This is a genomic window from Candidatus Methanoperedens nitratireducens (genome assembly GCF_900196725.1).
In the GTDB taxonomy this organism is placed as follows: domain Archaea; phylum Halobacteriota; class Methanosarcinia; order Methanosarcinales; family Methanoperedenaceae; genus Methanoperedens; species Methanoperedens nitroreducens_A.
Genome location: NZ_FZMP01000250.1, coordinates 1 through 42,627 on the forward strand (window position 1 = coordinate 1; position 42,627 = coordinate 42,627).

The following is a 42,627-nucleotide window of genomic DNA, read 5'->3' on the forward strand; positions in this document are numbered from 1 at the left end:
CCATGCTTCAATAGATGTAATGACAACTGCCGCAAGGAATTTCTTAAGAAAATACAACTCTATTTATGCGACTTAGCTTAAAACGCACAACACTGCAGACGGAAGAGTCAATCAGAAAATTAGAAAAATACGGCACATAGTCAAATCCTCATGCAATCGCCCTTTCCCCGATATAATCATAAAAACGGTACTTGAAATCCTCAAATTCCTTAATCGTTAAAAGCGCGATTTCATATAAGTACTCTACATCTCTGCAAAAGACAACTTTGCCCTTCAGTACTTCTTTTTTCACATACAGCGGAAGCTGGGAAAAAATCTGGACATCAAAGAAATCAGGAAGTTCTGATAGAACCTTAAGTCTGAACTTTGAGCCCTCGTAATCAGTTTCTGCATCGATATCAATGCACAGGTCGATATCCGACTCCTCACGGGTTATGCCCTCTACAGCAGAACCGTATAGTATAATGAACCTTACTTTATCAAATCCCTCGATTTTCTTAAGCCTCTCCACACTATTTTTTACAAGTTTATTGATTTCATCAGGGCTCATTCAAGTTCCACATATTATCTGATAGTGATACCAATATAAAATTATTATCCATATAATATGTTTATCCTCCTCACTCGCACATAAAAAAACTTAATATAGAATAAATGTATAAGTCAGGTGGGTGATTATAAAATGTCTTCAGCAAAAAATATCATAAAGATGTTAGTTGGTATTATAATATTCTTAATCGGTATTGCATGGTATGTTCCTGATTATGGTCTTGGCTTCTGGGTAGACCTGCTCGTTCTCTTGAAAGGCACAATCGGTCTCTTCCTTCTGTTCGTAGGCTTAATCGTAGCATGGATGGGTTACGACGATTATAAGATGGACATAGAAATGGCAAAGGAAGAGCAAAAAGAAGGAAAGAAGGAAGAACCCAAATAACCCTATAAATCAATAATCAGAGAGTATGCTCTGATTCCTTTTAACTTTTTCAAGCGCCCTTTTTGCCGTTTCCCATGAGCTTCGCGCAAAATCTGGAAGCGAACCGTGCTCAAAAACCCATTTTTCAAGGAACCTGATGGTCTTTGGGTCAGAGGGATAGCCGCTCCCTATTTCAACACCCACTTTTTTCTCTATTTCTTTTATTAACGCATCCCTTCGCACCTTTGCAAGTATCGAGGCAGCAGACACGATCGGATATTTCTCATCCGCATTATGTTCAGAGATGATTTCTATTTTTCCGCTATATTTTCTCTTTATATTCTCCCCAAAACGTTCGGCAATGACATCAGCAGCATCTACAAACGCTCGCTCCGGCCTGAGCTCTCCAAGGACTTTCACATAGCACATTACCATTATTTCGTTCATGGTCATTATTTTTCGAAGCTCATCGATCTGCCTTGGGCTGACCTCAAGGATGTAATACTTATCCGCAAGCTTTTTAATCCCGACCTCAAGTGCTTCCCGCCGTTTGGGCGTAAGTTGTTTTGAATCCTTAACACCCAGGCGGGTGAGCTCCTTGAGTTTCCCTTCATCCACCAGGATTCCAGCAACGCACATGGGACCGAGTACCGGTCCCTTCCCTGCTTCATCTATTCCAGCGATCATTAAAGAATCATTTATCTACAAGACTTTATCCGAGCTTGTGATCTCCGCACCATAGATGTTTTTCATGTATTTAATTGCCTGCTCCTGGGCTTCTTCATCTATTGAGGCGGTACAATCCCGGGGTACTATCGTTTTATATCCTGAAAAATAAGCATGACCAACATTGTTCTGGACGCATATATCCGTGCTGACGCCCAGGATTATCAGGGTATCCACGCCCAGTTTTTTAAGAATCGATGGCAGTTCGGTGTCCACAAATCCGCTGTACCATCTCTTCTCGATCACGATATCATTTTTCTCAGGTTTAAGTTCAGGCACGATTTCCGATGCGCCGGTGCCTTTCATGGCATGTTCTCCCCAGATACCCATTTCTCTGTCAGTCTCTGTGTGGGCATCACGCAGATATATTAAAGGAATACCCTGCTTTCTTGCTTTTTTCAGCAGAGCCGCTATATTCGGTATGATTTTCTTGGCACGCGGACTTCCGAGCTTTCCGGTGACAAAATCATTTATCATATCTACGACAATAATAGCTTTTTTCATATAACCACTCAGAATGATGTTAGCATGTATTTACTTAAGTTTTTGGGTTATCAAATAAAATATAACTGACGATAATGATAGATACAAAAATCCTTAAATACATTGATGTAAATTTCATCCCACTGACTCGACACAGGGGTTTAAGCCCATACTTTGGTAGCCTGGATATCGAAACCACAAAATTATAATATCGCCAGGTACTATCAGTATAGGGAGTTCAATACCACTGATAACCGCCGGAGACAATAAATGATAATTAAAAAAGGAAGTTTTGTAATTGAAGGATTGGACAATGTCCAAATAAACATAGGTAAAATAGTTGAGCCTGGGCAGGAATCTATCATAGAAGGGCCTACACCCAGACCTGAGATAATCAGCCTTCGGAACTGGGATTATCGCATTCTTGACAGGTACCACCCTGTTTATACGCCCACAAGCGATACTTGCGATTACTGCACATACGGGAAATGCAACCTCACAGGCAATAAGGAAGGCGCATGCGGAATTGACCTTGAATCCCAGTCCGCAAGAGAGGCACTGAAGACTGCCATAATGGGAGCCGCATGCCACTCGGCGCACGGCAGGCACCTTCTTAATTACCTGATCAGGAAATACGGCGAAGACCATCCCATAGACGTGGGTCCAAGCAACCTGAAAGCCCCTCTTACGGAGACCATAATGGGACTCCAGCCGAAAACCATAGGCGATTTTCTTCCGGTGCTCGAATACGTAGAAGAGCAGTTGACGCAGCTTACTGCATCTATCAATACCGGACAGGAAGGCGCTGCGATGGATTTTGAATCCAAGGCACTGCATGCCGGGATGCTTGACCTCCTGGGAATGGAAGTGGCGGATATTATACAAATATCCTGCCTCAACATGCCCAGGGCAGAAGAGGACACGCCGATGGCAGAGATAGGGATGGGCATCCTTGATTCCAAAAAACCCGTCGTGATATGCGTCGGGCACAACATCGCTGCACCCGCGTACATTCTCGATTGTATGGACAGGGACGGACTCTTTGATAAGATAGAGATTGCAGGATTGTGCTGTACTGCCCATGATATGACCCGTTATAACAAGACCGCAAAGATAATCGGTTCCATGAGCAAGGAATTAAAGTATATCCGCTCAGGCATACCAGATGTGCTTGTTACTGATGAGCAGTGCGTCCGGGCAGATATCCTGAAGGAAGCAAAGAAACTTTTTATACCTGTCATAGCCACCAATGAAAAGATCATGTACGGTCTGCCTGACCGGTCTAACGACCCGGTTGATGCGATCGTGGATGACCTTGTAAGCGGAAAGCAGGCAGGTGCACTGATACTCGACCTTGAAAAGGTCGGCGAGTTGATACCCAAACTTGCTATGAAAATCGGGCCCATAAGGAAAGCCAGAGGGATAACCGCGCTTCCGGATGATGTTGAATTCAATAAACTTGTCTCAAAATGCACAAAGTGCCTGCAATGCACGCGCGACTGCCCGCAGAGTCTGCCGATATCCGATGCTATGGCTGCGGCCGTGGCTGGCGACCTCTCAAAATTTGAGATACTTCATGACAAATGTGTCGGATGCGGAAGATGCGATTATAGCTGCCCTGTTGATATTCCTGTATTGAACGTCATCGAGAAAGCATCACAACGTGTGATCCGGGAAGAAAAAGGGAAGGTCAGGATCGGAAGAGGACAGATTGGCGATCCAGAGATACGTGAGGAAGGGCGGAACCTGGTGCTCGGCACCACGCCGGGTGTACTTGCTTTTGTGGGTTGCGGGAATTATCCTGATGGGACAAAAGATATCTATGATGTTGTAGAAGAGATGCTCCAGCGCAGTTACATCATCATATCATCGGGATGCGCAGCCATGGATCTTGGAATGTACAAGGATAAGGAAGGGAAGACGCTGTATGAGCGCTATCCGGGGAGATTCATTAAAGGCAATCTCCTGAACACAGGCTCATGCGTTTCTAATGCGCACATCGCTGCAACTACCATAAAAGTCGCCTCGATATTTGCAGGAAGAAAGACGAAAGGCAACTGGGAAGAGATCGCCGATTACGTACTTAACAGGGTCGGGGCTGCCGGGGTAGCCTGGGGCGCATATTCGCAGAAAGCTTTTGCGATCGCTACAGGATGCAACAGGCTTGGTATTCCTGTCGTTGCCGGACCGCACGGTACCAAGTACAGGCGCGCGTTCATAGGCAAACCTTACAGGAAAGATGAATGGAACGTGCTGGATGCAAGAGACGGCTCAACCATCAATGTTGAACCTGCGCCCGAGCACCTGATGATTACGGCAGAGACAAAAGAGGAAATGATGCCGCTCCTTGCTAAGCTGTGCTTCAGACCGAGCGATAACAGCCTTGGGAGAGCCATCAAACTGACACATTACATTGAACTCAGCGAGAAATACATGAAAAAAATGCCTGATGACTGGCATACCTATGTAAGAAGCGAAGCAGATCTCCCTGTAGCCAAGAGGGAACAGCTCATGAAATTGCTTGAAGAGAAGGGATGGAAGATAGACTGGGAAAAGAAAAAGATAACAGAAGGACCACTTCGGAAAGTGGATGTCTCGTTCCAGCCTACCAATGTTCCCCGCCTGTGCAAGGAGGCTAAGAAATGAGCGGAAAGGTACCAATAAAACCTGCCAGGCCAGCTGATAAAACTGCCGCAAAAACTGTTGAAAAGCCGAAGCCTATTGAAAAATCTCCTGCAAAAACAACGGAGAAGACCGAAGAAAAGGTCATCGACACAACACGCCAGGCTGTTCCCTTTAACACGGGAAATATCCCCGGTCCTGAGATGGCAAGAGCCGTGATGCCTGCCGTATCCGGAAAAATGCTTGCAAAAGCGAAGCGCCCTCTTCTGATCGTGGGTTCGGAAGTCCACGACAAGGATGTGCTTGAACGGGTCGTATCTATGGGACAGGCGGGCATTCAGATCGCTGCTGTCGGGGATGCATACGTATCCCTTGGCGATAAAGGAGTCGATGTACACTATGCAAATATGCATGCGCTTGCATCGTATCTTTGCGATCCGCAGTGGCAGGGGCTTGACGGGAAAGGCGGGTATGATCTTGTTACGTTCCTTGGCATCACCTATTATTATGCCTCCCAGGCAATATCAGCACTCAAGAATTTCTCAAAAGTCAAAGTGATATCTATAGACAGATACTATCATCCAAATGCGAATATGTCATTTGGCAATCTTAAGAAAGATGTGTTCATTGCAGCGCTTGATGAGGTTATAAATCAATTACCGAAGAAATAAATACCCCGTGTTCAAATACGGGGACTATAAGACAGGAAGGAAGTAATGGCAAACGAATTTCCATTTGAAATCTCACCCATGTTCGAGGGTGAACGTGTACGAAAAGACGATATGTTTGTTGAGCTCGCAGGTCCAAAATCACGGGGGTTCGAACTCGTGAAGGCTGCAGGTTTAGATGAGATAGAGGACGGAAAATTTACTCTCATCGGGCCCGATATCTCACAGATGCAGGAGGGTTCCCGCCATCCTTACGCGATGATATACCGCATTGCAGGGAAGCTGGTCGAGCCCGACCTTGAGGCAATAGTGGAGCGGCGAAACCACGATTTCCAGAATTATATCCAGGGTTACATGCACCTGAACCAGCGCTATGATGTCTGGGTGCGGGTCAACAAGGATGCAATTAAAAAAGGGCTGAAGTCATTTGAACAGATAGCTAAAGCCACAATGATGCTGTTCAAGAACGAACTGCCTTTTATCGAGAAGATCGAGGCGATTTATGTAACCGACCCCGAAGAAGTAGAGAAGCAGAGAGCGGAAGCCATAAAGATCTACGAGGCAAGGGATGCCAGGACACGCGGTTTGCACGACGAGGATGTGGATGTATTCTACGGCTGCACCCTGTGCCAGAGCTTTGCACCTACGAACGTATGCGTGGTCACCCCGGACAGGATATCCCTGTGCGGCGCGATAAACTGGTTTGATGGGCGCGCAGCGGCTAAGGTAGACCCTGAAGGTCCGCAGTTCGCCATTCCCAAAGGCGAGATAATTGACGAGAAGGGCGGGGAGTATTCAGGCGTGAACGAAAAAGCTGTCGCTTTATCAGGCGGGGAATATTCCCGCATCAAAATACATTCGTTTTTCGAGTACCCGCACACAAGCTGCGGATGCTTTGAAGTAGTAGGGTTCTACATACCTGAGGTGGACGGCATAGGCTGGGTCGATAGGGATTTCAGCGGCAATGCGCCTAACGGTCTTGCATTCTCCACAATGGCAGGCCAGACCGGTGGTGGAAAGCAGATCATCGGTTTCCTTGGCGTCGGGGTTAATTATTTCCGCTCGCCCAAGTTCATCCAGGCTGATGGCGGCTGGAACCGGGTTGTGTGGATGCCAAAGAACCTGAGAGAGAAGATAAAGGCGGATATACCGCCTGAGCTTGTGGATAAATTACCTACGGAAGAAGATGTGAGCGACTTAAAATCCCTGAAAGATTATCTTGAGAAAAAACAGCATCCTGTAATCCAGCGCTGGACGAAAGAAGAGGCTGCTGCTGAGGCAGTATCTTCCGACGGAGCTGCATCTCAGGTCGGGGCGCCTGCCTGGTCGGTGCCTGCACCTTCCATGAACATGCCTGTAGGGATGCCAATGATGCCGCCGATGCAGCTTGGCGGCGGCGAGGGCGTGAAATTAGTTCTCAAGAACGCTAAGATCACTATTGACAGGATTATATTGAAAGGTAAAGAAAAGTAGGTAGAGTTAATTTAAAAATTTAACAACGAACTGATACGAACTCAATACTAACTCAAGGGTTTGTATCAGTTCGTATTGATTTCGTTGTTTTATCAGATCTATCGATTCTCTGCGCGTTCTTGGCGCTCTTTGCGGTGAATTGAATTTTAACACTGCAAAGCACGCAAAGGGCGCAAAGATGGTTCGGAAAATATTCAACCATGAAAGTAATAGCAATAACAGGAAAAGGCGGAACTGGCAAGACAGCAGTAGCCGGGATGCTTATAAAACACATCACGAAAGGCAATAAGGCGCTGCTTGCCATCGACGCAGACCCCGACTCCAATCTCCCTGATGTGCTTGGTGTGAAAATCGATAAGACAATCGGGGATATGCGGGAGTTTATGCTGCAGGAGCGCGATAAGATGCCTCCTGATACCAATAAGGAAAGAGTGCTTGAGTCAAAGGTTTACGAGGTTCTAACAGAAATGCCGCATTACGACCTGCTGGTGATGGGACGCCCCGAGGGTTCTGGATGTTACTGTTTTGCCAATAATCTGCTGCGCGGGATAATGGACAGGATACTTAAGAACTACGATTTGACGATAATAGACACCGCAGCAGGGCTTGAACACCTATCGCGTCGGATTATCCGCGATGTTGACGAACTCCTTGTCGTGACAGACGGCTCGCGCCGGGGCTTGCAGACAGCAGAGAGGATTCGTGGGCTTGCAGTATCGCTGAACCTGAATGTCAAGAAGATGCATGTTATCGCGAACAAGGTTACGCCTGAGAACCGGGCGCGCATCGAGGAGTACGCGCGGGAGTTGAAAATGGACTTGGTGGGCGTTGTGCCCTTTGATGAGACCCTGGCGCGCTTTGACCTTGAGGGGAGACCGCTGGCTGAATTGCCTGAGGATTCAGCTGCGATGAGAGGTGTCGGGGAGATTGCGAAGAGGATGGGGTTATATTGAAGGTAAAGACGAACCTAGAGTAAGCTGCAAGGGCAGAGGCTATGAAGTGATAGCCGCGATTAAAAGAAACAATGAAATACTTCAAGGTATATTAGACGAGGTGAACTAAAATGAAAGCGTTGGTAACCGGCGGCGCGGGCTTTATAGGCTCGCATCTTGCAGAAGAACTGGCAAAGGATAACGAAGTAATTATCCTGGATAACCTGTCGACAGGAAGAATGGAAAACGTAAAAGACTTGGTTAAAAAAGGCAGCGTTACATTTGTTAAAGGAAGCATGACGGATTTTACTCTTCTTCAGGAAATCATCAGGGATGTGGATTATGTTTTCCACCAGGGTGCAATCCCGAGCGTACCGAGAAGCATAGAGAAACCATCCGCATCGAACGATGCAAATATAAACGGCACGTTGAATGTCCTGATGGCATCAAAAGAAGCGGGAGTAAAAAAAGTAATATATGCTTCATCGTCATCAGTTTATGGTGATGCTCCAGAGATGCCAAAGAGGGAGGATATGAAGCCAAACCCGCTATCGCCATATGCTGTAACAAAAATTGCCGGGGAATATTATTGTAAGGTATTCCAGGAAGTATATGGATTAAAGACCGTATCTTTGAGGTACTTCAATGTCTTCGGGCAGAGGCAAGACCCGACCTCTGAGTATGCTGCTGTAATCCCGAAATTTATAACCAGCATATTGAACAATAAGCCTCCCACGATATACGGGGATGGAGAGCAGAGCAGGGATTTTACCTTTGTTAAGTATGTGGTTGAAGCCAACATCCTCGCAGCCGAGTCTGATGCGACAGGTGTGTTCAATATAGCCTGCGGGGGAAGGATAACTATTAATAAATTGGTCGATATGATTAATGAGATTCTTGGAAAGAATATTAAACCTGTATATATCGCACCAAGAGCAGGAGATATTAAACATTCTTTAGCTGATATTTCAAGGGCAAAATCATTCGGATACGAACCTCAGAGCAATTTTAAAGAGGGACTTAAGGAGACAATAAGGTGGTTTAACGATGGAGTTAGCTGAAAAATTCAATAATAAATCTGCTGTTGTGTGTGTCATTGGGCTTGGATATGTTGGCCTCCCAACAGCAGTAAGTTTTGCTGAAAAGGGTTTCAGGGTCATAGGAGCGGATAAGAAAAAGCAGGTCGTTGACTTGATCAACAGGGGCGGCTGCCATTTAAAGGACCTGAATCTTGACGAGAGAGTAAAAAAAGTGGTCCAGGATAAAAAACTGACCGCTACTGCCGATACCGCAGAAGCTACACGAAAAAGCGATGCGATCCTTATTATCGTGCCCACGCCTGTGACGCCGGATAAAAGACCTGACCTGGTACCCGTCATCTCCTCCGGGGAGGATATCGCGAAGGGACTGGGAAAGAATAAGCTTGTGGTCCTTGAATCCACAGTATATCCGGGCGTTACCGAGGACGTTCTCAACCCCTTACTTGAAAAATCCGGATTGAAAGCAGGGGTTGATTTCGGACTGGCGCACTGCCCTGAGAGATACAATCCGGGCGACAGCAAACATTCGATCGGTGATGTGGTGAGGGTCATCGGGGGCATAACGCCGCAATGGGGCGAAACTACAAAGCAATTATACAGGCATATCGTTAAGGATGTGTTCCTGGTAAAGGATATCAAGACGGCAGAGGCTGCAAGGTGATAGAGAACATACAGAGGGATCTTAATATAGCTTTGATGAACGAGCTGGCGCTTATTTTCGAGAGGATGAACATTGACGTTATGGAAGTGATAAAAGCTGCATCTACCAAGTGGAACTTCAATGTTTACTATCCAGGTGCCGGGGTCGGCGGACACTGCCTGCCAGTTGATCCGTATTATCTGGTGAAAAAAGCAGAGGAATTGGGATATCACTCAAAAGTTATCACGGCAGGGAGGGCGATTAATGATTATATGCCAGTGCACGTATTCGAACTGCTGGTGGATGCGCTCAATGAACGTGAGAAATCTGTGAAAAATTCAAAAGTTGTCGTGCTCGGTTTTTCGTATAAAGAGAATGTGGGCGACCCGAGAGAGAGCCCGGTTGAGATCTTTGTGGAAGAACTTGAAAGGAGAGATGCCAGAATCCATATCGTTGATCCGTATATAGAGAGCGAATACCTGCAAAAGTACGGAGAGGTGGAAAAAGATGTTTACAGTTCTCTTAAGGGCGCGGACGCCATGGTACTGATGACTGCGCACAGGGAATTCAGGGAGCTTGAACTGCAAAGGATAAAGGAACTCATGCGCACTCCAATACTGATCGATGGCAGGCGCGTGTTTGAGAAAGATGAGGCCGTCGTGCTCGGGTTCACTTACCGCGGCATCGGGGCGGCGAATAAGAGATAAGGATGTGAAAAAATAGTAAAAAAAGCCTTGATAACCGGGATAACAGGTCAGGACGGGTCTTATTTAGCAGAATTCTTGCTGCAAAAAGGATACGAAGTTCATGGGATTATAAGACGGGCAAGTACGTTCAACACTAAACGAATCGATCATCTTGTCATGGACCCACATGAGAAGACAAATTTATCCCTGCATTTCGGGGATTTATCGGATGCCGGCCAGATAACGAATATAATATACAATATCGAACCAGATGAGATTTACAATCTTGCCGCACAGAGCCATGTGCGCGTCAGTTTCGATATGCCCGAATATACAGGGGATATAAGTGGCTTGGGCATGACAAGGCTGCTGGAAGCCGTCAGGCAAAGCGGTATTGATACGAAGGTCTACCAGGCTTCAAGCAGCGAGATGTTCGGGAACTCGCCGCCTCCGCAGAAAGAGAACACACCTTTCAGGCCAAGAAGCCCGTATGCGGCGGCGAAGGTGTATGCTTACTGGATGACGGTGAATTACAGGGAGGCATACAATCTCTTTGCATGTAACGGGATACTTTTCAACCATGAATCTCCCCGCAGGGGAGAAACGTTTGTCACACGGAAAATAACAATGGCAGCCGCCAGGATCAAATTGGGCGTGCAGGATAAACTTTACCTTGGCAACCTTGATGCAAAGAGGGACTGGGGATATGCAAAAGATTACGTCGAGGCGATGTGGCTGATGCTCCAGCAGGATGAACCCGATGATTATGTTATTGCGACCGGTGAGACTCATTCTGTACGGGAATTTCTGGAAGAAACTTTTAATTATCTCGATATTGACTGGCGGAATCATGTTGAAATAGACCCGAAGTATTTCAGACCAACAGAGGTGGATTCACTCGCGGGTGATTCCAGCAAGGCACGCAAGAAACTGGGATGGAAGCCTGTGGTGAGATTTGAAGAGTTAGTGAAACTAATGATTGATGCGGATCTGAAAAAAGAAGAGTTGAAACTCAACGGTTATAAGAACTACAAAGGGGAGATTAAACACGTCGTACCTTAAAAATAAAAGGATTACGATAACTGGCGGGGCGGGTTTCCTCGGCAACAATGTTGTCAGGAAACTTAAGGAGAACGGGTGCAGCGATATTTTCATCCCCCGAAGCAGGGATTACAATCTCGTTAATACTGAAGATGTAAAACGTCTGTACGCAGATTCCGACCCTGATATTGTAATCCATCTGGCGGCTGTGGTCGGCGGCATCGTGGCGAACCGCAATAACCCGGGTAAGTTCTTCTACGATAATCTGATGATGGGTGTGCAGATGATGGAGCAGGGCAGGCTTCGTGGTCTTGAGAAGTTCGTGGCTATCGGCACGATATGCTGTTATCCAAAGTTCACTCCGGTCCCCTTTAAAGAGGAAGATCTGTGGAATGGCTATCCGGAAGAAACAAATGCCCCTTACGGGCTTGCCAAGAAGATGCTGCTTGTTCAGTCGCAGGCATACAGGCAGCAGTACGGCTTTAACTCGATTTTCCTTCTGCCGGTGAACCTCTACGGACCTGGCGATAACTTCGATCCTGAAACCTCGCATGTGATACCGGCGCTGATAAAGAAATGCGTGGATGCGATTAAAACTGATGCTTCTGAGGTCACCGTCTGGGGCACAGGTAAAGCAACAAGGGAGTTCCTGTACGTTGAGGATGCGGCTGAGGCTATTGTAATGGCTTCAGAGAAGTACAATAAAAGCGACCCTGTGAACATCGGTGCTGGCTTTGAGATATCCATTAAAAATCTTGTCGATATGATAGTTGAATTGACGGGATTTGATGGAAAAATACTATGGGATACAACGAAACCCGACGGGCAGCCGCGCCGAAGTCTTGATACATCCAGGGCTAAAAAGGAGTTCGGGTTTGTTGCAAAGACCGATTTCAGGACCGGGCTTGAGAAGACTATTGAGTGGTATTCAAGAGGAGATTAATATAAAAAAATTACATCTTGGTTGCGGTAAAAGATATATCCCAGGATTTACTCATGTTGATTTAGCAGATTATCCGCATATTGATTACAGACACAATGTTTCTGATCTGTCAATGTTTGAGGATGATTCAATTGAGCTTATTTACGCATGCCATGTGCTTGAACATTTCAAAAGACATGAGGTTGAGAATGTATTGAAAGAATGGCATCGTGTGCTTGTGCCAAATGGCATACTGAGGCTTGCTGTACCGGATTTTGAAGCTGTTGCGCAGGTTTACGAAAAATATAAGGATATGGAACTTGTAATGGGTCTTTTGTACGGTGGCCAGGAATATGAATATAATTTTCATCATGTTCTGTTTGACTTTAAGTATCTTGAAAAACTCTTAGAGAAAGTAGGATTCAAAAATATTCACAGGTATGACTGGCGTAATACTGTTCACAGGGATTACGATGATTATTCGCAGGCTTATATTCCGCACATGGATAAAGAGCATGGGGTTCTGATGAGCTTGAATGTGGAGGGAGAGAAGGGATGAGAATTACTCAAAATTTAAGGTAGCAAAAATATGCTTAAAATCATCTATTCTGCCGGGTTAAGAGAAAACGATAGGGATACGTATAACGATGATAGCTTTAAAAAAATGAGTACAAGTGATTATGAATTTGTCTTATTTGATCACCGGAAACATCTGGGGCGGATAATTGAGAATGCATGGGTGCTGGATGATCTTTACAGGAGCAGGGATGAGAAGCTTTTTAGGACTTATGATGAGTTGAAGAGATTGATTGATAGTATAAAGGCAGATGTTCTTCTTGTATCGGGTGATAATATATATCATCCAGAGTTTATAAATAAATTAGATGTTTATTCTGTTCTTATGTCTTCTGATGATCCTAATTCGTCGTATGCTAGAACTGTCCCTTATATTTGGGCTTTTGATCATATTACATGCGTAAATGTGCAATATCATAAAGATATTCCTGTTAAAATGACAGACAAACTCATTGAGTGGGGTGGGAGGAGAGCAACTTGGATCCCTTATGGTGTTGTAGAAAGGCACTACAATCCTGATTTAACAGAAGAAGAAATTTATAATAAAGAAAGAACTATCGATTTACTATATATTGGGGCTTTTTATAGGGAAAAGGTGGATGCACTATTAAAGCTTAAAAAAATTTTTGGAAATAAATTTAAACTATACGGGCCATGGGGATTAAAATTCTGGGGATATTATCTTTTGCAGAGAAAATGGATATGGGTGAATTTTTTATCTCCAAATTTGTTCGTTCATACTTATCAAAATGCTAAAATTGGAATAAATATGCATCTGAGCGGAGAATTAGGTAATGGAAGGCTATATCAGCTTCCAATGAATGGAGTCATGCAAATCTGTGACTGCAAAGACGCATTGTCAGAAGTTTTTGAACCTGGAAAAGAAATAGTTGGATATAATACGATTGATGAAGCTATTGAACTGATTGAATATTATCTTGAGCATGACGAAGAAAGAAAAAAGATTGCAGCGGCAGGGTTTAGAAAAGCTATAAAGAATTATAAATATTCAGATATTCTATATAATATGCTTAGGGAAGTAAAAAAAGGAATGATGCTGGATGGAATAAATTATACAAAGGATGGTATGGCTTTAAATTGATTCAAGTAGTTTCATAAATTTTACGAAATTATTTAAAATGTTGTATATCCTATTAAATCTGAATTTTGAAAAAAATACTATAATGAGAAGTTGAGAATATAGGAAAAGATATTATTGAAAAAAATACTCAGAGTATGATATTAACATGTGTGGTATATGAAAGATATTGCAATAAGTTTAATCGGTTTTTCCTATGAGAAGATATTTCACGAGAAAATGGGGAATGATGCAAAAGGATTCCTTAAAAATTTATCTTATATCGTAATCGCATCAGGCATTGCAGCTATATTATCCACTAGTTTTAACATCTTTGCAGGGCGGGTTCTTGGTCCAAGCGAATACGGGGAATTTACTCTCATTCAGACCATTGCAATGTTTTTGCTTGTCCCAATGATGCTCGGTATTGATACGGCGATGATTACTTATACCGCGGAAAAAAATAAGTTTGATAGTCAATCTTCAATAATAAGTACAACATTTATTCTAGTAACTATTTTTACATTAGTTTCTGTTTCAATTTATTATTTATTCTCATCTCAAATCTCAAAGATATTTTCCATTTCAACAGATATATTGTATCTGGCTGTTATATTTGCATTCCTTTCAGTAATCAGTACATTTGCAACAGGTACGCTTAGAAGTTTACATAAAATGAAAGAATATGCGATTTTTCAACCGCTTCCTAATCTTATCTTGTTGCTAATTTTTTTTGTTTTTTTCTTCAGCAATTATATTTCTTTCAAATCAGCTCTATTTTCAATGTATATTGCCTTTGGAGTTACAGGATTGTTAATGATATATAGTGTCAAGAAATATTTACGACCTAATTTTAAATTGTGTTGGGCTAAAAGGTTGATACGATATGGATTATATATGAGTTTAATGGGATTGGCATCTGTTTTTTATGCAAATATTGATAAAATTATAATATATAAATTCCTGACAACAGCCGACATCGGAATTTATAGATCATATTACTTTTCATCGATAAATTTCGTAGGATTATTCATCGGGATGTTTATTGCTGTTTTTTATCCTCTGGTATGTAAGTATAAAGATAAAAAAGTTATATTAAATAGAATAAATAGGGTCATACTTTATTTGGTTATTCTTGGACTACCAATTATTATCTTTTTTGAATTTATAATCTTGAAGCTATATGGAGATGATTATCCTTTTGATATAAAATTAGCATTTCTTTTTGGAATTGGAGGGCTATTAACATGCATAAATAGCATTTATTCATGGCTGATAAATTCTATCGGAACAGAAGGGATAAAAGTCATGTCTATAGCCGCAATAATAGTAGGTGTTATTAACCTCGTTTTAAATTTTTTATTGATACCTATGTTTGGACTTGTTGGGGGTGTGATAGCCTTTAATGTTTCCTACGCTATAAATACAGCAGTTCTTTTTAAATTAAGGCATATACTTTAAGAATATATATGTTGAAAGCAATAACAAGAAAATCTACAAAAATAAGAAAAATGAAAGGACTAATATTATCCGGCGGACACGGGACAAGGTTAAGACCAATAACTTATTCGCAGCAAAAGCAATTAATCCCGATTGCAAATAAACCCATACTGTTTTATTGTATAGAGGATTTGATAAATGCTGGTATAAAAAAAATTGGAATTATCGTGGGTCCAAACAAGGAACAAGTAATGGACACAGTTAGATCGATTAATTGGGATGCTGATATAGAATTTATCTATCAGGAAGCTCCAGCAGGATTGGCACATGCTGTAAAAATCTCTAAAAATTTCCTTGGAGAAGATAAATTCATAATGTATCTCGGAGACAACATATTAAAAGGAGGCATAACCAATTTTGTTAAAGATTTTGTCAATACAGAAGTAGAAGCAAGCCTGCTTCTAACCAGAGTTGATAATCCTGAACAATATGGAGTTGCTCTAGTGGATGAGCAAAAAAAAATCATTATTAAGCTGCTTGAAAAACCAAAAAATCCACCGTCTAACCTCTCCATTGTCGGTATCTACGGCTTAACCCCTGTTATATTTAGGGCAATAGATAATATTAAACCATCTTGGCGTGGTGAATTGGAAATCACAGATGCTTTACATTGGTTAATTGAAGAAAATTATCGGGTAAGATACGATTTAGTTAATGGATGGTGGAAAGATACTGGGACACCTGAAACTATTTTAGATGCAAATCGCTTAATTTTAGATAGTATTAAAATAGAAAATAAAGGTACGACCGAAAATAGTGAACTAAATGGTAAAGTGGAAGTTGGAGAGAAAACACTAATAAAAGAATCTATAATAAATGGCCCGGTTATAATAGGCAAAGAGTGTATCATATCCAAATCTTATATAGGTCCTTATACAAGCATTGGTGATAATTGCCAGCTAATAAATACAAAAGTAGAGGACTCTGTTATAATGGAGAGAACAAAGATCATTAATACAGGCAAAATTGTTAAAAGCTTAATTGGAAAAGAAGTAAACATTGAAAAGAATGATCAATCATCAGATATAAAAAAATTTGTTATAGGTGATAATTCAGAGCTTAAACTATAATTAATAAAAAAGAGTGAATTCTTTAGGTGAGAGAAATCACATGCTTTTTAATTGTATTATGGGAGTCTATCGAGAGGAATTTAATTGAGCAGAATACATATAACAAACCTTGAGAATATGGATTTTGTCTCCGAGACATTAAGAAAATCTATAATTGATTATTAGATCAAGGTGAAAACATGAATAATAAATTGAAAATATTAATAACAGGAGGTGCAGGATTCATAGGCAGCAATTTTGTTCGATACATGGTAGAAAAATACCCAAATTGCCAGATTGCTGTCATTGATAAATTAACTTATGCTGGAAAAATGGAAAACTTACAAGACGTAATAGATAAAATAACGTTCATAAAAGGCGATATTTGCAATATAAAAGATATTGAGATGATAGGTAAATGCGATTTTATTTTTAACTTTGCTGCTGAGACGCACGTCGATCGGTCGATTAAAGAGGGGAATATTTTTGTGAAAACAGATGTGCTTGGAACGTATAATCTTTTGGAATATGCTAGAAAACATGAAGTAAAAAAATATATTCAAATAAGCACAGATGAAGTATATGGGAGTACCGAAAAAGATTCTTTTTATGAAGAAGATATTTTGGATCCTTCATCCCCATATTCAGCAAGTAAAGCGGGAGCAGATTTACTGGTTAAATCTTTTTTTAAAACCTATGGATTGCCAATTTTGATAACTCGTAGTTCAAACAATTTCGGTCCAAATCAGTATCCCGAAAAGTTGATTCCGGTTTTAATTCTAAATGCTATATATGACAAACCGCTACCGATTTATGGAAATGGTTTAAATGTAAGAGATTGGATTTATGTTGAAGATAATTGCATTGGAATTGATTTTGTTTTTAGAAAAGGAAAGATAGGGGAAATCTACAATATAGGTGCGGGAAATGAAAAAACAAATATAGAAATTGCAAATCTTATTCTGGAGAGTTTAGGAAAGCAAAAAAGTTTGATACAATTTGTGAAGGATAGGCTTGGGCACGATTTTAGATATTCTTTAAATTGTGAAAAAATTAAAAGTTTGGGATGGGCACCACACTATACGTTTGAGGATGCACTAAATGATACAATTAAATGGTATGTAGAGAATGAATGGTGGTGGAAACCTTTAATCTCTAGATAATATGAATACAAAACTGAAATTTAAAAATAAGAGAGGTTACACTTTTCCAAAAACTAGTTAACAAGATACTTTTAAGTATGCAGATAATGTATTTAAGAATCAAACAATATGTTTTATTATCTTTATGAATGAATCATATATTAAAAATAGGATTATAAACAGATTTTCATTCCATGAGAGGAGATTTTATGAAAGAATGTTTAATTTGTGGTCATAACATAGAACCTTTTATGTCGTTCGGAAAGATGCCGATTGCCAATGGATTTCTTACTCCAGAGCAATTTGCTGATGAATATTTTTTTGAACTTAGAGTTACATTTTGCCCGAATTGCTTTATGTTTCAGTTAGTTGAACAGCCAGATCGTGAGCAAATGTTTAATGAGAATTATGCTTTCTTTTCCGGTACATCTAAAGGAATGGCGACTCATTTTAAGGAATTTGCGGAGCATGTGAAGAAAGATTATCTTAAGTCGCCAAATCCTTTTGTTGTAGAGATTGGCAGCAACGATGGGATAATGTTACAAAACTTTGCCAGTGCAGGCATCCGTCATCTTGGGATTGAGCCTTCAGCCAATGTAGCACAGGTGGCAATTGATAAAGGTATCAAAACAATTTGTAGGTTCTTTGATGAGGATCTAGCTCGAGAGATTGTTAAAGAACATGGACAGGCAGATGCATTCTTAGGGGCAAATGTAATGTGTCATATTTCTTATTTGCATTCAGTTGTGGCTGGAATAAAAATTCTTCTCAAACCAACTGGTATAGTCATGTTTGAGGATCCGTATTTGGGTGACGTCATTCAGAAAACATCTTATGATCAGATTTATGACGAGCATGTTTTCTTATTTTCATTATCATCAATAAAATATTTATTTGAGCAACATGGAATGGAGTTAGTCGATATTGAACCACAAAGTACTCATGGTGGTTCGATGCGTTATGTGATTGCTCATAAAGGAATGCGCCCAGTATCAAAAAATGTACTTGCCCAATTAAAAATTGAAGAAAAATTAGGTTTAAATAAATCGCAAACTTACGATGTTTTTCGTCGAAATTGTGAACTTTCACGCGACAATTTAATCGCACTCCTATACGACATTAAGAAACACGGCAAACGCATAGTTGGCTATGCAGCAACTTCTAAAAGTACAACTATCATCAACTATTGCAAGATAACACCGGATTTAATTGAATATATCAGTGATACAACCCCAATAAAACAAGGAAAATTTAGCCCTGGAATGCACATACCTGTGCGGCCTTATGAGGAGTTTTTAGCAAACTATCCTGACTACGCATTGCTATTTGGTTGGAATCACGCAGATGAGATAATGGCAAAAGAGCAAAAGTTTAAAGAATCCGGTGGTAAATGGGTAGTCTATGTACCAAATGTAGGAGTATTAGAATGATTTTGTGTGGAAATCCACTATCTCAATACCTGTCGCATAAATCCCAGATTGATGAAGCAATTTTGAGTGTGCTTAACAAAGGATGGTATATCCTCGGTGAAGAAGTTAAGACGTTCGAAGAAGAATTTGCTAAATATATAGGAGTTTCTTATGGAGTAGGTGTTGGGAGTGGAACTGAAGCATTACATATTGCACTGACGGCATGTGGCGTAACATCAGGGGACGAGGTAATTACAGTATCACATACAGCTGTTGCAACCGTCGCAGCGATAGATTTAGCAGGGGCGAGGCCTGTTTTGGTAGATATCGAGCCAGATTTTTATACAATAGAACCCGATAATTTAGAGAAAGCCATAACACCAAAAACCAAAGCAATTATTCCAGTGCATCTTTATGGTCAGCCTTCAAATCTTGAACCTATTTTAGAGGTTGCTCGAAAATATAATCTAAGAATCATTGAGGACTGTGCTCAGGCACACGGAGCGATGTACAAAGGCAAACGTGTTGGTTCATTAGGCGATATATCTTGTTTTAGTTTCTATCCTACAAAAAATTTAGGTGCAATCGGAGATGGCGGAATGATTGTGACAAATAATTCAGAGTTAGCTCAAAAAGCAAAATTATTGCGTGAATATGGTTGGGCTGAACGATATATAAGTCACATCTCTGGTTGGAACTCCCGATTAGATGAAATTCAGGCGGCTATGTTGCGCGTTAAGTTACGCCATCTGGATGAAGATAATTTAAAACGAATACATTTAGCAAAATTATATGAAAATGAATTAGCTAACACTAATCTGATTTTGCCTAAACACAGAAAGAATACAACACATGTATATCATCTGTATGTGGTTCGTTCGAAATACCGTGATGAACTACAGGCATTTTTGAGAAATAAAGGAATAGTAGCGCTAATTCATTATCCAGTCCCTATACATCTCCAGCCAGCATATGAAGGAAGAATATCGTGTGATAATACCTTATCAGAAACTGAGACTGCATCTAAAGAGATACTTTCGTTACCTATGTACCCTGAATTAACTGACTCAGATGTTATGACCGTTGCTGATGCAATAAGAGAATTTAATAACAAAGGGTTTTAATAATATGATTAAAGGAGTAGTTTTAAAAAATTTGATTACACATGCAGACGAAAGAGGATTTTTCCGTGAGATTATCCGTGTTACTGATGATTTTTTTGCTGAAGGATTCGGGCAATGGAGCGTTTCACAGATGTATACAGGTGTTATCAAGGCATGGCATATTCATAAGAAACAAACCGATTGGTTGTATGTTTCAAATGGATTAATTAAAGTAGCGTTATATGACACACGAAAAGCGTCTTCTACTTATAAGGAAACGATGGAATTACTAATGGGCGATAATCAGCAACAGCAGGTATTGCGTATCCCACCAGGTGTAGCACATGGATGTAAATGTATAAGTGGACCGGCACATCTTTTTTATATTACTTCAAATGTATATGACCCACAAGATGAGGGACGATTATCCTATGATGATCCAGATATTGGTTATGACTGGTTGAAAGGCCCACTAATAAAATGATATCTAAGATTAAAAATTTTATTAAGAACATTATTTTTTACAAGTTCTATACCAATTTAAGAAAATATACGTGGAAAGGAGTTTATTTAAATTGGAGTGATTTACCATTGGATGTAAGAGGGTTCGATAGTAATAGATTTGTAAACGATACATTTATAATGACAAAGAACAGGCTATCAAAAAAATATAGCAAAATACCGGCCGAGATAAAAGACGAAAATGCTTTATTGCCGTTGTTAGCAGCAATAATGTGTCATAAGCAGCTAAAGGTTAGAATATTGGACTTTGGAGGAGGGATGGGTATCTCTTACATTCATATAAGAGATGCTATCCCAAATGGCAGTTTTTTGGATTATCATATCATTGAGCAAGAAAAAATGTGTATGGGTGGAGCAAGTCTCTTCTGTAACGATGACCACATTCACTTCCATACCGTTTTACCAGTGGACCTTTCTGATATCGATATTGTTTATATTAATAGCGCGCTGCAATATATCAATGACTACTTAAGCTTGCTAAAAAAACTGTGTGCTTATAAACCAACGTACTTTCTTTTTGTCAGACTCTCAGCAGGAGATGTACCGACGTATATTACTGTTCAGGAAAATGTACCGGATGTGAGGATTCCCTACTATTTCTTCAATGTAGATGAGATTGTTTCAATAATGGGTGAATGTGGTTATCAGCTCATTTTCAAAGGAGCTTTGGGCAAAAAATACAGTATGGATAACTTACCTCCTGAAAATCGTTTGGAATACCAGTCTAATCTATTGTTTGCCAAAAAATTCGCTGAATAAAATAAATATGAAAGAAAAATTAGAGAAAGTAAAATGTCCTAAATGTGGCACTGACGACAGTACTATAATTTTTAGAGGTAGAGATTATCTTTACCAAGTTAAAGGTGAGTACTTTGTTTCAGAATGCAGATTTTGTGGTCTTTGGTTTCAAAATCCACGTCCTGTTGCTGATGAACTTATCAATTTATATCCAACATATTATTCTCCCCATGCTAGTACCGCTACATGCAAAAATCAACCAGGCATACTATACAAAGGATGTACATATAATTTAAGATATCATATTAAATATATTAAAAATCAATTATGGAAGAATGGAATAGCATTGGTACCTCAATACGTACCAAATGGAAAACTTCTTGAAATTGGATGTGCGAGCGGAGATCGTTTGATTTCATTGAGATCCCTTGGATGGCAACATTTGTATGGCATCGAATTAGTGCCTGCAGCAGTGGAAAAAGCAAGAGTTGAAGGTTTTTCAGTAGATTGTGGGCCAGTAGAGGAAGTATTGCATAATTATCCTGACAAATATTTTGATGTTATAATTTCCAGCATGGTTCTTGAACATTTATACAATCCATTTAAGGTAGTTCAAATTATTGCATCGAAGCTAAAACCAGGCGGTCAATTTCTATTTTCAACAATAAGTCGGGATTCATTAGATGCCAAAATATATGGGGCATACTGGGCAGGTTTTGATTTTCCAAGGCACATGGTTCATTTTAGAAACAAAGATATTTTAGATATGATTAAGGATTATTTTACAAAAATTAAAATATATCATCAGGCTGCACCTATAGATTTTATAAGAAGTTCTAAATGGCGACGGGATGATAGATGTTGTACCGTGGTCGATAAGATAGTACTTACAATTGGTGAAAGCCGTCTAATATATATAGCTATGATGTTATCTTGGTTAGGATTTACTTGCAGAGTATCAGTTCACTGTCAGAGAAAGTAAGAGTAAGAATGCAAAATAATCATATTAACAAGCTACCGCCAAAGGTAATATTATGGGGAGGAACAGGTCAGGCAAAGGTTGTTCGTCCCATAATTGAATATTATGGATCAAAGGTTGTTGCTGTCTTTGACGATACTCCAAATCTTAAATCTCCTTTTCCAGATGTTGAAATATATTGCGGTTATGAGCAGTTCAAAAAGTGGATTGCATCTCAGAATCGAGAAGAAATTGGGTTCTGTGTGGCTATTGGGAATCCTCACGGTAGAGTAAGATTAAAACTTCATGATTTATTAATAAAAGAAGGATTATCTTCAATAACTATTGCACATCCTACAGCTTGGATTTCAGATAATGCAATAATAGGTTCTGGCTCACAAATCTTGGCAGGTGCTATTATAGGAGCAGAGGCGAAAGTAGGGCGAGAGTGCATAATAAACACTAAAGCAAGTATAGATCATGAAGACGTTTTAGAGGATGGTGTTGAATTAGCTCCAGGAGTAACTCTTTGCGGCTGCATACATGCAGGTATAAATGCTTGGATATGTGCAGGAGCAACTGTTCTTCCTCGGATTAAAATAGGGAATGATGCGATTATCGGTGCAGGGGCAGTTGTTACTAAAGATGTCCCAGATGGGGTTACCATGGTTGGCATCCCTGCTAAACCATTAGTGAAAAATAAGAAGGTTTAAAAACTAATGATGAAACATACATGTCATTGATTACTGTGATTAACCGAATTAAAAAAGATAGATGGGTTTCTTAAAAGATGAAGATTGTTTTTCTTGGAACAAATGGATGGTATGATACAGCCACTGGAAATACTATTTGTATTTTTGCTGAGACGGATGATTATATCATTATCCTAGATGCTGGAAATGGATTATATAAATTGAATAAATATAGTGGTATTAAAAAACCAGCTTATATCTTCTTGAGCCATTTTCATTTAGATCATCTTATTGGTTTCCATATTTTAAATAAATTTAAATTTTTTAAAGGACTTACTATATGTGGTCCCACAGGCACTAAGCGTATATTGAATAATATTATCAATGCTCCATTTACAATATCTTTAGATAAATTAGAATTTGAAACTTCCATCTTTGAGCTTCCACATGATGAAAGATATTTACCTTTCAAAGTAGTAAGTATGCCTCTTTTACATTCTTCTCTCACATTGGGATTTAGATTTGAAATTGATGGTAAGATACTAAGCTATTGTCCCGATACTGGTTTTTGTAAAAATGCTGTTATTTTGGCAAAAAATTCTGATTTGCTTATTGCGGACTGTGCTTTTAAGAGCGGACAGGAAGACAAAAATTGGCCTCATCTTAATCCAGAGACTGCTGCAAAAATTGCAAAAGAATCAAATTCAAAAATGTTGGCGCTAGTTCATTTCGATGCTGAAATATACAGCATTTTGGAAGATCGATATAAAGCAGAGGATGGTGCAAAGAAGTTTTTTGCTAAAACAGTCGCCACTTTTGATCAAATGGAGATAGAAATTTAAATAACTTTGAAAGCATATGAACTATCATTACTTAAATAAAACTAACTAAATAATCAGAAGGAGTTAAGATGAAACAAATCTTTATGGCAGGTCCATGGATTACAGAACACGAGATAAAAGTAGTTGAAGATGCTATGCGCAACGGTTGGTATGAAAATGCCTATTATTATGTGGAGACCTTTCAAAAGGAATTCGCCAAATATCACAACCGAAAATATGGTATAATGACACCTAATTGCACAACAGCAATACATTTACTTCTTACGGCAATGGGTATTAAAGATGGAGATGAAGTGATTGTTCCTGAGTGTACTTGGATTGCTACTGCAGCTCCAATAACTTACTTAAGAGCCACTCCGGTATTTTGTGATATTGAACCTGATAGCTGGTGTCTGGATCCGAAGTCTGTTGAGAAAAGTATCACTTCAAAAACAAAAGCAATTATTGTTGTTGACCTCTATGGCAATATGCCTTTAATGGATGAGTTAATTGACATTTCCAAAAAATATAATATTCCCTTGGTTGAAGATTCGGCTGAAGCTCTAGGGTCAAGCTATAAAGGAGTTAAGGCAGGCAAATTTGGCATAGGTTCGGTATTTAGTTTTCACCGAACTAAAACTATTACGACCGGAGAAGGTGGGATGTTACTTCTTGATGATGATAAGCTATATGAAAGATGTATGTTCCTGAGAGATCACGGAAGGGTGAAAGGAATCCCATATTATAATTCCGAAGTTACTTATAAATATATGCCATTTAATGTACAGGCAGCACTTGGATATGCACAATTTCAAAGATTGGATGAACTGGTTGCAAAAAAGAGAGAAATATTCAAGATGTATAAGGAGAGATTAAGTGATATAGAGGACCTGCAGTTCAATGCGGAACCAGAATATGTTTTCAATAGTGTTTGGGCAACAGGTTTGGTTTTTGGAAAATCGCATCATATGACGAAAAAAAATGCTATGAAACAAAATGAAGAAATGGGTCTACCTACCCGTCCATTTTTTTATCCATTGTCATCATTACCTGCATATCCAGGTTGCGAAGAAAAATATAAGAATAAAAATCTTATTGCATATGATATTTCTTCAAGAGGAATAAATTTACCCTGTGCACTTAATTTAACTGATGACCAAATAGATGCAATTTGCAATGGAATAAGAAAAATTCTCAGCCGTTAAAATGTTTATATAGAGGTTTTATTATGGAAGCTTCGTCAAAAATCAATCTCCCTGATTTGGATGGGCAAAGAGTCCTTATCACTGGCGGTTTAGGTTTCATAGGAAGCAATTTGGCTCACAAATGTCTTGAGTTAGGTGCTGAAGTAACCGTGTATGATTGTCTGGATCCACGTTCCGGTGGTAATATGCACAATGTACACGATATAAAAAATTCTATGAACATTATCCTTAACGACATTAGAAATTTTGAAGGAATCTGTGCCTGCATAATCAATAAAGATGTGCTTTTTAACTGTGCCGCTTATACCTCGCATCCCAACTCTATGAAAGAACCATTAATCGATATAGATGTAAATTGTAAAGGTGTTATTAATTTGCTGGAAGCTGCTCGCCGTTTTAACCCAGAGATTAAGATTGTTCATATTGGAACAAGCACCCAGATAGGCAAGATGCAATATAGTCCAATTGATGAGTTCCACCCAGAGTTCCCTGTAGAAATATATTCTGCTAATAAGAGCGCATCTGAAAAGTATGTCTTGATTTATGGCAGCGCGTATCACATGAAAACTACTGTAGTTAGATTAGCGAATAATTATGGACCGAGATCAAATATTAAGAGCCCGGATTTTGGTTTCATGAATTTTTTCATTGGCCTTGCTCTTCAGGATAAAGACATTACTGTTTTTGGGAAAGGTTCGCAAATGAGGAATATAGCTTATGTTGAAGATAGCGTTAATGCACTAATACTTGCGTCTCAGAGTGAAAAAAGTAATGGAGAGGTCTTCTTTGCAGTATCAGATACACAGACTAACGTGGCTGAAATAGCACAAAAAATAGTACAGGTTGTTGGGAAAGGAAGAGTTCGATATATTGATTGGCCCAAAGAAAGGGAAGCGATTGAAATAGGGGATGCTGTTATAAGTAATGAAAAGGCAAAGAAATTTATAAATTGGATACCACAATACGAACTTGTTAAAGGATTATTTGAAACAAAAAACTATTTTAATTCATGTTTAGATAAATATATATAATAAAATATGACGAAAAAACTGCTAATAGTGCTTGAAGCTGGAGATATGTACGCGAGTGGGTATGTACGTGGTTTAATATATCGGGATTTATTTTTAAAAAATGGGTTTGATATCAAATATATCTCAAGACTTTCGGTTCCATTGCTACGTTTAGAAACTAAAATAAGAAAAGAACTTCCACCAGCATTTGCATTATTCGCTACAGCATTACAAGAGCTTGTTTCATATTTTAGAGAAGTTTATATTATAAATCTTGCTAAGAAATATGATATTGTGTACATGACTAAAGTCGCTAAATCGAGATTTGTGAAAAATCTTAGAAAAAAAACCGAGGCTTATTTAGTTTATGATTTTGGCGATGCTATATGGTTAGATAAAAAAATTGATTTTAAGGGCCTAATAACTAATGTAGACTCTGTTACTACGGACAACACATATACAGCCGAATATGTTACGATATTTAACAAAAATTGTACAGTAATTCCAGATCTACCACAGATTGAGGAGTTTGATAAAGCCCGATCCATTATTAAATCTAAAGATAAAAATAAAATAGTTCTGGGTTGGGTTGGCTCGCCTAGTTCATTTTATAATTTTTATCAAATATATAAACCTTTAGAAAATTTATTTTCTAAATATTCCAATTTACATCTACGGCTCGTTGGAGTCGGACATAATCCAAATCTTCCTCCGTTTAATAATGTAAGATATTCGATTCTCCCTTACTATAATCAGTCTGAAATGATACGTGAAATTATGGCTATGGATATCGGTCTTTTTCCTCTTTGTGATGATGAAGCAGCTCTTGTTCGTGGCATTCTTAAAGCTACTGTTTATATGAGTGGCGGGGCGGTTGTTGTTAGCTCTCCAATAGGGCAATGCAAAGATTTTATACAGGATGGAGTTAATGGTATACTTGCTAATTCATCTGAAGAATGGGAGCATAAATTGGAGATACTAATTAACAATCCAGATCTTAGAGAAAAAATTGCACAGGTTGGACTTGAATTTGTAAGGCGTGAATTTACCCTAGAAAAAAGCTTTTTGAAACTACTCAAGGTATTGCATGGATAAAAATCTATTATAATGGCAGGAGGCTAAAATGAAAAAAATTTTAATTACAGGAGCATTAGGTCATATAGGTTCAAAGTTAATTCATGAGATTAAACCAAATGATTTTGGTGGAGTTATCCTTTTTGATAATCTTTCAACCCAACGATACTGCTCGTTATTTAATTTACCTGATAATGTTCCCTTTCAATTCATTGAAGGTGATGTCTTACAAGAGAATCTTGAAAAGTATTTTGAAGGCGTTGACATAGTTATACATTTAGCTGCGATTACAAATGCTGCTGGAAGTTTTGAGATTCAGGACCAGGTAGAAAAGGTTAATTATGAAGGAACTAAAAAAGTGGCAGAGGCTTGCCAAAAGTTTGGATGCAAATTAATATTTCTATCATCGACCAGTGTTTACGGGACGCAGGATGTTTTAGTGGATGAAGATTGTTCAAAGGAAGAACTAAAGCCGCAAAGCCCTTATGCAGAGAGCAAACTAAAATCTGAAGAACTTTTAAAGAAAATGAGTACTGAAACTGGATTGAAATATGTAGTTTTCAGATTCGGAACAATATTTGGCACTTCAATAGGCATGAGGTTTCATACAGCAGTTAATAAATTTGTTTGGCAGGCGTGCATGGGCATACCATTGACTGTTTGGAGTACAGCACTGAATCAAAAGAGACCTTATCTTGATATAGCTGATGCTACAAGAGCCCTGAGATTTGTAATAGGAAAAAACATTTTTGATAATAATATCTATAATGTCCTTACTACAAATGCTACGGTTAGTGAGATTGTTGAAATAATACGTTCTGATATTCCAGATGTTTCTGTTAAACTTGTAGATGAACGGATTATGAACCAACTGTCTTATGAAGTATCATGTGAAAAATTTAAAAAACTTGGCTTCAAGTTTGGAGGGGATTTAAGAAAAGGAATTAAAGATACAATTAGATTACTAAAAAATTGTAGAACTACATAGTAATCTCTTGTTACTATGTAGTTCATCAAAGCTTCTTTTAATTCAACTCATGGAATTGGATGAATTTTAATGCTATCAACAGACGTGAGGATTGGTGTTATATCACCGATCCCACCAAGTTGGCTCAGGTTCTGCATATTTTCGAATATAAACCAAATCGACATCTTCTTGGTAGCCTGCCCCATTAGTATTAGAATAAGGTGCATAGAGATACATAAGATAGTTTGTAAAAAACCAGTTCTCAGCATATTCTAAAGTTTCCACCTCATTTGGTTTCTGAAGATAAAAACGTGTTACATAGGGAGCTATTGGTGAGACTGTAATCCTACTTCGGATAATGGTAGTAGAATCATATCCAGACCAAAACGAACCATTAAAAACTAAATTTGTAATCTCCGTGTCCTTTGTGCGTTGGAAATATTTATCATCTTTATATCTGCTTTCGAAAGAGTATAATTCCTGACCTGATCTAAAGTGTGGATAAGAAGTACCATCAAGATACTTCTCTTTTCCCAAGAAAGGATATCGTATTCTACCGTTATACGCAACAGTAGTAGATCTTCCTCTTGCGTCAAAATTATTTTTCATCACAAGATATCCTTGATTCCATGGCGACACGATACTCGCTTTAGAGTTTGCAATGTTGACTGTTCCGTATTTATCCCATTTATTTAAATCTAAGCTATTAAAATCATCAAAAAATTCAAAAGTTCTCTCCCCATCACTTTTACTCGTCGCCGGGTTATTCCCATAGTACAGATAAACATCTGCCGCCCCCGGGCTCTCCGGTATCGAATCAACCTCAACCCACACCTCCGCACCGACCCCGGACTCATACGACTCCACCCAGTAGTCCAGCAAAGTAACCCCGTCCGATCCTGTGAACCTTATATCCCCGAAATCATCCCGCACATTACTTCCAAGATACACCGTACCCGGCGCATCTGTTCCGGAGCCTTTTCTGACCGTAAGCTTCAGCTGATAATTTGTTTGCGCCCCTGCCGTAGTTCCCATGATGCTCAATTTCTTGCTGAAGCCCCATCCGGGAAGCCCGATCACATCGACTGTTGCGTTCGCATAATTATCGTTCTCATCAAGTTCCGGGATCTTTTTCCCGGGGTCAACTATTACCGATATATTATATGAACCGTAGTTTTCAGCCGTCCACTTTGTTTCCAGAGTTATAGTCTCCCCTGCATTCAATACCGGTATTACGGAGGTATTGAAGACGCTGCTATCTTTAAGGAACTGCACTTCTATGTTTCGAGTGGCTCCGTGCCCGGCGTTATTAACATCCGCTTTTACTGTGAAATTTTTCGTTGCACCATCACGGACAGCCAGAATATTCGAGGGACGCAGGTCCGGCAGGACTTTTTGCACAGCCTCGTACACATCAATTCTTCCCGCCCCGTATTCATTATCCTTGCCCGGAGTCCCAAGCTCAACAGCGCTCTCTTCAAGCGCCTGCTGTACCTCGTCCGGGGTTAGATACGGATTTGCGCTCAGCACAAGGGCAGCAGCGCCCGCGACATGAGGCGCGGATGCCGATGTGCCGCCGAAAATACCATGAGAAGTGGAGACGAATGTGGGAGCGACGACATCGGGTTTGACGAGAGTGTTGCCGGCGGCATCAAATACAGGTCCCTGACCGCTGAAGTATGCAAGATCACCATAATAAAACTTATTTTTTATATCGGTTGCAAGAATCATATATCTCACTATAGATTCTTTGTTGGTTTTAAAGTCCCCGTATATTGCAGTAAGATAAGCGGCAGTATTAACGTACGGCTCGGTTATATTAGGAAGTGCGGCTCCTACAGTGAACGAATATCTGCTTGTAGCCGGAGCTATTACGCTGGATTCCTTAACATAGTGATCAAGCCACTGGTTCTGCTTATCAAGTATTTCTGAATACGAAAATCCAGATATGGGAGAAGGAAGTACAAAAACCTGGAAAGGTGTTCCTATTACGTCAGAAGAGCTGTATTTACTTGAATTAGTAACAAAAATTCTGACATCGCCTGATCCATCAACCGGGACTGCTATACCTTTTACCCCTCTGGAGTACCGCTCCTGGATGCTGTTTAAGAGTAGGGGTTCGGTATCGTTAATTCCAAGTTTAATATCCAGTTTATCGGCATCAGCAGGGTTCAAATGAAGATACGCTGTGACATTAGTATCTAGCTTAGAAGACCATATGGCATTTAATGTCTCATCGCGCCCCATGATGAAACTTGCGAATTCATGCCAGCCATTGTTGTTTTTATCCTGGTATTTTCCTTTGTAGTGGAGCCGCGCGTAATTGCCCGCTGCATTGATATAAAGAACGCCGTTTGTTCTCGCCAGTGTAATATTTTTAGAGATCGGGTCTGTCCCATCCAGGTCAAAATAAGGTGCAGATTGTGATACCGAGATTATATCCACTCCATTGGCTGTTGCATTTTCTATTTCACTATTCCAGTCTTCTCTGTAACCGGTCACATTAGCATCGGGAGCGATTGTTTGAATGACATCCATGATTTTGGCTTCATGAAGAGTAGGGGAACCATCAATCACAGCTACTTTTACTTTCGAGCCATCAGGCTTCAAACCTGTGAATCCAAGGCTCCTTACTTTGTCACCGCCTATAATAGCATCCCCTTCAGTAGTTGATTCCTGATATGGTGATGCAACAACATAAACACGTGTTATAAAATCCAGTTCTCCTGCTTCACGGATTTTAGAAACGGGTAAAGACGCTTCGATGAGGATTTCACCGCCGATGTCGGTCGCATTAAAAATACCTAAAACATCTATGCCCGTCGCTCTTAACGTGCTTAAATATGTTTCATTATCTTCCGGAACCGGTATTCTTACCCGGACGCTATCGTTTTCAACGATATTGTGAGGGTTCCTCGAAATGAAAGCAACCGCCGCATCCATACCCTGGGTTTCGTACAGATATGCAGTATAATTCAGCCCCGTGCCAAGCTTATCATTCTCGAACGGGTTTGGCGGGGGAAGCGGCATTGTCAGCTCTTTATTCGTGTTCTCCACATACGCAACTATATCGGCATTTCCGGTGTAACCGAGCGCATCTGTAGCAGAAACGCTTATCTGGTTACCGTTTTCGATAAGTGTTACATTCTGGTAAAAGCTGCCGTTGATAACAGGTGTATCAAAGATTTCATTATTTACTTTTATCGTTGCATTTGTAACGTTCCCTTTAATAGTTCCGACGACCGCTGTTTTAAATTCAACCGGCGTTCCATCAAGAGGGACATTAACAGGATGATAGGCATTTTTTATCGGAAATTCAATTTCAACAACAGGCGCTGCATGAATGTAAAGGGTTATTGAACCGCCCGGATTGCTGTTGAGATTCACATGCAGATTGTTTTGAGATTTCAGTTTTATCGATTTATTGATAGAATTGATATTTTGATTGAATTCATTCTGGCTGACAATCGTTTCTCCGTTAAGTGTGATCGTTGCGCTGCTTATTTTATAGCCTCCATCCCTGCCGTTATCCAGATGGAGTACAAAATCGCCTTCAGTAGATGAAAAATCATCTACAAAAATGTCCGGTGAACCTGTTGTTCTCTCATAAACAGCCGGACCAAAAACAAAGTCATCATCTGCAGATGAGATATTTACACCGCTTATAATTATTATTAATAAAATTATATATTTTTCATAATTCATTTTTACCACTTTTCCACTAATACCTTTTCGCACCGTTCTCGATTTAGGTAGAAGGTCGCTAAGCGCAGCGCAAAGATAATGCGCATACCATGTCACTTTCTACCCTTCTGGCACCCCTCAAGTGCAAAAGGACTATATAAGATTTTTGTAACTAAATATAAAATAATTTCTATTATTGCATTAAAAACCAAAGTGTAGCGATGGCATCAAGCAAGCGTTGCCATACCGACACAAAAACCAATCGAAACAACATCATGAAACTATTTATATCTTCCCAAAAATTTCGGTATATTTTTCAACTATCTTCCCCAGGTCATGCTCCTTCTTGACATACTGCCGCCCGTTCATCCCCATCTCCTCCCTCAACCCTTTATCTTTAAGTAAAGTCTTAACATCGATTATCATCTGCTCAAACGTCCCTGAATGGAACCCCAGTTTATGTTTGCAGATGATTTCATCCGGATCAACGTTCAGGCTGACCACAGGCGTGTATCCGGCCCACGCCTGCAAAAAAGTATTTGAAAAACCCTCGACGTTTGAGGTATTAACCAGGATAGATGCGCTATTAAAATAATTGTTTATCTCAGGATACGGGACAAAACCCGTGAACTCAAGATTTGGTATTTTCCCTGCCTCTCTTTTTATCCCATCATAAAACCGCCTGTTGCTGCCAGAGCCCCCGACCATCCTGAACTTCGCATCCGGGATAGACCTTGCAAGCTCAAGGAACAGGTCAGGCTGCTTCCATTCGGGCTTTATTGTCCCTACCCAGAGAACAACCGGGGGATCAAGCTTTTTCTTTTCCAGGTATTCGTTCGCAAGGCAGGGGTTTTTTATAATTGTGCTGTCAAGACCGTATTTTTTTTCCAGCAGATCATGCTGGTATTCGCTCTGCACAATTACTCGCTTGGCTCTTTTTACGCCAAAATTATAAAGGATCCTTTCATAGAACTTTGCTCTTTCATCAAATGTTCCATCTACTTCGATGTCGCTTGACATCCCATATACGAATTTTTTCTTTTTCATGGCGCAGAAAAAAGCGATAATACCTGTCTCCGCGGTTGCAGCCCTTTGATAATAAATATCCGCACCCACCCTTCCTAAAACTCTCCAGAAATGATAAACCCTTAAAGGAAAATCCGTGACCTTTGTATAGCGATTAATCGGAGACTTGAAGATCTTTATCCCGTTTTGGACCTCCATGTTCTCCTGTCCATAGTCATCTACTACGAAAGATATATCAAACCCTTTTTTTGCAAGTTCTTTTGCCAGGAGCACCTGGTGAAGCTCTGCACCGCCCGCAGTCCCGGTATTTTTATTCGAAAGGTACGAATATGCGCCGGGTGAAAAAAAGCATATTTTGCGACTCAATATACGTTCCACCTCATGCTGTTAATTTCAAGACTTATTTCCGTCAGGTTTAGCACCTCTCCCCACGATCATTCCGGGTGAGAATACCTGGATATCCGTAAGTCCGGCTTCCATAAACCATCTTTTCAGGGTTTTCATCGTCTGGGGACTGTCATACCTGGGCGAGAGCATATCAAAAGTATCAAGAATGGCCCAGTCCATGAGGTCTTCGTCTTTCACTGGCAGCACATTCTTGTAATTTATTATCGGGATTAAGGAACTCAGGGAATTGCCAAAAGCCGGGATTTTTTTCAGGGCACTGCTGGCCGGAAGCAGCACCGGGACAACTTTTGTGAGGAGAATATACAATTTAGTGCTATCGACCTGTTTCGTGAAGATACGCAGAAAATATTTTGACTGGAAATAATTCCTGACGCTTTTCTTATAAATGTCCACAACTATCTCCCCTCCTGGCTTCAGGTATGGCACCAGACTTGAAAATGCCTTTTTGACATCAGGCGTATGCTGCAAAACCCCAAAACAAAAGATTTTATCAAAATATCCTTTCTGGAAAGGAAGTTCATAGATGCTTGCCTGAAAGATATGAAGGTTTTTTGCCGTTCCGTTGTTAGCGAGGCAGGCATCAACCGCAGTACTGAGATCAAACGAATATACTTCTGCGCCGGTCTCTATCGCTATCTGGGTAAATCTTCCGGCCCCGCATCCCACTTCCAGTATTTTCTGGTTTTTTAAATCCTTGTCCCACTTCGTCTGGGAATAAAAGCGGTCTCTTGAAATATTTGTGCCGTTGAATTTATCTATTTGTGTTCTGGAGTGCTTATTCCACTCAAGTCCGAAAGAGGCAGCGTAGTTATCTTCTTTTACAAATCTCGGGATATAGTCCCTGACAGGATAATTACCCGGGCAATTTTTACAGGTCAGCACGCCTGCTTCGATCTCATTGTTCTTCGCCTCTGTCACCCTGCATTCAAGCTTACCCTGGCAGGCGGGACAATATAAATCGTTAATTATACTCTCTTTCATATTTTATTTGTTTGTAATATATCATTCTACATGGATAAAACATTATGTATCATGGAAAAACTGTTCATACCACAGTTCAAGGGCGAACAGGTTCCAGACGATCGCTGTGTTGCGATACCATTCATTTTTACGGGAGTTCTCTATCAACATCCTGATTTTTTCTTTCTCAAACAACCTTTTTATCAGCTCCCCTTCATCTATTTTCTGCTCAACCAGTTCCCTCATTTCATTCTTTACCCAGTGGATATAGGGTACACTGAAACCTGTTTTCTTTCTTTTTATGATCTCTTCAGGAACCAGATCTTTGACAGCCATCTTCAATATATGTTTTCCATCCCCGTTCTTGATCTTAAATTTTGGAGGGATCCTGAAACTGAACTCAACAATGTCTTTATCCATCAGCGGCAGCCTCTCTTCAACGGCATTTGCCATTGTGGCTTTATCCGCTTTCATAAGGTACTTCTCAGGCAGCAGGTTTTTGCAGTCAAGAGCCAGCATCTTATTCAGGGGCTGCTTCATGTCCGAAGGTATCACGATCTGATTTTCATCGAAGCTCAGATGCCCTGAAGTGAACAGTTTCAGTTCTTCATCGCCAAATGCGGATTTTGTCATGTCCAGCGACGCATGGTACATATCCTTCTGTGAGAGAAAATTCAGTACATAATATGGGTAAATTTTTTTAAAGAAATATTCTTTTTTCAACGAATATGAAACGATGTTTTTTAACGGGGTTCTGAAGATATGCGGCAGGCTGAACCAGTAATGGGTCTGCAAGCCTTTCTTATAATGATCGTATCCCCCGAACAGTTCATCCCCGGCTTCACCTGCAACTACCACTTTGACATATTTTCTTGCTTCTTTTGCAAGGAAATAATTCGCGATTATGGCTGCATCGCCAATCGGTTCGTCATAATGCCATGCTATCTTTTCCAGTTCCCGAACTACATCGCTGTGGCCTATCTCAATCTCATGGTGTGCAGTGCCGATATGTTCCGCCGCCGTTTTTGCAAAATCAAGCTCCGAGAAATACCCTTCAAAACCCATTGAAAACGTATGCAGGTCATAATTAATCTTTGGCTTTGTGAGCGCGACCACACTTGTAGAATCAATCCCGCCGGATAGAAATGCGCCTACTGGAGTATCGGCTATTGTCCTGAGCTGCGCCGATTCTTCAAGCAGCGCCCGAAGCTTCCGAACGAAAAATTCCTCAGGCGCATTTACAATGTCTTCTTTGATCTCAAAATATTTATCTATTGTTACAGTTCTGCTGCTGATATCAAAGGTAAGTATCTCCCCCCCGAGCACTTTCCTGATGCCAAGGAACATGGTATTTCTTCCGATGGTATATTGGTGTGTCAGATATGCGCACAGCCCTTGCATATCGATTTCTCTTTTAATCCCGGCTTCAAGGATAGCTTTGATCTCAGAGGCGAAAATGAACCAGTTCCCGTCCCAGTAATAATACAGGGGCTTCTTACCGATAGGGTCTCTTGCGAGTATCAATTTTTTCTTTACGGAATCGTATATAGCGAATGCGAACATTCCCCTGAGCTTTTTAACAAAATCCACTCCGAAGTCCTCATATGCGTGGATAAGAACTTCGGTATCGGTGTTTGAATAAAAATCATGTCGTCCCTTTAAGTTTTTCCTCAGATCCATGAAATTATATGTCTCGCCGTTGTACGTGATCCGGACAGTCCCGTTTTCGTTGCCCATCGGCTGTTTCCCTTTATCGGATGTATCGATGATGCTGAGCCTTGTATGACCGAACGAGATGTTACCGTCGGTATAGAATCCGCTGGCGTCAGGACCGCGATGCGACAGGCTTTTGACCATCCGTTTAATTACATTTTCATCTTCAAGCCCGTAGAATCCGCATATCCCGCACATGCTTTACTTCTCCCCGAGGCTATCTATCGCTTTTATCATGCCTTCATACAGCGATTCAGGGCTAAGCCCGTTGCAGAATATGCCTCTATTTCCGATCATCTCTTCAAGCGCCCCTACTTTGAATGCGACAACCGGTTTCTTGTACTTGAGCGCATCGTCCACAGTTGCAGGATGCGCCTCGGGAACCACGGTCGGGGCGACGATGATATCTGCAACCTTATACACGCTTCCCAGCCTGTCTTTTTCTACCCAGCCGAGGTATTCCACGCCATGCATATCTCTTTTTAAATCTCCCGTACCTGCTACCCACAGTGCTGCATCCTGCCTTTTTTGCATTACCATTTTAAAAGACTCAAGAAGCATGTCAAATCCTTTCTCAACAGTGAGCCGCCCTATATAAGCCAGGATAATTTTATCTTTTTTGAGTTTGACCAGTTCTCCCGTGTAGAGCGGGTCTTCGAATATATCGGACGTGGGAGGTATCAATATCATCTTTTCAGGAAGTATCCCCCATCCTTCAAGCAGATTCCTGTGATAACTGCTCTGGACTATAACCGTGCAGTACCTGTTCCACAGGAACCTTTTAAATTTTAATATAATTATCGAATATAATCCAGCTACCGGTCTCAAAAAAGGGTTTTTAATGCCCAGGCATTCTGCGCACTCTCTTAATCTCTGCGCATCGCTGCAGGACTGGCTCTTTGCGTAAAGATTCGGGCATAACCAGTCGTTGCGGACAATGATCCTTGTTCTGAACAGCACAGATGCCACAAGCGGCGCAACCGATCCCTGGAGCAGCGAGGCATATTCCACACAGGACGGCTTTTCACGGATCAGGATCCGCATCACATTAACAAATATCAGGGGATTAAAAAACTCAAGAAAAGGGAATATTAATCTCCTGACTTTACTTTTGGAGTACGGGATGTACGTGCCAACCCTGTAAATACCATCCTTATGAGGCGACCTGCCATACAGGGAAAATGAGATGACAAATGTATCCACGCCATTTTTTATAAGCTGGTTATAAAGCTGCTCGTGCACCTCTGTAACACCCCCCCTGAACGCTTCGGTATTTTCAGGGTACGGCGGGAAGTTAGTGATCATAATGCAGACCTTTTTCTGGTTTTTTAACAGCTCAAATAGAGAAGATACGCTTTTCATAACCTGCGAGCGATAATGCATAGATTTTCACCGTACTTTTCAGAGTATTTCGTCCCCAGAGAGAACAATACCAGAGATGGGATTTTTATGAAAATGTCCTGAAAGAGCCTGGGAATATATTTCAGATACGGAGTATCCCATAATCCATCGTAGAACACGCTCAGTACCTCAAAATTATTCTCCCGGAGCATGGAGAGCCAGCCTTCATTTGAAAGCAGCGATTTATGAGTTGTATCTTTATAGCCGAACCACTCTTCTTTTTTCCAGTTAGCCCCTAAAGAGGATATATTCGGAATCCTTATCACGAGCATTCCTCCGGACTTGAGAACACGCCTGCACTCCTGCACGGCAGCTTCCGGGTCATCAAGATGTTCCAGGACATCAAAGCATGTGACGACGTCAAAAAATTCGTTCCCATGATCTATGTGTGCGATACTGCCGGTAGAGAGTTTTGTTTTTTTTGTCCTCCGGTATGCCTCGCTTATGCAGTAGTCTGAAACATCCATTCCATACGCTTCGTAATATTTTTCAGCATATTGCAGGAAATAACCTTCACCGCAGCCAATATCAAGCAGCCTTCCGCCGCCCTTGTATTCCCGGATTATCTTTACCCATCTTCCCCAGAGCGGACGCATTGTTTTTAGAAGGAGGCCTATATTGCTGCGCGTTTTCTTAAAATAGTCCCCATCGTATTCATGTGATGACATCAATTAACTCCTGGTACCGGGACGCGATGTATTTCCAGTCAAATTCTTTTTCCACTCTCGCCCTTGCCCTTGCCCCCAATTCCCTGCGCAGTTCATCGTCCCTTAACATTGTTATTCGCCCCGCAAGTTCTGCCGGATCCCCGGGCTTGACCAGGAAACCTGTCTCTTCGTCCAGTACCGTATCGCGCATTCCTCCTATCTTCGTCCCGATAACCGGCTTTCCGCATGCCATGGCTTCCACAACAGCAATGCCGTAAGGTTCTACGATGCTGGGCTGGATGTATATATCGCATTCAGAATACAGCTTTGGTATTTCATAGTTCGGAACCGTATTTGTAAGAAATGTAACAGCATCATTCAACTGCAGTTTATTTACGAGGCTTTTGAGGTTTTGCTCCTCCTCACCTTTTCCCAGGATGTAGAGATGCGCTTGCGGTATTTCCTTACTGACCGTTTCCATTGCCTCTACCAGGTATTCAAGCCCCTTATATCTGTGCAGCCGCGCCACGGTCAAAATCCGAAAGTCCCCTTTTTTGAGGTATTTTCTTCCCGATCGTCCCGGTCGGAACAGGTCTGTATCCACGCCCACGTGTATAACCGTGATTTCCCTTTTTACTCCCAGTTCCTCTATTATGAATTCTTTAGCTGCTGAGCAGTGGGCGGTCAGCGCATCAGCACCATCCCGCAATTTCCTGTTGGTCGTTGCATCCAGTAACTTAAGAGCATACCTCTTTGCGATATTTTCCGGTGAATATGTCCGCTCTGACGATAAAATCACGGGGATATCGTATTCCCTTGCGGCGCTGTATGCTTTATGGCAGATGAGCGGATAATCCTCCTGAAGCATCACGATATCCTGCCCCCGGATATGATCTTTTATTCCAGATACGATAGGATTGTCTCCCACATCGATAAGAACCGGAAGGTATCTCACATCAAAATCGATGTTATCACCATGGGATACCGTATCCGTGATCGCCTTTTCACGCGGAGCCCTGGCGGTTGATGTAATTATTGTAATTTTATGCCCGAGGTGAGTGAGACCCTGTGCCAGTCCGTACTCATTGCCGCGCACATAAGGGGTGAAGTAGGGTACGACGATGCCGATATTCATTTTATGCTTCTGTAAACCTCTATTAGTTTATCTGTTACATCGTTCCAGTCATGGATCGGAAGTTTCTCTATCTTCATATCATCTTTAATGTGGGATTCCCTTAACTGCCGTATGGCTCCGACCAGTTTATCGGTCGTGACGGGCGCTTCAATGCCCAGACATCGTTTCCCGTCCACGAACTCATCCAGAGCGCTTCCCGCTGCAACGATGCACGGCGTTCCTGAGGCAAGCGCTTCGGCAACCGTAATACCGTATGCCTCGTGTCTGGAGAGCATGATGAACACATCTGCAGATGCATAATGCCGGAGCAGTTCTTCTCTTGTCATTTGTTTATACCAGTTAATGCGCTCCGTTACTAATAGTTTTTCCGCGAGTTTTCGCAGACCGGGCTCATAAGGTCCCTGCCCGATGATTTCCAGCCTGGAATCTCTTAACAGGGGAAGAGCGTTGATTATGTGCTGTACGCCTTTATATTCTTCCAGCCTGCCAACGTATAGCAGTGTTATCCTGCTGCCATCTTTCCCGCCGTACCCTGTGTTTTTGAACTCCTCAAGATCCAGACCATTTGGTATGACGATTACTTTTCCTTCTGGCATGTTGAAATCCTCAATAACTTTCCGGCGCTCATGCCCGGACACGCAGATCACTTTATCCGCCTTTCCAAAAATCCCGCTCCCTATAAGCCTGTATGGTTTATGGAGCACATCCCTTATTAGAGTGTGCCCGCTCCTGTGATAATGCGGCGTAAAGACCATCCGCCTCCCATTCTTTGCAAGTGCGGCAAAAAGCGCAGGCAGTGCATGGTAGCTGTGTGCATGTACCAGGTCATAGCTCTGTCCCTTCAAATAAAAATACATTTGCGGCGCAATGTAGTACGCTTCTCCCGGCGCAAAGGACCTGAATCTTGTTACAGTGACTCCGTTTATTATCTCGTGCCTGCATAAAATACCTGATGGATCGGTACAGACCACTTCGACCTTAAAACCGCGTTTTACAAGCCTCTCACTTATTTCCTGCACGTGTGTCTCTACTCCGCCGATGTCAGGGTAGTAACGGGGGCATACCTGTGCTATTTTCACTAAAAACTGCCTCAGGCTTCTTATGCATTAATTTAAATATAAAGGTAATGTACTTGCGAATGATATGCAAAATGTAAAAGTCTGCATCGTCGGGCCCTCAAAACATTTCCTGAGCGGTATCAGCTATTTTATTATGCGGCTTGCGAATTCTCTATCGGCTTCCTGCAGCGTGTCTGTTATCTGTTACAGGAACCTTCTACCCCGGTTCCTCTTCCCCGGGCGCGCACACGTAGGTAAAGAGATCTCGAATCTTGAATTCTCACCGGCAGTGCAGGTGTACGACGGGATGGACTATAACAATCCGGTAACATGGTACAGGGCATACTGCCACCTCAGGAGAACAAAGCCTGATATCATTATTTTGCAATGGTGGACATCCTCGGTATCCCATATGCACCTGCTCATGAAAATAATGGGCTTATCCTTAAGATCAAGGCTGGTAATCGACTTTCATGAAGTGGTTGACCCGCTGGAAGAAAGCATCTTCCCCCTCAGGCTGTATTCGCGTTTGATGGGAAAGATACTTCGCAAAGATCTTGATACTTACATCGTGCATTCAACATCTGATAAATTTCTGGTGGCTAAGCGATACGGAATTGACGCGCAAAAAATCCATGTTATCCCGCATGGTCTGTACGACCATTACGGCAGGGTCATGGATGCAAAAAAAGCGAGGGAACTCCTGTCCATTAAAGAAGAACTCGTTATCCTTTCTTTTGGTCTGATAAGGAGGTATAAAGGGGTGCCTTATTTGATCAAAGCTTTTGAGCAACTGCCGGAAAGCATAGTCAAAAGAAGCAGGTTGCTTATTGTAGGCGAGATGTGGGAAGACGGGGAAGAGCTTCTTTGCCAGATAAAATCTTCTCCATTCACCGAAAAAATCACGCTCGTGGATGAATATGTTCCTGACAGCAAAGTTCCTGTGTATTTCAGTGCTGCGAACATCGTGGTCCTGCCCTACACGCGTGCTTCACAGAGCGGTATCGCCCATATTGCAATGTCTTTCGGGAAACCGGTGATCGCTTCTGATGTAGGAGGATTGAAAGAATCGCTGGGGAGATATGCAGGAGCGATTTTTGTGCCTCCAATGGATAGCGATGAAATAAAGAAAAAGCTCCTTTTGAATCTTAAGAGCGAAAAAATATATAATCCGCCAGCATTAGGGTGGAATAAAATAAGTGATCAGTATCTCAAAGTGGTACTCAGGCAATAACTATAAACGTTAAGTTCGTATATTTACGAACCGTTCTATCAAAGGTTTAATCACAGGTTTAATATGACTAAGAACAAAAAGAAGCGTGAAGAGAGATCAGTAAGAGCGGGAAAAGATAAAGAACAAAAATCAGAGCAAAGGTTAAATTTTCCTCCTTATTTTAACTATATACCAGGCATAATTCTTCTGGCTATATTCGCCCTGTCCCTTTACTTACGGATTGTAATGCCATACGACAGCGTTTTCAGGAACGGCTATGTTGCATTTGCTTCTGACGATGCCGTATTCCAGATGCGTCTTGTTGAAAATACACTGAATAATTTTCCGCACAGGATTTTCTACGATGCATTTACTATCTACCCCAAAGGTAGCGCGATACACTGGGGACCCCTGTGGACTCAGATGATCGCGACTCTCTCGCTCATCGCAGGAATGGGCAGTTACAACATGCAAACAGTAAACGCCATAGCCGCCTATCTGCCCGGTGTACTGGGTGCGCTTGTCGTTTTCCCGGTGTATTACATCGGAAAGCTGCTGTATAACAGGAGTGCGGGCCTGCTTGCAGCACTTATGATCACTGTTCTGCCGGGACAGTTCTTCAGCCGCTCGACGCTGGGATTCACAGATCACCATGTCGCCGAGGTTTTTTTCAGCACTGTGGCAATGGCTCTCTTTATGCTTGCAATAAAAGCGGGCAGAGATAGGAATATAAAACTTTCAGGACTGAATTTAAAAGAAAATTTAAAAGAAAAACCGGTGTTGTATTCCATACTTGCAGGGATAATGCTTGCAGCATTCCATATAACATGGCCCGGCGCTCTGTTCTTCATCATGATATTTTTGATATTCATTTTTGTTCAATCTATAGCTGATCATTTAAGGGGTAAGTCAACGGATTATATAGTTGTTGCTACGGTTCCCATGTTTTTAATCGATTTAATAGCGGTGCTGCCGTACATTCGTTCCATATTTGATATTACGGATTTCGGAATAGCCAATTATTCATGGTTCCATATAGTTGTGCCCATCTCCGGCATGGCTGTTCCTGCAGCATTGAATATACTTTCAAAAGAGATTAATAAAAGAGGGTATAATCCCCTATATTACCTGCCCTCTCTTGTGGCACTCTTTGCAGTGGCGCTGCTGGGAGTAGGAATAATCCTTCCCAATTTGTTTACGTCCCTGATGGTAGCACCCGGTCTCGTCTTTGAAGTTCATACAGAAGGGGGTGCCACTGTTGGAGAGGGCAAATCGATTTTTACCGAACCTGGCTGGGTCTGGGGAAGCTTCCCTGTGACCGGTTTCCTGCAAAACGATAACTGGGTACTCGTGTTCATATTCGTTGCCCTTGCCTATACAGGATACAGGGTT

General features: G+C 41.1%; 37 protein-coding genes and 1 pseudogene. 27 read left to right on the forward strand and 11 right to left on the reverse strand.

The features are described 5' to 3' along the window. Positions 1 to 148: 148 nt before the first annotated feature. The gene (locus MNV_RS18660) at positions 149 to 550 is read right to left on the reverse strand and encodes a nucleotidyltransferase domain-containing protein (protein WP_179294095.1); all 402 of its coding nucleotides are present in this window, start codon (positions 548 to 550) and stop codon (positions 149 to 151) included. Between the two features lie 132 nt (positions 551 to 682). Here MNV_RS18660 and MNV_RS18665 point away from each other — a divergent pair, with 132 nt between their 5' ends. Then, on the forward strand, positions 683 to 934 hold the full coding sequence (locus tag MNV_RS18665) for a hypothetical protein (RefSeq protein WP_096207448.1): 252 nt from the start codon (positions 683 to 685) through the stop codon (positions 932 to 934). A gap of 9 nt (positions 935 to 943) precedes the next feature. Here MNV_RS18665 and rnhB read toward each other — a convergent pair whose 3' ends face one another. Continuing rightward, positions 944 to 1,600 carry a ribonuclease HII gene (gene rnhB / locus MNV_RS18670; protein WP_096207449.1) on the reverse strand — a complete coding sequence of 219 codons (657 nt, stop codon included), beginning with the start codon at positions 1,598 to 1,600 and terminating at the stop codon, positions 944 to 946. 15 nt (positions 1,601 to 1,615) lie between these two features. Further along, on the reverse strand, positions 1,616 to 2,143 hold the full coding sequence (locus MNV_RS18675; RefSeq protein WP_096207450.1) for a cysteine hydrolase family protein: 528 nt from the start codon (positions 2,141 to 2,143) through the stop codon (positions 1,616 to 1,618). A 249-nt stretch (positions 2,144 to 2,392) separates the two neighbouring features. Between MNV_RS18675 and cdhA the strand changes: the two genes are divergently transcribed. The 24 genes and pseudogenes from cdhA (at position 2,393) to MNV_RS18795 (ending at position 28,011) form a co-directional block, all read left to right on the forward strand. Beyond that, positions 2,393 to 4,768: a CO dehydrogenase/acetyl-CoA synthase complex subunit alpha gene (gene cdhA / locus MNV_RS18680; protein WP_096207451.1), complete on the forward strand. Its 2,376-nt coding sequence runs from the start codon at positions 2,393 to 2,395 to the stop codon at positions 4,766 to 4,768. Then, positions 4,765 to 5,415, forward strand: a complete 651-nt coding sequence (gene cdhB, locus MNV_RS18685; RefSeq protein ID WP_096207452.1) for a CO dehydrogenase/acetyl-CoA synthase complex subunit epsilon — start codon at positions 4,765 to 4,767, stop codon at positions 5,413 to 5,415. Before cdhA ends, cdhB begins: the two co-directional genes overlap by 4 nt. Before the next feature lie 45 nt (positions 5,416 to 5,460). Further along, positions 5,461 to 6,885 (forward strand): CO dehydrogenase/CO-methylating acetyl-CoA synthase complex subunit beta, encoded by a 1,425-nt coding sequence (gene cdhC, locus MNV_RS18690; protein WP_096207453.1) that lies wholly within the window; start codon positions 5,461 to 5,463, stop codon positions 6,883 to 6,885. 200 nt (positions 6,886 to 7,085) lie between these two features. Further along, entirely contained in the window at positions 7,086 to 7,838 is a 753-nt protein-coding gene (locus MNV_RS18695) for an ATP-binding protein (protein ID WP_096207454.1), read from the forward strand. A gap of 110 nt (positions 7,839 to 7,948) precedes the next feature. Further along, positions 7,949 to 8,878, forward strand: coding sequence for an SDR family oxidoreductase (locus MNV_RS18700; RefSeq protein ID WP_096207455.1), 930 nt, complete (start codon positions 7,949 to 7,951; stop codon positions 8,876 to 8,878). Next, positions 8,865 to 10,129: pseudogene (locus tag MNV_RS20945) on the forward strand (nucleotide sugar dehydrogenase); the annotation flags it as partial. The gene MNV_RS18700 and the pseudogene MNV_RS20945, both read left to right, overlap by 14 nt. Positions 10,130 to 10,216: 87 nt before the next feature. Beyond that, entirely contained in the window at positions 10,217 to 11,245 is a 1,029-nt protein-coding gene (gene gmd / locus MNV_RS18710) for a GDP-mannose 4,6-dehydratase (protein ID WP_096207456.1), read from the forward strand. Between the two features lie 16 nt (positions 11,246 to 11,261). Next, the gene (locus MNV_RS18715; protein WP_257000123.1) at positions 11,262 to 12,167 is read left to right on the forward strand and encodes a GDP-L-fucose synthase family protein; all 906 of its coding nucleotides are present in this window, start codon (positions 11,262 to 11,264) and stop codon (positions 12,165 to 12,167) included. Continuing rightward, a complete protein-coding gene (locus tag MNV_RS18720) occupies positions 12,142 to 12,705 on the forward strand; it encodes a class I SAM-dependent methyltransferase (protein ID WP_218838076.1) in 564 nt (187 codons plus the stop codon). Before MNV_RS18715 ends, MNV_RS18720 begins: the two co-directional genes overlap by 26 nt. A 30-nt stretch (positions 12,706 to 12,735) precedes the next feature. Next, positions 12,736 to 13,824 (forward strand): glycosyltransferase family protein, encoded by a 1,089-nt coding sequence (locus tag MNV_RS18725; protein ID WP_096207458.1) that lies wholly within the window; start codon positions 12,736 to 12,738, stop codon positions 13,822 to 13,824. Positions 13,825 to 13,980: 156 nt separating this feature from the next. After that, positions 13,981 to 15,261: an oligosaccharide flippase family protein gene (locus MNV_RS18730; protein WP_096207459.1), complete on the forward strand. Its 1,281-nt coding sequence runs from the start codon at positions 13,981 to 13,983 to the stop codon at positions 15,259 to 15,261. An 8-nt stretch (positions 15,262 to 15,269) separates the two neighbouring features. Then, positions 15,270 to 16,370 (forward strand): glucose-1-phosphate thymidylyltransferase, encoded by a 1,101-nt coding sequence (locus MNV_RS18735; protein WP_257000121.1) that lies wholly within the window; start codon positions 15,270 to 15,272, stop codon positions 16,368 to 16,370. 179 nt (positions 16,371 to 16,549) lie between these two features. Continuing rightward, a complete protein-coding gene (gene rfbB / locus MNV_RS18740) occupies positions 16,550 to 17,512 on the forward strand; it encodes a dTDP-glucose 4,6-dehydratase (RefSeq protein WP_257000122.1) in 963 nt (320 codons plus the stop codon). 188 nt (positions 17,513 to 17,700) lie between these two features. Continuing rightward, positions 17,701 to 18,921, forward strand: a complete 1,221-nt coding sequence (locus MNV_RS18745) for a class I SAM-dependent methyltransferase (RefSeq protein WP_096207460.1) — start codon at positions 17,701 to 17,703, stop codon at positions 18,919 to 18,921. Beyond that, positions 18,918 to 20,024, forward strand: coding sequence for a DegT/DnrJ/EryC1/StrS family aminotransferase (locus tag MNV_RS18750; protein WP_096207461.1), 1,107 nt, complete (start codon positions 18,918 to 18,920; stop codon positions 20,022 to 20,024). The genes MNV_RS18745 and MNV_RS18750 overlap by 4 nt, the downstream gene beginning before the upstream one ends. A 4-nt stretch (positions 20,025 to 20,028) precedes the next feature. Then, entirely contained in the window at positions 20,029 to 20,487 is a 459-nt protein-coding gene (locus tag MNV_RS18755; protein WP_096207462.1) for a dTDP-4-dehydrorhamnose 3,5-epimerase family protein, read from the forward strand. Then, the gene (locus MNV_RS18760) at positions 20,484 to 21,284 is read left to right on the forward strand and encodes a methyltransferase, TIGR04325 family (RefSeq protein WP_096207463.1); all 801 of its coding nucleotides are present in this window, start codon (positions 20,484 to 20,486) and stop codon (positions 21,282 to 21,284) included. Before MNV_RS18755 ends, MNV_RS18760 begins: the two co-directional genes overlap by 4 nt. A 7-nt stretch (positions 21,285 to 21,291) precedes the next feature. Then, positions 21,292 to 22,245 carry a class I SAM-dependent methyltransferase gene (locus MNV_RS18765; protein ID WP_096207464.1) on the forward strand — a complete coding sequence of 318 codons (954 nt, stop codon included), beginning with the start codon at positions 21,292 to 21,294 and terminating at the stop codon, positions 22,243 to 22,245. An 8-nt stretch (positions 22,246 to 22,253) separates the two neighbouring features. Continuing rightward, positions 22,254 to 22,934 (forward strand): acetyltransferase, encoded by a 681-nt coding sequence (locus MNV_RS18770; protein WP_096207465.1) that lies wholly within the window; start codon positions 22,254 to 22,256, stop codon positions 22,932 to 22,934. 77 nt (positions 22,935 to 23,011) lie between these two features. Beyond that, positions 23,012 to 23,755 (forward strand): MBL fold metallo-hydrolase, encoded by a 744-nt coding sequence (locus MNV_RS18775; protein ID WP_096207466.1) that lies wholly within the window; start codon positions 23,012 to 23,014, stop codon positions 23,753 to 23,755. 68 nt (positions 23,756 to 23,823) lie between these two features. Then, entirely contained in the window at positions 23,824 to 24,939 is a 1,116-nt protein-coding gene (locus MNV_RS18780) for a DegT/DnrJ/EryC1/StrS family aminotransferase (RefSeq protein ID WP_096207467.1), read from the forward strand. 23 nt (positions 24,940 to 24,962) lie between these two features. Further along, positions 24,963 to 25,970: an NAD-dependent epimerase/dehydratase family protein gene (locus tag MNV_RS18785; protein WP_096207468.1), complete on the forward strand. Its 1,008-nt coding sequence runs from the start codon at positions 24,963 to 24,965 to the stop codon at positions 25,968 to 25,970. Between the two features lie 6 nt (positions 25,971 to 25,976). Continuing rightward, the gene (locus tag MNV_RS18790) at positions 25,977 to 27,044 is read left to right on the forward strand and encodes a glycosyltransferase (protein WP_096207469.1); all 1,068 of its coding nucleotides are present in this window, start codon (positions 25,977 to 25,979) and stop codon (positions 27,042 to 27,044) included. 28 nt (positions 27,045 to 27,072) lie between these two features. Next, entirely contained in the window at positions 27,073 to 28,011 is a 939-nt protein-coding gene (locus MNV_RS18795) for an NAD-dependent epimerase/dehydratase family protein (protein ID WP_096207470.1), read from the forward strand. Positions 28,012 to 28,113: 102 nt separating this feature from the next. Here MNV_RS18795 and MNV_RS18800 read toward each other — a convergent pair whose 3' ends face one another. The 8 genes from MNV_RS18800 to MNV_RS18835 all read right to left on the reverse strand — a co-directional run bounded on the left by MNV_RS18800 (position 28,114) and on the right by MNV_RS18835 (position 40,043). Next, positions 28,114 to 31,695: a DUF2341 domain-containing protein gene (locus MNV_RS18800; protein ID WP_096207471.1), complete on the reverse strand. Its 3,582-nt coding sequence runs from the start codon at positions 31,693 to 31,695 to the stop codon at positions 28,114 to 28,116. Between the two features lie 264 nt (positions 31,696 to 31,959). Then, positions 31,960 to 33,066, reverse strand: coding sequence for a glycosyltransferase family 4 protein (locus tag MNV_RS18805; RefSeq protein ID WP_179294096.1), 1,107 nt, complete (start codon positions 33,064 to 33,066; stop codon positions 31,960 to 31,962). Positions 33,067 to 33,093: 27 nt separating this feature from the next. Then, entirely contained in the window at positions 33,094 to 34,089 is a 996-nt protein-coding gene (locus MNV_RS18810) for a methyltransferase domain-containing protein (RefSeq protein WP_096207473.1), read from the reverse strand. A 42-nt stretch (positions 34,090 to 34,131) separates the two neighbouring features. Further along, positions 34,132 to 35,979, reverse strand: a complete 1,848-nt coding sequence (gene asnB, locus MNV_RS18815) for an asparagine synthase (glutamine-hydrolyzing) (protein ID WP_096207474.1) — start codon at positions 35,977 to 35,979, stop codon at positions 34,132 to 34,134. A gap of 3 nt (positions 35,980 to 35,982) precedes the next feature. Further along, positions 35,983 to 37,143, reverse strand: a complete 1,161-nt coding sequence (locus MNV_RS18820; protein ID WP_179294097.1) for a glycosyltransferase family 4 protein — start codon at positions 37,141 to 37,143, stop codon at positions 35,983 to 35,985. Then, entirely contained in the window at positions 37,140 to 37,850 is a 711-nt protein-coding gene (locus MNV_RS18825) for a class I SAM-dependent methyltransferase (RefSeq protein ID WP_096207476.1), read from the reverse strand. The genes MNV_RS18820 and MNV_RS18825 overlap by 4 nt, the downstream gene beginning before the upstream one ends. Beyond that, positions 37,837 to 38,964 carry a glycosyltransferase family 4 protein gene (locus tag MNV_RS18830; RefSeq protein ID WP_096207477.1) on the reverse strand — a complete coding sequence of 376 codons (1,128 nt, stop codon included), beginning with the start codon at positions 38,962 to 38,964 and terminating at the stop codon, positions 37,837 to 37,839. The genes MNV_RS18825 and MNV_RS18830 overlap by 14 nt, the downstream gene beginning before the upstream one ends. After that, positions 38,961 to 40,043, reverse strand: coding sequence for a glycosyltransferase family 4 protein (locus MNV_RS18835; protein ID WP_096207478.1), 1,083 nt, complete (start codon positions 40,041 to 40,043; stop codon positions 38,961 to 38,963). Before MNV_RS18835 ends, MNV_RS18830 begins: the two co-directional genes overlap by 4 nt. A 64-nt stretch (positions 40,044 to 40,107) precedes the next feature. On the opposite strand from MNV_RS18835, the gene MNV_RS18840 reads away from it, so the two are divergent. Both MNV_RS18840 and MNV_RS18845 read left to right on the forward strand, forming a co-directional pair. Continuing rightward, a complete protein-coding gene (locus MNV_RS18840; RefSeq protein WP_096207479.1) occupies positions 40,108 to 41,256 on the forward strand; it encodes a glycosyltransferase in 1,149 nt (382 codons plus the stop codon). Between the two features lie 63 nt (positions 41,257 to 41,319). After that, positions 41,320 to 42,627 (forward strand): STT3 domain-containing protein (locus MNV_RS18845; RefSeq protein ID WP_306453669.1); only part of this gene is annotated, 1,308 nt, incomplete at its 3' end.

Coding starts and splice junctions, on each gene's coding strand:
- MNV_RS18660 (WP_179294095.1), bottom strand. CDS start 550: ATGAGCCCTGATGAAATCAATAAACTTGTAAAAAATAGTGTGGAGAGG.
- MNV_RS18665 (WP_096207448.1), top strand. CDS start 683: ATGTCTTCAGCAAAAAATATCATAAAGATGTTAGTTGGTATTATAATA.
- rnhB (WP_096207449.1), bottom strand. CDS start 1,600: ATGATCGCTGGAATAGATGAAGCAGGGAAGGGACCGGTACTCGGTCCC.
- MNV_RS18675 (WP_096207450.1), bottom strand. CDS start 2,143: ATGAAAAAAGCTATTATTGTCGTAGATATGATAAATGATTTTGTCACC.
- cdhA (WP_096207451.1), top strand. CDS start 2,393: ATGATAATTAAAAAAGGAAGTTTTGTAATTGAAGGATTGGACAATGTC.
- cdhB (WP_096207452.1), top strand. CDS start 4,765: ATGAGCGGAAAGGTACCAATAAAACCTGCCAGGCCAGCTGATAAAACT.
- cdhC (WP_096207453.1), top strand. CDS start 5,461: ATGGCAAACGAATTTCCATTTGAAATCTCACCCATGTTCGAGGGTGAA.
- MNV_RS18695 (WP_096207454.1), top strand. CDS start 7,086: ATGAAAGTAATAGCAATAACAGGAAAAGGCGGAACTGGCAAGACAGCA.
- MNV_RS18700 (WP_096207455.1), top strand. CDS start 7,949: ATGAAAGCGTTGGTAACCGGCGGCGCGGGCTTTATAGGCTCGCATCTT.
- MNV_RS18725 (WP_096207458.1), top strand. CDS start 12,736: ATGCTTAAAATCATCTATTCTGCCGGGTTAAGAGAAAACGATAGGGAT.
- MNV_RS18730 (WP_096207459.1), top strand. CDS start 13,981: ATGAAAGATATTGCAATAAGTTTAATCGGTTTTTCCTATGAGAAGATA.
- MNV_RS18735 (WP_257000121.1), top strand. CDS start 15,270: ATGTTGAAAGCAATAACAAGAAAATCTACAAAAATAAGAAAAATGAAA.
- rfbB (WP_257000122.1), top strand. CDS start 16,550: ATGAATAATAAATTGAAAATATTAATAACAGGAGGTGCAGGATTCATA.
- MNV_RS18745 (WP_096207460.1), top strand. CDS start 17,701: ATGAAAGAATGTTTAATTTGTGGTCATAACATAGAACCTTTTATGTCG.
- MNV_RS18750 (WP_096207461.1), top strand. CDS start 18,918: ATGATTTTGTGTGGAAATCCACTATCTCAATACCTGTCGCATAAATCC.
- MNV_RS18755 (WP_096207462.1), top strand. CDS start 20,029: ATGATTAAAGGAGTAGTTTTAAAAAATTTGATTACACATGCAGACGAA.
- MNV_RS18760 (WP_096207463.1), top strand. CDS start 20,484: ATGATATCTAAGATTAAAAATTTTATTAAGAACATTATTTTTTACAAG.
- MNV_RS18765 (WP_096207464.1), top strand. CDS start 21,292: ATGAAAGAAAAATTAGAGAAAGTAAAATGTCCTAAATGTGGCACTGAC.
- MNV_RS18770 (WP_096207465.1), top strand. CDS start 22,254: ATGCAAAATAATCATATTAACAAGCTACCGCCAAAGGTAATATTATGG.
- MNV_RS18775 (WP_096207466.1), top strand. CDS start 23,012: ATGAAGATTGTTTTTCTTGGAACAAATGGATGGTATGATACAGCCACT.
- MNV_RS18780 (WP_096207467.1), top strand. CDS start 23,824: ATGAAACAAATCTTTATGGCAGGTCCATGGATTACAGAACACGAGATA.
- MNV_RS18785 (WP_096207468.1), top strand. CDS start 24,963: ATGGAAGCTTCGTCAAAAATCAATCTCCCTGATTTGGATGGGCAAAGA.
- MNV_RS18790 (WP_096207469.1), top strand. CDS start 25,977: ATGACGAAAAAACTGCTAATAGTGCTTGAAGCTGGAGATATGTACGCG.
- MNV_RS18795 (WP_096207470.1), top strand. CDS start 27,073: ATGAAAAAAATTTTAATTACAGGAGCATTAGGTCATATAGGTTCAAAG.
- MNV_RS18800 (WP_096207471.1), bottom strand. CDS start 31,695: ATGAATTATGAAAAATATATAATTTTATTAATAATAATTATAAGCGGT.
- MNV_RS18810 (WP_096207473.1), bottom strand. CDS start 34,089: ATGAAAGAGAGTATAATTAACGATTTATATTGTCCCGCCTGCCAGGGT.
- asnB (WP_096207474.1), bottom strand. CDS start 35,979: ATGTGCGGGATATGCGGATTCTACGGGCTTGAAGATGAAAATGTAATT.
- MNV_RS18820 (WP_179294097.1), bottom strand. CDS start 37,143: ATGAAAAGCGTATCTTCTCTATTTGAGCTGTTAAAAAACCAGAAAAAG.
- MNV_RS18825 (WP_096207476.1), bottom strand. CDS start 37,850: ATGTCATCACATGAATACGATGGGGACTATTTTAAGAAAACGCGCAGC.
- MNV_RS18830 (WP_096207477.1), bottom strand. CDS start 38,964: ATGAATATCGGCATCGTCGTACCCTACTTCACCCCTTATGTGCGCGGC.
- MNV_RS18840 (WP_096207479.1), top strand. CDS start 40,108: ATGCAAAATGTAAAAGTCTGCATCGTCGGGCCCTCAAAACATTTCCTG.